This is a genomic window from Pseudomonas sp. LPH60, assembly GCF_030718165.1.
GTDB classification, from domain to species: Bacteria; Pseudomonadota; Gammaproteobacteria; order Pseudomonadales; family Pseudomonadaceae; genus Aquipseudomonas; species Aquipseudomonas danubii.
Genome location: NZ_JAVAJH010000001.1, coordinates 223,670 through 279,132 on the forward strand (window position 1 = coordinate 223,670; position 55,463 = coordinate 279,132).

The 55,463-nt window shown below is 60.8% G+C and carries 57 protein-coding genes, 1 tRNA gene and 2 pseudogenes (1 of these 60 cut by a window edge); 43 read left to right on the forward strand and 17 right to left on the reverse strand.

The genetic code is table 11. The features are described from left to right. Positions 1–51: 51 nt before the first annotated feature. From fabF to Q8O96_RS01170, 14 genes are all read left to right on the forward strand, one after another. A complete protein-coding gene (fabF, locus tag Q8O96_RS01105; RefSeq protein WP_250329329.1) occupies positions 52–1,296 on the forward strand; it encodes a beta-ketoacyl-ACP synthase II in 1,245 nt (414 codons plus the stop codon). Further along, a complete protein-coding gene (gene pabC, locus Q8O96_RS01110; RefSeq protein WP_305948226.1) occupies positions 1,296–2,111 on the forward strand; it encodes an aminodeoxychorismate lyase in 816 nt (271 codons plus the stop codon). Before fabF ends, pabC begins: the two co-directional genes overlap by 1 nt. A 3-nt stretch (positions 2,112–2,114) precedes the next feature. Beyond that, a complete protein-coding gene (gene mltG, locus Q8O96_RS01115; RefSeq protein ID WP_305948227.1) occupies positions 2,115–3,290 on the forward strand; it encodes an endolytic transglycosylase MltG in 1,176 nt (391 codons plus the stop codon). 19 nt (positions 3,291–3,309) lie between these two features. After that, on the forward strand, positions 3,310–3,942 hold the full coding sequence (gene tmk / locus Q8O96_RS01120) for a dTMP kinase (RefSeq protein WP_102863907.1): 633 nt from the start codon (positions 3,310–3,312) through the stop codon (positions 3,940–3,942). Next, positions 3,935–4,921 carry a DNA polymerase III subunit delta' gene (locus Q8O96_RS01125; protein WP_305948228.1) on the forward strand — a complete coding sequence of 329 codons (987 nt, stop codon included), beginning with the start codon at positions 3,935–3,937 and terminating at the stop codon, positions 4,919–4,921. Before tmk ends, Q8O96_RS01125 begins: the two co-directional genes overlap by 8 nt. Positions 4,922–5,005: 84 nt before the next feature. Beyond that, positions 5,006–5,797, forward strand: a complete 792-nt coding sequence (locus Q8O96_RS01130; RefSeq protein ID WP_102863905.1) for a TatD family hydrolase — start codon at positions 5,006–5,008, stop codon at positions 5,795–5,797. Between the two features lie 802 nt (positions 5,798–6,599). After that, complete coding sequence (locus Q8O96_RS01135; RefSeq protein WP_011060125.1) at positions 6,600–7,238, forward strand: TetR/AcrR family transcriptional regulator; 639 nt, start codon at positions 6,600–6,602, stop codon at positions 7,236–7,238. Positions 7,239–7,376: 138 nt separating this feature from the next. Next, entirely contained in the window at positions 7,377–8,345 is a 969-nt protein-coding gene (locus Q8O96_RS01140; RefSeq protein ID WP_305948229.1) for a GTP 3',8-cyclase MoaA, read from the forward strand. A gap of 100 nt (positions 8,346–8,445) precedes the next feature. Further along, a complete protein-coding gene (locus Q8O96_RS01145) occupies positions 8,446–9,048 on the forward strand; it encodes a DUF4823 domain-containing protein (protein ID WP_102863903.1) in 603 nt (200 codons plus the stop codon). Positions 9,049–9,066: 18 nt separating this feature from the next. Continuing rightward, the gene (locus Q8O96_RS01150) at positions 9,067–9,630 is read left to right on the forward strand and encodes a DUF1285 domain-containing protein (RefSeq protein WP_102863902.1); all 564 of its coding nucleotides are present in this window, start codon (positions 9,067–9,069) and stop codon (positions 9,628–9,630) included. A gap of 70 nt (positions 9,631–9,700) precedes the next feature. After that, the gene (locus tag Q8O96_RS01155) at positions 9,701–10,414 is read left to right on the forward strand and encodes a GntR family transcriptional regulator (RefSeq protein WP_102864106.1); all 714 of its coding nucleotides are present in this window, start codon (positions 9,701–9,703) and stop codon (positions 10,412–10,414) included. Next, entirely contained in the window at positions 10,411–11,409 is a 999-nt protein-coding gene (locus Q8O96_RS01160; RefSeq protein WP_102863901.1) for an ADP-ribosylglycohydrolase family protein, read from the forward strand. Before Q8O96_RS01155 ends, Q8O96_RS01160 begins: the two co-directional genes overlap by 4 nt. 123 nt (positions 11,410–11,532) lie before the next feature. After that, positions 11,533–12,999, forward strand: a complete 1,467-nt coding sequence (locus Q8O96_RS01165) for a cytosine permease (RefSeq protein ID WP_102863900.1) — start codon at positions 11,533–11,535, stop codon at positions 12,997–12,999. Next, entirely contained in the window at positions 12,992–13,909 is a 918-nt protein-coding gene (locus tag Q8O96_RS01170) for a PfkB family carbohydrate kinase (protein WP_102863899.1), read from the forward strand. Before Q8O96_RS01165 ends, Q8O96_RS01170 begins: the two co-directional genes overlap by 8 nt. Before the next feature lie 53 nt (positions 13,910–13,962). Here Q8O96_RS01170 and Q8O96_RS01175 read toward each other — a convergent pair whose 3' ends face one another. Beyond that, positions 13,963–14,289 carry a hypothetical protein gene (locus Q8O96_RS01175; protein WP_102863898.1) on the reverse strand — a complete coding sequence of 109 codons (327 nt, stop codon included), beginning with the start codon at positions 14,287–14,289 and terminating at the stop codon, positions 13,963–13,965. A gap of 83 nt (positions 14,290–14,372) precedes the next feature. Beyond that, positions 14,373–15,590 carry a sugar MFS transporter gene (locus tag Q8O96_RS01180; protein WP_240321962.1) on the reverse strand — a complete coding sequence of 406 codons (1,218 nt, stop codon included), beginning with the start codon at positions 15,588–15,590 and terminating at the stop codon, positions 14,373–14,375. Positions 15,591–15,794: 204 nt separating this feature from the next. Between Q8O96_RS01180 and Q8O96_RS01185 the strand changes: the two genes are divergently transcribed. After that, entirely contained in the window at positions 15,795–16,274 is a 480-nt protein-coding gene (locus Q8O96_RS01185; RefSeq protein WP_102863896.1) for a GNAT family N-acetyltransferase, read from the forward strand. A gap of 114 nt (positions 16,275–16,388) precedes the next feature. Here Q8O96_RS01185 and Q8O96_RS01190 read toward each other — a convergent pair whose 3' ends face one another. Beyond that, on the reverse strand, positions 16,389–17,441 hold the full coding sequence (locus tag Q8O96_RS01190) for an NAD(P)-dependent alcohol dehydrogenase (protein WP_102878942.1): 1,053 nt from the start codon (positions 17,439–17,441) through the stop codon (positions 16,389–16,391). 180 nt (positions 17,442–17,621) lie between these two features. On the opposite strand from Q8O96_RS01190, the gene Q8O96_RS01195 reads away from it, so the two are divergent. Next, the gene (locus tag Q8O96_RS01195) at positions 17,622–18,518 is read left to right on the forward strand and encodes an AraC family transcriptional regulator (protein WP_102863894.1); all 897 of its coding nucleotides are present in this window, start codon (positions 17,622–17,624) and stop codon (positions 18,516–18,518) included. 163 nt (positions 18,519–18,681) lie between these two features. Here Q8O96_RS01195 and Q8O96_RS01200 read toward each other — a convergent pair whose 3' ends face one another. Next, positions 18,682–20,346: an electron transfer flavoprotein-ubiquinone oxidoreductase gene (locus tag Q8O96_RS01200; RefSeq protein WP_102863893.1), complete on the reverse strand. Its 1,665-nt coding sequence runs from the start codon at positions 20,344–20,346 to the stop codon at positions 18,682–18,684. A 99-nt stretch (positions 20,347–20,445) separates the two neighbouring features. Between Q8O96_RS01200 and Q8O96_RS01205 the strand changes: the two genes are divergently transcribed. The 15 genes and pseudogenes from Q8O96_RS01205 to Q8O96_RS01275 form a co-directional block, all read left to right on the forward strand. Further along, on the forward strand, positions 20,446–20,637 hold the full coding sequence (locus Q8O96_RS01205) for a hypothetical protein (RefSeq protein ID WP_102863892.1): 192 nt from the start codon (positions 20,446–20,448) through the stop codon (positions 20,635–20,637). Between the two features lie 257 nt (positions 20,638–20,894). After that, positions 20,895–21,644, forward strand: a complete 750-nt coding sequence (locus tag Q8O96_RS01210; protein ID WP_015634720.1) for an electron transfer flavoprotein subunit beta/FixA family protein — start codon at positions 20,895–20,897, stop codon at positions 21,642–21,644. A 2-nt stretch (positions 21,645–21,646) separates the two neighbouring features. Continuing rightward, the gene (locus Q8O96_RS01215) at positions 21,647–22,576 is read left to right on the forward strand and encodes an electron transfer flavoprotein subunit alpha/FixB family protein (RefSeq protein ID WP_025128724.1); all 930 of its coding nucleotides are present in this window, start codon (positions 21,647–21,649) and stop codon (positions 22,574–22,576) included. Positions 22,577–22,655: 79 nt separating this feature from the next. Next, positions 22,656–23,480 carry an ABC transporter substrate-binding protein gene (locus Q8O96_RS01220; RefSeq protein WP_305948230.1) on the forward strand — a complete coding sequence of 275 codons (825 nt, stop codon included), beginning with the start codon at positions 22,656–22,658 and terminating at the stop codon, positions 23,478–23,480. A gap of 9 nt (positions 23,481–23,489) precedes the next feature. Further along, the gene (locus Q8O96_RS01225) at positions 23,490–23,846 is read left to right on the forward strand and encodes a DUF4398 domain-containing protein (protein ID WP_102863889.1); all 357 of its coding nucleotides are present in this window, start codon (positions 23,490–23,492) and stop codon (positions 23,844–23,846) included. Next, the gene (locus Q8O96_RS01230; RefSeq protein WP_102863888.1) at positions 23,843–24,655 is read left to right on the forward strand and encodes an OmpA family protein; all 813 of its coding nucleotides are present in this window, start codon (positions 23,843–23,845) and stop codon (positions 24,653–24,655) included. The genes Q8O96_RS01225 and Q8O96_RS01230 overlap by 4 nt, the downstream gene beginning before the upstream one ends. 205 nt (positions 24,656–24,860) lie before the next feature. Next, on the forward strand, positions 24,861–26,300 hold the full coding sequence (locus Q8O96_RS01235; protein ID WP_102863887.1) for a PLP-dependent aminotransferase family protein: 1,440 nt from the start codon (positions 24,861–24,863) through the stop codon (positions 26,298–26,300). Positions 26,301–26,376: 76 nt separating this feature from the next. After that, positions 26,377–26,880: a translation initiation factor 2 gene (locus tag Q8O96_RS01240; RefSeq protein ID WP_102863886.1), complete on the forward strand. Its 504-nt coding sequence runs from the start codon at positions 26,377–26,379 to the stop codon at positions 26,878–26,880. A 169-nt stretch (positions 26,881–27,049) separates the two neighbouring features. After that, positions 27,050–27,304, forward strand: a complete 255-nt coding sequence (locus Q8O96_RS01245; protein ID WP_102863885.1) for a YkgJ family cysteine cluster protein — start codon at positions 27,050–27,052, stop codon at positions 27,302–27,304. A gap of 38 nt (positions 27,305–27,342) precedes the next feature. Further along, a complete protein-coding gene (locus Q8O96_RS01250; protein WP_102863884.1) occupies positions 27,343–27,951 on the forward strand; it encodes an START domain-containing protein in 609 nt (202 codons plus the stop codon). A 145-nt stretch (positions 27,952–28,096) separates the two neighbouring features. Next, positions 28,097–28,330 (forward strand): hypothetical protein, encoded by a 234-nt coding sequence (locus Q8O96_RS01255; protein WP_305948231.1) that lies wholly within the window; start codon positions 28,097–28,099, stop codon positions 28,328–28,330. A 214-nt stretch (positions 28,331–28,544) separates the two neighbouring features. After that, on the forward strand, positions 28,545–28,886 hold the full coding sequence (locus tag Q8O96_RS01260) for a ribonuclease E inhibitor RraB (protein ID WP_102863882.1): 342 nt from the start codon (positions 28,545–28,547) through the stop codon (positions 28,884–28,886). A 343-nt stretch (positions 28,887–29,229) separates the two neighbouring features. Further along, positions 29,230–29,379: pseudogene (locus tag Q8O96_RS01265) on the forward strand (circularly permuted type 2 ATP-grasp protein); the annotation flags it as partial. Between the two features lie 11 nt (positions 29,380–29,390). Then, a complete protein-coding gene (locus Q8O96_RS01270) occupies positions 29,391–30,341 on the forward strand; it encodes an alpha-E domain-containing protein (RefSeq protein WP_305948232.1) in 951 nt (316 codons plus the stop codon). Further along, positions 30,338–30,620 (forward strand): annotated as a pseudogene (locus Q8O96_RS01275) (hypothetical protein); the annotation flags it as partial. The gene Q8O96_RS01270 and the pseudogene Q8O96_RS01275, both read left to right, overlap by 4 nt. Positions 30,621–30,702: 82 nt before the next feature. On the opposite strand, the gene Q8O96_RS01280 reads toward Q8O96_RS01275, so the two are convergent. Beyond that, positions 30,703–31,509, reverse strand: coding sequence for a cytochrome c (locus Q8O96_RS01280; protein WP_305948233.1), 807 nt, complete (start codon positions 31,507–31,509; stop codon positions 30,703–30,705). An 854-nt stretch (positions 31,510–32,363) separates the two neighbouring features. On the opposite strand from Q8O96_RS01280, the gene Q8O96_RS01285 reads away from it, so the two are divergent. From Q8O96_RS01285 to Q8O96_RS01295, 3 genes are all read left to right on the forward strand, one after another. Beyond that, entirely contained in the window at positions 32,364–33,569 is a 1,206-nt protein-coding gene (locus Q8O96_RS01285; RefSeq protein WP_102863878.1) for an acetyl-CoA C-acetyltransferase, read from the forward strand. Between the two features lie 25 nt (positions 33,570–33,594). Continuing rightward, positions 33,595–35,739, forward strand: a complete 2,145-nt coding sequence (locus Q8O96_RS01290; protein WP_305948234.1) for a 3-hydroxyacyl-CoA dehydrogenase NAD-binding domain-containing protein — start codon at positions 33,595–33,597, stop codon at positions 35,737–35,739. A gap of 105 nt (positions 35,740–35,844) precedes the next feature. After that, a complete protein-coding gene (locus tag Q8O96_RS01295) occupies positions 35,845–36,567 on the forward strand; it encodes an amidotransferase (protein WP_102863876.1) in 723 nt (240 codons plus the stop codon). A gap of 41 nt (positions 36,568–36,608) precedes the next feature. Here Q8O96_RS01295 and Q8O96_RS01300 read toward each other — a convergent pair whose 3' ends face one another. The 3 genes from Q8O96_RS01300 to Q8O96_RS01310 all read right to left on the reverse strand — a co-directional run bounded on the left by Q8O96_RS01300 (position 36,609) and on the right by Q8O96_RS01310 (position 39,363). Continuing rightward, positions 36,609–37,580, reverse strand: a complete 972-nt coding sequence (locus Q8O96_RS01300; protein ID WP_102863875.1) for a magnesium and cobalt transport protein CorA — start codon at positions 37,578–37,580, stop codon at positions 36,609–36,611. Between the two features lie 158 nt (positions 37,581–37,738). Further along, complete coding sequence (locus Q8O96_RS01305; protein ID WP_305948235.1) at positions 37,739–38,461, reverse strand: 1-acyl-sn-glycerol-3-phosphate acyltransferase; 723 nt, start codon at positions 38,459–38,461, stop codon at positions 37,739–37,741. 212 nt (positions 38,462–38,673) lie between these two features. After that, on the reverse strand, positions 38,674–39,363 hold the full coding sequence (locus Q8O96_RS01310; RefSeq protein WP_102878956.1) for a crotonase/enoyl-CoA hydratase family protein: 690 nt from the start codon (positions 39,361–39,363) through the stop codon (positions 38,674–38,676). A gap of 319 nt (positions 39,364–39,682) precedes the next feature. Between Q8O96_RS01310 and Q8O96_RS01315 the strand changes: the two genes are divergently transcribed. Further along, positions 39,683–39,772: transfer RNA gene (locus Q8O96_RS01315), tRNA-Ser, on the forward strand. A gap of 437 nt (positions 39,773–40,209) precedes the next feature. Here Q8O96_RS01315 and Q8O96_RS01320 read toward each other — a convergent pair. Further along, positions 40,210–40,479: a hypothetical protein gene (locus tag Q8O96_RS01320; RefSeq protein ID WP_102863872.1), complete on the reverse strand. Its 270-nt coding sequence runs from the start codon at positions 40,477–40,479 to the stop codon at positions 40,210–40,212. 533 nt (positions 40,480–41,012) lie between these two features. Here Q8O96_RS01320 and Q8O96_RS01325 point away from each other — a divergent pair. From Q8O96_RS01325 to Q8O96_RS01345, 5 genes are all read left to right on the forward strand, one after another. Then, positions 41,013–41,198 carry a hypothetical protein gene (locus tag Q8O96_RS01325; RefSeq protein WP_102863871.1) on the forward strand — a complete coding sequence of 62 codons (186 nt, stop codon included), beginning with the start codon at positions 41,013–41,015 and terminating at the stop codon, positions 41,196–41,198. A gap of 466 nt (positions 41,199–41,664) precedes the next feature. After that, on the forward strand, positions 41,665–42,129 hold the full coding sequence (locus Q8O96_RS01330) for a hypothetical protein (protein ID WP_243433774.1): 465 nt from the start codon (positions 41,665–41,667) through the stop codon (positions 42,127–42,129). A 397-nt stretch (positions 42,130–42,526) separates the two neighbouring features. Further along, positions 42,527–42,892 carry a glycine zipper domain-containing protein gene (locus Q8O96_RS01335; protein WP_102863869.1) on the forward strand — a complete coding sequence of 122 codons (366 nt, stop codon included), beginning with the start codon at positions 42,527–42,529 and terminating at the stop codon, positions 42,890–42,892. Positions 42,893–43,002: 110 nt separating this feature from the next. Next, positions 43,003–43,164 (forward strand): hypothetical protein, encoded by a 162-nt coding sequence (locus tag Q8O96_RS01340; RefSeq protein WP_305948236.1) that lies wholly within the window; start codon positions 43,003–43,005, stop codon positions 43,162–43,164. Positions 43,165–43,323: 159 nt separating this feature from the next. Further along, entirely contained in the window at positions 43,324–44,019 is a 696-nt protein-coding gene (locus Q8O96_RS01345) for an HAD-IA family hydrolase (protein ID WP_305948237.1), read from the forward strand. Between the two features lie 135 nt (positions 44,020–44,154). Here the strand turns inward: Q8O96_RS01345 and Q8O96_RS01350 are convergent, their stop codons facing one another. Then, positions 44,155–44,901 carry a 3-oxoacyl-ACP reductase family protein gene (locus Q8O96_RS01350; protein ID WP_102863867.1) on the reverse strand — a complete coding sequence of 249 codons (747 nt, stop codon included), beginning with the start codon at positions 44,899–44,901 and terminating at the stop codon, positions 44,155–44,157. 126 nt (positions 44,902–45,027) lie between these two features. On the opposite strand from Q8O96_RS01350, the gene Q8O96_RS01355 reads away from it, so the two are divergent. After that, positions 45,028–45,951 (forward strand): LysR family transcriptional regulator, encoded by a 924-nt coding sequence (locus Q8O96_RS01355; RefSeq protein ID WP_102863866.1) that lies wholly within the window; start codon positions 45,028–45,030, stop codon positions 45,949–45,951. Positions 45,952–45,987: 36 nt separating this feature from the next. On the opposite strand, the gene Q8O96_RS01360 is transcribed toward Q8O96_RS01355, so the two are convergent. From Q8O96_RS01360 to Q8O96_RS01370, 3 genes are all read right to left on the reverse strand, one after another. Beyond that, complete coding sequence (locus Q8O96_RS01360) at positions 45,988–46,716, reverse strand: aspartate/glutamate racemase family protein (RefSeq protein ID WP_102863865.1); 729 nt, start codon at positions 46,714–46,716, stop codon at positions 45,988–45,990. 55 nt (positions 46,717–46,771) lie between these two features. Then, positions 46,772–48,319, reverse strand: coding sequence for an NCS1 family nucleobase:cation symporter-1 (locus Q8O96_RS01365; protein WP_102863864.1), 1,548 nt, complete (start codon positions 48,317–48,319; stop codon positions 46,772–46,774). Positions 48,320–48,845: 526 nt separating this feature from the next. Continuing rightward, positions 48,846–49,580 (reverse strand): phosphoadenylyl-sulfate reductase, encoded by a 735-nt coding sequence (locus Q8O96_RS01370; RefSeq protein ID WP_221808869.1) that lies wholly within the window; start codon positions 49,578–49,580, stop codon positions 48,846–48,848. A gap of 175 nt (positions 49,581–49,755) precedes the next feature. On the opposite strand from Q8O96_RS01370, the gene thrH reads away from it, so the two are divergent. After that, complete coding sequence (thrH, locus tag Q8O96_RS01375) at positions 49,756–50,373, forward strand: bifunctional phosphoserine phosphatase/homoserine phosphotransferase ThrH (RefSeq protein ID WP_102863862.1); 618 nt, start codon at positions 49,756–49,758, stop codon at positions 50,371–50,373. A 114-nt stretch (positions 50,374–50,487) separates the two neighbouring features. Here the strand turns inward: thrH and pabB are convergent, their stop codons facing one another. The 4 genes from pabB to Q8O96_RS01395 form a co-directional block, all read right to left on the reverse strand. Beyond that, complete coding sequence (gene pabB / locus Q8O96_RS01380) at positions 50,488–51,831, reverse strand: aminodeoxychorismate synthase component I (protein ID WP_305948238.1); 1,344 nt, start codon at positions 51,829–51,831, stop codon at positions 50,488–50,490. A 163-nt stretch (positions 51,832–51,994) separates the two neighbouring features. After that, positions 51,995–52,981, reverse strand: coding sequence for an alpha-L-glutamate ligase-like protein (locus Q8O96_RS01385; protein ID WP_102863861.1), 987 nt, complete (start codon positions 52,979–52,981; stop codon positions 51,995–51,997). Then, complete coding sequence (locus Q8O96_RS01390) at positions 52,981–54,513, reverse strand: inactive transglutaminase family protein (protein WP_102863860.1); 1,533 nt, start codon at positions 54,511–54,513, stop codon at positions 52,981–52,983. Before Q8O96_RS01390 ends, Q8O96_RS01385 begins: the two co-directional genes overlap by 1 nt. A gap of 5 nt (positions 54,514–54,518) precedes the next feature. After that, positions 54,519–55,055: an ATP-dependent zinc protease gene (locus tag Q8O96_RS01395; protein WP_102863859.1), complete on the reverse strand. Its 537-nt coding sequence runs from the start codon at positions 55,053–55,055 to the stop codon at positions 54,519–54,521. A 267-nt stretch (positions 55,056–55,322) separates the two neighbouring features. Here Q8O96_RS01395 and Q8O96_RS01400 point away from each other — a divergent pair, with 267 nt between their 5' ends. After that, positions 55,323–55,463: the 5' end (the start) of a GntR family transcriptional regulator gene (locus tag Q8O96_RS01400; RefSeq protein ID WP_221808865.1), read on the forward strand. 582 nt of this gene lie beyond the right edge of the window; 141 of the gene's 723 nt are visible here — the first part of the coding sequence; it begins with the start codon at positions 55,323–55,325; its stop codon lies beyond the right edge, outside the window.

Genomic DNA, 55,463 nt, shown 5'->3' on the forward strand with positions numbered 1-55,463 from the left:
TTTTTCTTTAGGCCTGATACAAAGTGTCGTCATTAGAAAAAGGAGAGTGCTGTGTCGCGTAGACGCGTCGTAGTCACCGGTATGGGTATGTTGTCGCCACTGGGTACGGATGTACCGAGTAGCTGGCAGGGCATTCTGGCTGGCCAAAGTGGCATTGGTCTGATCGAACACACCGACCTTTCTGCCTATTCCACCCGTTTTGGCGGCTCGGTAAAGGGCTTCAATGTCGAGGAGTACCTGTCGGCCAAAGAGGCCCGCAAACTCGACCTGTTCATTCAATACGGTCTGGCGGCCGGGTTTCAGGCGGTGCGTAACGCCGGCCTGGAAGTCACCGATGCCAACCGCGAGCGCATCGGTGTGGCCATGGGGTCGGGTATTGGCGGTTTGACCAATATCGAAGAAACCAGCCGCATCCTGCACGATTCCGGCCCACGGCGGATTTCTCCGTTCTTCGTGCCCGGTTCGATCATCAATATGATTTCCGGCTTCCTGTCCATCCATCTGGGTGCCCAGGGGCCGAACTATGCCATTTCTACTGCCTGTACCACTGGTACCCACTGCATCGGCATGGCCGCGCGCAACATTGCCTACGGCGAAGCCGACGTGATGATTGCCGGTGGCGCCGAAATGGCCGCCTGTGGCCTGGGTATGGGGGGCTTCGGTGCGTCCCGTGCGCTGTCGACTCGCAATGACGAGCCGACCCGTGCCAGCCGTCCGTGGGACAAGGGGCGTGATGGCTTCGTGCTGGCCGACGGTGCGGGTGCCCTGGTTCTTGAGGAGCTGGAGCACGCCAAGGCTCGTGGCGCCACCATCTACGCTGAGCTGATCGGCTTCGGCATGAGCGGTGATGCCTATCACATGACGTCGCCACCCGCCGATGGCGCCGGTGCCGCTCGCTGCATCGCCAACGCCTTGCGTGACGCCAAGCTCAATGTCGATCAAGTGCAGTACATCAACGCCCATGGTACTTCGACTCCGGCCGGTGACCTGGCGGAAGCCGAAGCGATCAAGAGCGTGTTCGGCGAGCATGCCTACAAGCTCGCGGTCAGTTCCACCAAGTCCATGACCGGTCACCTGCTGGGTGCTGCCGGGGCGATCGAGGCGATCTTCAGCGTACTGGCAATCAACAGTCAGGCCGCGCCGCCCACCATCAACCTGGATGAACCGGATGAGGGGTGCGACCTCGATTTCGTGCCGCACACTGCGCGCAGCATGGACATCGATGTGGTGCTGTCCAACTCCTTCGGCTTTGGTGGCACCAACGGCTCCCTGGTGTTCCGCCGGTTCTCCGAGTAATGCATAGCTGGGTCGACGGTCGGCCAGCTGACGCGCTGTCGCTCAGGGACCGCGGCCTGGCCTATGGCGATGGTCTGTTCGAGACCATCGCTGTCCGATCCGGGCAACCGCAACTGCTGGAGCGGCACTTGCAGCGTCTGGCCGAAGGCTGCCGACGTCTGGCGCTGAGCGCGGATCAGGCGCTGATTCGCGACGAAGTGCTGGCCTATGCGGCGGCCCTGGGGGAGGGCGTGCTCAAGCTGATCCTGACCCGGGGCGATAGCCTGCGAGGATATGCCGCCGATCCTGCAGGTGCTGCGCGGCGGATTCTCCAGGGCGGGGCCTTGCCGGCTTATCCGGCGGCTCATGCCGATCAGGGGGTTGTGCTGTTCCCTTGCGTCACGCGTTTATCCGAGCAGCCGCTGTTGGCCGGCCTCAAGCATCTCAATCGCCTTGAACAGGTTCTGGCTCGCGCTGAATGGAGCGATCCCGAGCACGCCGAAGGCTTGATGCTCGACGCTGCCGGACGGGTGATCGAAGGTGTATTCAGCAATCTGTTTCTGGTCAGTCAGGGGCGTCTGCTGACGGCTGATCTGAGTCGCTGCGGTGTGGCTGGAGTGATGCGCGCTGAAATTTTGTTTCAGGCCGAGTCACAAGGCATCCCCTTTGAAGTGACGGATATCAGCCTTGATCAACTGCAACAGGCGGACGAGGTCTTCGTCTGCAACAGTGTCTACGGCATTTGGCCAGTGCTTGGCTGCGCCGGGATGAGCTGGTCGGCGGGTGCGCTCACCCGTAAACTGCAGGGCATTACCCGCGCACTACTGGATGCTTGATTCGTGAGACGTAAATTTCTGCTCCTGCTGGAAACCGGACTGGTCCTGGCAGGTCTGCTGCTGGGCGTGAGTGCCTGGAAACTGCACTCGGCCCTGGAACAACCGCTGAACCTGAGTCAGGAGCAACTGCTCGATGTTCCCGCCGGTTCCACGCCCACCGGAACCTTCAATCGTCTGCAGGCTGATGGCGTGATCCAGGACGCGTTCTGGCTGCGCCTTTACTGGCGCTTCAACTTGCCGGGGCAGCCTTTGCACAGCGGCGAGTACCGCATGACACCGGGCATGACTGCCGAAGGCCTGATCGGTCTCTGGCAGCGAGGCGAGGTGGTGCAGTACAGCCTGACCCTGGTGGAGGGCTGGACCTTCCGTCAGGTGCGCAGTGCCCTGGCCAAGAGCGACAAATTGCAACAGACCCTGACCGGTCTCAGCGACAGCCAGGTGATGGAGAAGCTCGGACACGGCGGCGTGTTCCCCGAGGGGCGTTTCTTCCCCGATACCTATCGTTTTGTGCGCGGCATGACCGATGCCGAGCTTCTGGAAAAAGCCTATGACCGCCTGGACGATGTACTGGCCAAGGAGTGGAGCAGGCGGGCTGATGATGCGCCTTACAGTGATCCCTATCAGGCGCTGATCATGGCGTCGCTGGTGGAAAAGGAAACCGGCGTGCCCCATGAGCGTGGACAGATCGCGGGGGTCTTTGTACGGCGCATGCAGATCGGCATGCTGCTGCAGACCGATCCTACCGTGATCTATGGTCTAGGTGAGCGCTACAACGGCAAGCTGACCCGGGCACATCTCAAGGAAGCCACGCCCTATAACACCTATGTGATTGCCGGGTTGCCACCCACGCCGATTGCCATGGTCGGGCGCGAGGCGATTCATGCCGCTCTCAATCCGGTGCCGGGCAAGAGCCTGTATTTTGTTGCCCGAGGTGACGGCAGCCATGTGTTCTCCGATGATCTGGATGCCCATAACAGCGCCGTGCGCGAGTTCCAGCTCAAGCGTCGCGCCGACTATCGTTCCAGCCCGGCGCCAGTAACTGCTCCGGCCGCTCCCGAAGCCGAGAGTTCGGCGCCGGCAGTTGCGCCTCAGGCGGCGCCGGACAGCTCGCCACCAGCGTCACCCGCGCCGGCTGCGGCTCCGGTGGAGCCCGAACCCGCGCCGAAACGCCCGCAATGACTTTGATTAAGGACTGCCTGTGACTGGCTTGTTTATTACCCTGGAAGGCCCGGAAGGTGCCGGCAAAAGCACCAACCGCGAGTACCTCGCCGAGCGTTTGCGCGCTGCAGGCATCGAAGTGTTGTTGACCCGCGAGCCTGGTGGCACGCCCCTGGCTGAACGGATTCGCGAAGTGTTGCTGACTCCGGGGGAGGAGGTCATGAGCGCCGATACCGAGCTGCTGTTGGTGTTCGCGGCCCGCGCCCAGCACTTGGCCTCGGTAATTCGCCCGGCACTGGCCCGGGGCGCGGTAGTGTTGTGCGACCGCTTCACCGACTCGACCTACGCCTATCAGGGGGCCGGTCGTGGCCTGAGCCTTGCGCGCATCGCTGCCCTTGAGGATTTCGTCCAGGGCCAGCTGCGCCCGGACCTGACCCTGGTGTTTGACCTGCCAGTGGACGTTGGCCTGGCCCGGGCCAGTGCCCGTGGCCGGCTGGATCGCTTCGAGCAGGAAGGCCAGGCGTTTTTCCAGAAGGTGCGTGAGGCTTACCTGAAGCGTGCTGAAGCTGCTCCGCAGCGTTATTTCCTGGTGGATGCGGCGCAGCCACTGGCGCAGGTCCAGCAGTCCCTGGATGCCTTGCTGCCACAATTGCTGGAGCGCGCCCGTGGCTGAGGTCTTTCCCTGGCAGGACGGCCTCTGGCAACAGTTGGCGGGGCGCGCGCAGCATGCTCACGCCTACCTGCTGCACGGCCCGGCGGGAATTGGCAAGCGGGCCCTGGCTGAGCGCCTGATGGCGCGCTTGTTGTGCCAGCGCCCCGACGGGCTGGATGCCTGCGGTCAGTGCAAGTCTTGTCTGTTGTTGCAGGCGGGTAGTCATCCAGACAATTACGTGCTGGAACCCGAAGAGGCGGACAAGGCGATCAAGGTCGACCAGGTTCGCGAGCTGGTGAGTTTCGTGGTCCAGACTGCGCAGCTGGGCGGACGCAAGGTGGTGCTGATCGAGCCTGTGGAGTCGATGAACATCAACGCCTCCAACGCCCTGTTGAAAAGCCTTGAGGAGCCTTCAGGCGACACCGTGCTGTTGCTGGTGAGCCATCAGCCCAGCCGGCTGTTGCCCACCATCAAGAGCCGTTGTGTGCAGCAGGCGTGCCCATTGCCCAGCGCGGCAATGAGTCAGCAGTGGCTGTCCCAGGCCTTGCCTGAATGCACCGAGGAGGAGCGGTTGGAGCTGCTGACCCTCGCGGCGGGATCGCCGCTGGCTGCCGTCGGCTTGCAGGCCCAAGGGGTGCGTGAGCAGCGGGCGTTGGTGGTAGAGGGGGTGAAGAAGTTGCTCAAGCAGCAACAGTCGCCAGCCCAGTTGGCCGAGGCCTGGAATGCCATCCCCTTGTTGCTGCTGTTCGATTGGTTCTGTGACTGGTCGAACCTGATCCTGCGCTACCAACTGACCCAGGACGAAGACGGGCTGGGGTTGCAGGACATGCGCAAGGTGCTGCAGTACCTGGCGCAAAAGTCCGGCCAGGACAAGGTGCTGGCGATCCAGGACTGGATCCTGGTCCAGCGGCAAAAGGTTCTGAGCAAGGCCAACCTCAATCGCGTGTTGCTGCTGGAAGCGCTGTTGGTGCAATGGTCGGCGTTGCCTACCCAGCGCTGACAGGCTGCGCCTAGAATCAAGCCTGTATCCGGCCGGACTGTGCAGTCCGGCCCTTTCATTTATCGGATGTAGTTGCAGTCTCTTATGCTCGTAGATTCCCATTGCCACCTTGATCGTCTCGACCTTGCCGCCCACGACGGCTCACTGGATGCCGCGCTCGATGCCGCCCGTCAGCGCGGTGTCGGGCATTTTCTGTGCATTGGCGTCAGTGCCGACAACGCGGCGGACGTCAAAGCGCTGGCCGAGCGTTATGACGACGTCGATTGTTCGGTGGGGGTGCATCCGCTGGATGTGCAGCCGGGGGCGGCTCCGGCGCTGGACTGGTTGCTGGATGAATTGAACCATCCGCGAGTGGTGGCTATCGGCGAAACCGGCCTGGACTATCACTACGAGCCGGAAGCGGCCGAGTTGCAGCAGGAGTCCTTCCGTTTGCACCTGCAGGCCGCGCAGCAGACTGGCAAGCCGGTGGTCGTGCATACCCGCGGTGCCCGGGCCGATACGCTGGAGCTGTTGCGTGAAGCTGCATTGCCCAATGCCGGCGTGTTGCATTGCTTCACCGAGGACTGGGACATGGCCAAGGCGGCTCTGGACCTGGGGTTCTATATTTCTCTGTCGGGCATTGTCACCTTCCGCAATGCCGACGCTTTGCGCGATGTGGCGCGGCAGGTGCCTGCCGATCGCTTGCTGGTGGAAACCGATTCACCTTATCTGGCGCCTATCCCCTATCGCGGCAAGCCCAACCTGCCGCAGTACGTACGTGAAGTGGCGGAGTTCCTGGCAATGTTGCGGGGCGAAGCCTATGACGCCTTTGCCGAACAGACCACAGCCAACTTCAAACGTCTGTTTCCCCTGGCGCGAGTCAAGGGCGAGGCCTGAGTCGCCGGTGTGTGGAAGAGCAAATTTCAGGCAAAAAAAACCCGGGTTCTGGGGGGTGAATCCGGGTTAAGACCATTAGGAGTAAAACTAAGGCACGCGGTCCTTCGGTACCTTGATCGGCGTTTCACTTGGGGGAGATGTCCCGCCGACAATTCAAGTATTGATCACTATTGCATTCAGTCCAGTTGCTCCTGTTCGTTTTTTAAACAAATTTGGAATACGAGCGCTTCGGTTGAGTTCTCATTTGCGGTGTTTTGGGGCTTATTTCGTTGAAAATCCAAAAAAATCAGTCTGTTTGCGCAAAATTTGCACGAATTTGACGGTTTTCACCCTTCGGTAAACACACAAGCTGTTGCAGTTTTGTTTCCCGAGAAGCCTGATCCCCATCAATGGTATCGATACATTCAGACCTTTCACCTGTCCTGGATGGAGCTTTCAAGGCTTATCGGTAACATTTCCTGATGATGATAAAGGCAACACTTCTGCGAAGCAGTGAAGCAATTACGACTCATTGCGGTATTTTCGTCGAGTGTGGGGCTGAGGTCGGTATCGAGACCCGATTACAGAAAAATCGAGACTTTACGGTCTGATACGAGGCTTTACAGCTGTCGATGTTTTCTATTTGAACCGCTTGCCGGCCCCGTATTCACTGGATTTTCCGGACGCTTGCGACTCATCTGTGTCTTTTCGTCTCGAGGGCTTTTACGTCAGAAACAGTGGCAACGACGGATGATCCGTGCATTTTGGCGCAAGTTAGGCATAATACGCGGCTTCGATTTTGACCCCGAACAGACCTTTTCTTATGCAAAAAGAACCTCGTAAGGTCCGTGAGTTTCGTCGCCGTGAGCAAGAAATTCTCGATACCGCGCTCAAGCTGTTCCTCGAACAAGGTGAAGACAGTGTCACCGTCGAGATGATTGCGGATGCCGTGGGTATCGGCAAAGGGACCATCTACAAGCATTTCAAGTCCAAGGCGGAGATCTACCTGCGCCTGATGCTCGACTATGAGCGGGATCTGAACGAGTTGCTGCACTCTGCCGATGTCGACAAGGACAAGGAGGCTCTGTCTCGGGCCTACTTCGAGTTCCGCATGCGCGATCCGCAGCGCTACCGGTTGTTCGACCGCCTGGAAGAGAAGGTGGTCAAGGGCAATCAGGTGCCGGAGATGGTCGAGGAACTGCACAAGATCCGTGCTTCCAACTTCGAGCGCCTGACCCTGCTGATCAAGGGGCGAATCAGCGAAGGCAAGCTGGAAGACGTGCCGCCTTACTTCCACTACTGCGCTTCCTGGGCGCTGGTGCACGGTGCCGTGGCGCTCTATCACTCGCCATTCTGGAGCAATGTGCTCGAGGATCAGGAAGGTTTCTTCCAGTTCCTGATGGACATCGGCGTGCGCATGGGCAACAAGCGCAAGCGTGACCCCGACACTTCCAACAGCTGAGGCATTCGCCCGTTGTATTGCGCCATCGGGTAACTGTATGGCGCGGTGTCCGAGGAATATACTCAGGCATGGGACTTGCTAAAACCTGATTTTTGAGTCAGGTTTTGCCGGTTCTCCCTTCTTACGCCGGAGTCATCCATGATCGTTGATCGTCAAGGCAGGCGCTTTCGCAACTTGCGGATCAGCCTGACGTCTGCCTGCAACTACGCCTGTACCTACTGCGTGCCCAACGGCAAGCGGCTGGTGGCTGCCCAGGATGAGTTGTCGGCCCAGGCGATGGCCCGGGGCGTGGCGTATCTGATCGAAGCAGCCGGCATCGAGCGTTTGCGCATCACCGGCGGTGAGCCCCTGGTCAGCCCCAAGCTGGAAGCTTTCATGACGGCGGTGGGGCGGATGGATCTGGAAGACATCAGTCTGACCACCAACGGTCAGTTGCTGGCGCGCAAGCTGCCATTGTTGCTGGAAGCAGGGATCCGTCGAATCAACGTTTCTCTCGACACTCTGGATGCCAAGGCCTTTCGCAGCATCGCCCGCGGCGGGGATCTGGCCACTGTGCTCGATGGCATGCAGCAAGCCCGTGCGGCGGGGTTGAAGATCAAGGTCAACATGGTGCCGTTGCGCGGACAGAACCTGGACCAGGTCATGCCGTTGCTCGATTACTGTCTGCAGCAGGGCTATGAATTGCGTTTCATCGAGTTGATGCGCATGGGCCACCTGGCCAGTGACGGCAATGCTTTCCTGCAGCAGTTTGTCAGCCTGCAGCAGTTGCTGGACCTGATCGGCCAGCGCTACGACTACCTGCAGGCCGACGCGCCACTGGATGCCACGGCCGTGCGCTACGAGATTCCCGGGCTTGGCCATTTCGGAGTGATAGCCAACGAGAGTGTGCCGTTCTGCCGGACTTGCTCGCGCCTGCGACTGTCTTCCACTGGCTGGTTGCACGGCTGCCTGTCTTCGAGCAATCGTCACTATGTTGGCGATCTGCTGGACAAGCCGCGCCATCAAGCTTTGCCGGCCCTGCAGCGCCTGTTGGTCAAGGCCTTGGGAGACAAGCAGGATGTGGCCTTCTCCGGCGGAGCCACGGTGATGAAGATCATCGGTGGCTGATGCTGATTTTCCGTGAGTTTCCTTCAATCGCGTAGCTGGCGCGGAAGCTGCATCCCGTGGCCATTCGCCGGTTTTCCGTCACCGGATTTTGGAGGGTAGGATGCGTAGCCTGGTTTTGCTGCTGGCCTTTTTGGCACTTGGCGGCTGCATGAATGTCAGTGATATGGGCGAAGGGGTGCGTTATCACCTGAGTGACGCCGGGGTGCTCGACCACAGTGATACCCGCCGTACCAGCTCATTCCGCATTCAGCCGGATTCGTTCATTTTCATCGCCCAGGGGCCTTTCGCTCCTCCAGGCAGCGCGTACCCGCGGCCCAACGTGGTGGCGGAGGAAGCCTTCAACGGCTTTATCGAATATTTCCCCATGGTGCGTCGCGCCCGAGCAGCCGAAGGCCTCAACGAAGCCATGGCCGAAGCCCGGGAGCTAGGAGCGCACTATCTGCTTTACGCCCGTTTTGCCAAGGCGGATGACCGCATCGGCAACTCCGATGAGTGGCTGGATCAGGAAGCCGTGGACCGCCTGGGGGTCGATACCAGTACCATCCAGATCATGCTGATCGAAACCAGTACCCAGTATCTGATCGATTCGGCACGTATTCGCAGTCGTGGCGGTTTACTGACGTTCCACGACAACAAGCCCCAGGATCTGCTCGGCCCACCCTTGCAGCAATACGCGCGCGGTTTGCTGGGCTTGAGTGACTGATTGATTGAGGAGAGCGGTATGAGTGGTCCAGGCAAGGCCAACGACCTGTTGGCGCAGATTCCCAAGGCTGAGAAGGGCCTGCCGCCGGTCCACTTGTGGAACCCCGATTTCTGCGGCGATATCGACATGCGGATCGCTCGTGACGGTACCTGGTATTACCTGGGCACACCCATCGGCCGCAAGCCCATGGTCAAGCTGTTCTCCACGATCATCCGCCGTGATGGCGACCAGTACTTTCTCATCACTCCGGTTGAGAAAGTGGGGATCAAGGTTGATGACGCACCTTTCGTTGCCGTGACCCTGGAGGTCGAAGGGCAGGGCGAAAACCAGGTGTTGCGCTTCACTACCCAGGTCGATGAACAGGTGGTTGCCGGCGCTGAACATCCCCTGCGCGTGGTGATCGATCCTCAGACCCAGGAGCCTGCGCCCTATATCCTGGTTCGACACAATCTTGAGGCGCTGATCCATCGCAACGTCTTCTACCAACTGGTGGAACTGGCTCAGACGCGCACCCTTGAAGGCCAGAACTGGCTGGGAGTGTGGAGTGGCGGAACGTTTTTCCCCATAGGTCTTGAGCCTTAGACGGACGTTTCAAGCCGGTGTAAAAAGATATTTCTTGCTCTTGATCCGATCTTTCATGTATCAACCGGACATGATCAAACATGTCCGATTCGATAAGAAAACAAGAGTGGTCGACGAGCTGATCCGGCGCATTGAAAGCGGTCTCATGGAAGACGGCTTCCAGCTTCCGGGGGAGCATCAGTTGGCCGAAGAGTTCGGTGTCAGTCGCGGCACCTTGCGTGAGGCCCTGGCTGAGCTCAAGCGTCGCAACTACATCGCCACACAGAGCGGCGTCGGCTCCATTGTCACCTTCGATGGCGTGGCCCTGGACCAACATCACGGTTGGGCCCAGGCGCTGGCCGACAGTGGAGCGCTGGTCAATACCGAGGTGTTGCGCCTGGAGGCGATCTGCCGTCCCGAGCTCAAGCACCGCCTGGGCACTGACCAATTCATTGCCCTGGACCGCCGTCGCCGCAGCACCGAGGGGCGGGTGCTGTCTCTTGAGCGCTCCCTGATCCCTGCATCCGGCGAGCTTGAAGGCCTGCCGCGGGTTGGCCTGATCGATGATTCCCTGACCATTACCCTGGCCGCCTACGGCTATATCGGCGAGCGTGGCGATCAGTGGATCGGCGCCGAACCCTTGAATGCCGAAGACGCCGAGCTGCTGGGCCGTGCTCCCGGAGAAGTGTTCCTCAAGGCCCTGCGCACTACCTATGACCGCCAGGGACGCTTCATGGAACAGGTGGAGAGCCTGTTGGACCCGCAGCATTTTCGCCTGCACCTGCAATTTGGAGAGTCAGGGTGAGCCAGCTCCGGCGGGCGCTTGGCGCTTTTTATGGATTGGCCTTGGGCGACGCCTTGGGCATGCCGACCCAGTCCCTGAGTCGTGAACAGATCCAGCAACGCTTCGGCGCTATCGGTACCCTGGAAGATGCCGGCCCGGACCAGCCGATCGCGGCGAACATGCCTGCCGGCTCCATTACCGACGACACTGAACAGGCGATCCTGGTGGGCCGCCTGCTGGTCCAGGGCCAAGGCCGTATCGCTCCGACCGCGCTGGCCAGCAGCCTGATTGAATGGGAGGCTGCGATGCAGGCCAAAGGCTCCCAGGACCTGCTCGGACCTTCCACCAAGCACGCGATTGAACTGATCCTCGCCGGTCACTCGGTGGAAGAGGCTGGCCGCTACGGCACCACCAATGGCGCCGCGATGCGTATCACGCCAGTGGGCATCGCCAGCGATGTTGCCCACCCCGATCGTTTCATCCAGGCGGTGGTCCAGGCCTGCCAGGTCACCCACAACACCAGCCTGGGCATTGCCAGTGCGGCAGCGGTGGCGGCAGTCGTGTCTGCCGGTGTCAATGGCGCTTGCCTGGCGGACGCTTTGCCCCTTGGGAGGCAGGTTGCCTGGCAGGCACAGGCGCAAGGTTACTGGGTCGCCGGTGCCAGTATTGCTGCGCGCCTGGAGTGGGCTGCCACTCTGAGCGTGGATGGCGACAAGCAGGGGTTTGCCCGGATGCTCTATGAGCTGGTGGGGACCTCGGTGGCGTCCCAAGAGTCGGTGGTAACGAGCTTTGCCCTGGCCTGGCAAGTGGCGCTTGGTCATCTGGAAGCCTTCGAGGCCTTGTGCATGGCTGCCAGCCTGGGGGGCGATACCGACACAATCGCCGCGATTCTCGGGGCCATGCTCGGCGCCTGCCTTGGGCTGGAGGCGTGGCCCAGGGATTTGATCGACCGGGTGCAGCAAGTCAATGAACTGGATTTGCAGCCGCTGGTACAAGAGCTGCTGGCTCTGCGCTGAGCCAGCTTGCTCTGAGAACACCCATGGCTATGGAAAGCTAAAAAACACGGCCAGGAATGCCGGGATGTTCAGCGACTTCCGAAATTGCCAATAACCACAACGATGGCAACAGGAGCCTTATTCATGAGTTCATCGACCGCCGGGTCTGGTGTCGGACAACTGGAAACCCGTGGCATCGAGCCGGTCCCGGAAGCGGAGTGCAACGGTCATCCTTTGCAGCTGTTCTGGGTCTGGTTTGCGGCCAATATCAGCATCCTCGGGTTGCCCCTGGGGGCGACCCTGGTGGCGTTTCGCGGCCTGTCGATCTGGCAGGTGGTGCTGGTGGCGGTCCTGGGCTCGGTGGGATCGTTCGCCGTGGTCGGGCTGATATCCGTGGCCGGCCGTCGTGGCCGGGCGCCGAGCCTGACCCTGTCTCGGGCCATTTTCGGTGTGCGCGGCAATATCGGTCCCACCCTGGTGTCCATGCTGTCGCGAGTCGGTTGGGAAACGGTCAATACCACCACCGCAGCCTTTGTTCTCCTGTCCTTGAGTTCGATCCTGTTCCACACCCCGGCCTCGGCCAAGGACGCGCCACTGTTGACCCTGCTGTTCATCGCTATCTTTGTGCTCATGACGCTGAGTGTGTCCGGTCTGGGCCACGCCACGTTGCTGGTGATCCAGAAGTGGGCCACCTACGGATTCGGCGCGCTGAACGTCCTGGTGGGCGGCTTTCTCTGTGCCACCATCGACTGGACCGCAGTGTTCAATGCCTCCCCTGCGCCCATGAGCGCGATGATCATCGGCGTCGGCACCATGGCCGCAGGCACCGGGATCGGCTGGGCCAGCTCTGGGGCGGACATGTCCCGTTATCAGCAACGTTCGGTCACTGCCGGGCGCCTGGTGGCCTCGGCGGCCTTCGGTGCCGGTATTCCGCTGGTGCTGCTGATCACTCTGGGAGGCTTGCTGTCGGTCGGTAACGATCATCTGGCCTCAGCGGTGGACCCGATCATTGCGATCCGCGACATGCTGCCAACCTGGATGGCCGTGCCTTACCTGATCGCTGCCTTCGGCGGTCTGCTGTTGTCCAACAACCTGTCGGTGTATTCCGCCGGTCTCACCGCGCTGACCCTGGGCCTCAAGGTCAAGCGGGTCTACGCAGTACTGGTGGACATCGTGGCGATCTTCATGGGGTCGATCTACTTCATGTTGATCGCTGACAGTTTCTACGGCCCCTTCATCAGCTTCATTTCCCTGCTGGCGGTGCCGATCACGGCCTGGGTGGGAATCTTCGTGGTGGACTTGATCCATCGCCACTACTACAGCGCCGATGATTTATTGAATGTGGGCCCGAGCAGCGCCTACTGGTATCAGGGCGGCATCGAATGGCGGGCCTTTGGTGCCTGGGTGCTGGCCATCGTCCTGGGCTTCTGTTTCACCAGCATTGGCACCACGGTCGAGGACGTCTGGTTCACGGGACCATTGGCCGATTCCTGGCTCGGGCATAACGGCCTGGGCTGGATCATCACCTTCCTGGTGGCCGGCGGCGTCTATGGCGTGCTGGGCGGCGCCCGTGACCGGCGTCGGGCTTTTGTCGAGAATGCCAATGCCTAGATTGCTCCACAGTGGCCAGGTGATCGTCGATCTGGTGATGGCCGTTGATCGACTGCCGGAGTCTGGCGGTGATGTGCTGGCGCAGTCGGCCAGTTTCGAGGCGGGTGGCGGTTTCAATGTCATGGCGGCAGCCGCGCGCAATGGCCTGCCGGTGGTCTATCTCGGTCGTCACGGCCAGGGGCGCTTTGGTGATCTGGCACGGCAGGCGATGCAGGCCGAAGGCATCCAGATGAGCCTGGAACCCAGTCTCGGGGCCGACACGGGTCTATGCGTGGCCTTGACCGAAGCCTCTGCCGAACGCACTTTCATTTCCCATATAGGTGCCGAGGGCGAACTGACGGTCGAAGACTTGGCGCAGGTCCAGGTGAGAGCGGGGGATTACCTTTACGTCAGTGGCTACAGCCTGCTTCAGGCGAGCAAGGCCAAGGCCCTGGTCGACTGGGTGCTGGCGTTGCCAGTCTCGGTGCCTTTGATGTTCGACCCGGGGCCGCTGGTGGGCTCGCTGGATTCTCCCTTGATGGCGGCTTTGTTGCCACGTATCGACATCTGGAGCAGTAACCGGGTCGAGGCCCTGCGCTTGAGTGCCAGCTCGGAAATGGTCGAAGCCGTGCAGCGGCTGGGCTCAATGTTGTCGTCCAAGGCCATGCTGGTACTGCGTGACGGTCCCCGAGGTTGCTGGATCAATCAAGAGGGGCGTGCTGTGCTGGTGCCGGGATTCAAGGTCGAGGCAGTGGACAGTAATGGTGCCGGTGATGCCCATGCCGGTGTCTTTGTCGCCGCGCTTGCTGCGGGTCATGAGCCGCAGGCAGCGGCCCGTCGGGCCAATGCGGCGGCGGCCATCGCGGTGACCCGCCGTGGCCCGGCCACCGCGCCGTGCAGCGCGGAAGTGGACGCAATGTTGCGGGCCTGATGGACCGTCACCAGCCTTGCGCAGCGCCAACTGGATTGAGCCGGCGCCGGGTGTTACTGACTGCTGCCCTCTGAGCCTGAGCCGCCGGTGGTGGTTTTCGATCCGCTACCGGTCTTGCCATTGTCCGGAGTCGTGGCATCCAGGGTGCCGGCGCCGCCCTGGCGGCCGTTGTCGTTGCCCTGGATTCGCGGGTCGGTGCCGGTGGCCGGCGGCAGCGAGCCTTCGTCCATGGCCGGTGGGTTGATGTTGATCTTCGGTGTGCTCTGGGGGGCGGGGGATTGCGGGCCTTCTACCGGATTGGTGGGGCCTGTGGTGCCCGCCAGGGCGGCGCTGGACAACAGTCCGGCCAGGGCCAGGGCTGAGAGTTGGACCTTGATCATGGTGTCGCCTCCATTGTTAGAGTCGTTACCTGATATTGGTCTGCCCTGGCGTGGGGTTGGTGCCGGATGATCGACGAACGGCGCTACGGGTTGTGGGCGATACGCAGTTGGAGCGCTCGGCGCCAGCCCAGGCGGCCGAGGCTGATCAGCCAGTTCAGCAGAGCAATAGCCAGTACGGTGAACAGCAGCGCCTGCATGCCGGCCTCGACGATGATCCGCCCGGCCAGCCAGGGAAAGCCGAATACCCCGACAAAATAGGACAGGCTGAACAACAGCAGTGCTTGCGAGGTGCTGCCGGCAGGTGCTTCGTTGGCGGCCAGGCCGTTGATCACTGAATACGTCAGGCCATAGCCAATCCCCAGTATCACTGCGGCCAACAGGTAGCTGGCGCTGCTGTCGACGACAAACAGAAACAGCAGGATCGACACCACCATCAGCCCCGATAGCAGGCAGGATGCGCGATAGGGGTCACGCTTGACCACGATGCCGGCGATCAGCATCCGGCTGGCGATGGCGGCGCTCATGAACCCGAGGAAGAACAGCGAGTAGTCCACGCCTCGGGATACACCGTAGCTGGTCTGGAAACTCGACAGCCCGCCGAACACACAGCCACCCAGGCCCACCATCAGGATTGGCCACAGGGCCCTGGAAGACAGTACGCGTGCCGCACCGCTCCTGGTGATCCTGGCCGCTGAAGTCCCCAGATGATTGGGCTGGCGACTCAGGCGGGCGCCCAGTCGCCAAAAGATCAGCACCCCCACCAGACTGGCTGCCGCAGCAATGAAAAAAGCACTGGTCACGGGATAGCCCAGCGCGCTGGCCAGGCGTCCCAGCAGCGGCCCGGAACCGATGCCGGTCATCATGCTGCCCGACAGCAGGGCGAAGTAGCGGGCTCGTTGCGCGGGCTCCACCAGCATCGCCACGATGATTGGCCCCAGGGTGTAGAACACTCCCCAGCCCAGGCCCAGGGTCAGGCCGAAGAGCAGCAGGGCGTGGCCGAACCCGGGGGTCAGGGCAAAGCCCAGGCTGGCCAGGGCCAGCAGGCAGCCGAACAGCGCCACCGAACGTGCGGCGCCAAGCCAGTCCGATAGGTGCCCGGAACCGATCACCGCGACGAAGGTGCTGAGCATCGCTGCCGAAATCACGCTGCCGGCGTCGTGCTCATTGCCGCCGCGGCTGCTGATCAGCAAGGACAGGAGAAAGGTCGATCCGTAAGACAGTGACAACAGATAGCTGCCCAGACAGAACAACCCGAACAATGGCCCTGGCCCCCTGGATTTCTGCATAGCCCGCACGGACATGAAAACTCCTCTCTTATGCTTGTAGTCGTGGAGGGCTTTCTAGCATGGCCTTCTGCGCTGTTTGTTCTGATCCTGCAGGCCTCAGGGTTAGCCGACAGCGGAGTAAGCCGCGAGCCGGGGAATCAGCTTTGCGCGTAAATGGCCGTGCATGTATTTCGGCTGTCGTTCTAATATGGCCACCTGATTCTGCCTAGAGAACCGTCGATGACCGTCGTAATCCGTCCTGCACTGCCCAGCGATGCCCCACAGATTCTTGCTTTCATCACTGAGCTCGCCGACTACGAGCGGGCTCGTCACGAAGTGATTGCCGGCGTCGCCGATATTGAGCGCAGCTTGTTCAGCGAGGGGGCTACGGCCCACGGCCTGATCTGCCTGCGTGACGGCGTGCCGATTGGCTTTGCGGTGTTTTTCTTCAGTTATTCCACCTGGCTGGGCAGCAACTGTCTGTACCTGGAGGATCTCTACATCACCCCGGAACAACGCGGTGGCGGGGCGGGCAAGCAACTGTTGCGGCATCTGGCACAGATCGCCTGTGACAACGATTGCGGACGCTTCGAATGGAGTGTGCTGGAGTGGAATGAACCGGCGATCCAGTTCTACAAGTCCCTGGGCGCCCAGCCTCAGGAGGAGTGGGTCAAGTACCGCATGGACGGCGAAGTACTGCGGGCGTTCGCCCGGGGCTGACGACAGCCCCCATGGGCTGGCGCCAGCTGGCCCGTGCCGGAGCCGGCTTGTCGGCGAAGGCGTATTGCGTGGAGCGCCTCCTCGGGACAAGCCGGGCCGTCATGGCATCGAGATTCAGAGCTTCAAGGTCGCCATGTCGATCACGAAGCGATACTTCACATCCCCTTTGATCATGCGCTCATAGGCCTGGTTGATCTGACGAATATCCAGCATCTCGATGTCGCAGGTGATGCCGTGCTCGGCGCAGAAATCCAGCACCTCCTGGGTCTCGGCAATGCCGCCGATCAGCGATCCGGCCAGCACGCGACGGCTCATCACCAGCTTGCCGGCGTGCAGTGCCGGGTCCACCGGCTCGATCAGGCCCACCAGGATGTGCACGCCGTCAAAGCGCAGGGTGTCGAGGTAGGGATTGAGGTCGTGGGGCACTGGGATGGTGTCCAGGAGGAAGTCGAAATGCCCGGCTACCGACTGCATCTGCGCCGCATCGGTGGATACGATCACATGGTCCGCGCCTTGGCGGCGGGCTTCTTCGGCCTTGCTCGCCGAGCGGGTGAACAGGGTCACTTCGGCCCCCAGGGCCTTGGCGAACTTGATGCCCATGTGGCCCAGGCCGCCCATGCCGAGAATCCCCACTTTGTCGCCAGCCTTGACGCCATAGTGCTTGAGGGGCGAGTAGGTGGTGATGCCGGCACAGAGAATCGGTGCTGCGCTGGCCAGGTCGAGTTTCTCCGGGATGCGCACGACAAAGTGCTCGCTGACCACGATGCTGTCGGAGTAGCCGCCCATGGTGTTGCTGCCATCGACCCGATCCGGGGTGGCGTAGGTCATGGTCGGACCTTCCAGGCAGTACTGTTCCAGATTCGCAGCACAGGCTTCGCAATGACGGCAGGAGTCCACCATGCAGCCGACGCCCACCAGGTCGCCGACCTTGTGCTTGCTGACGTTGGCGCCGACGGCGGTGACCTTGCCGACGATCTCGTGGCCCGGCATCAGCGGGTACACGGCGATGCCCCATTCGTTGCGGGCCTGGTGGATGTCGGAGTGGCAGACGCCGCAGTAGAGGATCTCGATGGCGACGTCGTCCGCGCGTGGGCTGCGGCGCTGGAAGCTCATGGGGGCGAGGGGAGTGGTGGCCGATTGGGCGGCATAACCGATGGCGGTGTACATGAAGAACCTCGCAAAAGCGCTGACAAGTGAGGCGGTGCATTCTCGGCGTCGAGCCTGAGGGCGGCCATGGCGATTCCTCGGCATGTCATGCCTATTCCTCCGGTATTGGCGGTTTTTGCGCGGCATTGGCCAGCAGACCTGCGATGATGTTCTCATCCCTTTTTTCGTGAAGTTTTCTGCATGCTGCTGACCCGTCACCTTGACGCCAATGCCACCCTGGTTTCGCTGATCCAGCCCCTTGCCAGCCGAGATGGTTTCGTTGCCACCGCCTTGCCTGGGGTCCAGGTGCTGCGGGCCAGCTGTGATGTGGCGCGAGGTCCACAGATCTATGAACCGAGCCTGATGATCATTGTCCAGGGCAGCAAACTGGCCTACCTGGGCACGCGGACCCTGGAATACGGCGCCGGGCACTACCTGATCCAGGCCTTGTCGGTGCCCTTCGAGTGCGAAACCTTCGCCTTGCCCGATGCACCGCTGCTGGGGATTTCCATTGCCATCGACCGGGCAGTCCTGAGCGAGCTGGTGCTGGCCATGGGGATCGCCGAAGGCCGGGCGGCTTCGGCGCAAACCCTGGAATCGATGACCTCGGCGGTGCTTGACGACGTCATGCGTGGTTGCGTGGAGCGCCTGCTGCATTGCCTGCTCGATCCTCTGGAGTGCAAGGTCATGGGGGCGTCCAGGGTGCGCGAGCTGCTCTTTGCTGCCCTGCGCGGGCCTCAGGCCGATGCGTTGCGGGCACTGGTGGAGCAGCAGGGGCAGTTCGCGCGGGTCGCGGCTTCGCTCAATCATCTGCACGAGCATTACACCGAGCCGTTGAACGTCGAGACCCTGGCCCGCTGCGCCAACATGAGCACGTCGACCTTCCACGAGCATTTCAAGCGCAGCACCCTGCTGTCGCCAGTGCAGTACCTCAAGCGCCTGCGGTTGCTCAAGGCCCAGCAGTTGCTGGTGGGAGAAGGGCTGGGTGTGGCCCAGGTAGCGCATCGGGTGGGTTACCAGAGCACCTCGCAGTTCAGTCGCGAGTACAAACGCTACTTTGAGCGTAATCCCGGGGATGAGCGGGCCGTAGCTCTGTAGATGCTGTTCGTAGGCGCTGGCTTGCCAGCGACGACGCCTTTGGGTCGGTACAAGGCTTGAGGGGCTCTTCACCGACAAGTCGGCTCCTGCCGGAGGCTGTGCCGGCAAATCCCGGGCATGAAAAAGGCCCCCATAAAGGGGGCCTCTTGTGTACCGCGGCGACTTACATGTTCGGGTAAGTCGGGCCGCCGGCACCTTCCGGAGTGACCCAGGTGATGTTCTGGGCCGGGTCCTTGATATCGCAGGTCTTGCAGTGCACGCAGTTCTGGGCGTTGATCTGGAAGCGCTTCTCGCCGTCTTCCTGGGTGATCACTTCATACACGCCGGCTGGGCAGTAACGCTGAGCAGGCTCGTCGTACAGCGGCAGGTTGCGGCCCAGAGGGATGCTCGGGTCGGTCAGCTTGAGGTGGCAAGGCTGTTCTTCTTCATGGTTGGTACCGGAGATGAACACCGAGCTCAGTTTGTCGAAGCTGAGTTTGCCGTCGGGTTTGGGGTAGTCGATCTTCGCGCAGTCCTTGGCCAGCTTCAGGCAGGCGTAGTCCGGCTTGGTGTCGTGCAGGGTGAAGGGCAGCTTGCCACCGAAGATGTTCTGATCCATCCAGTTGAAGCCGGCGCCGATGATCGGACCGAACTTGTGCATGGCCGGACCGAAGTTGCGGCTGGCGAACAGCTCTTCATACAGCCAGCTGGATTTGAAGGAGTCGACGTAGCTCTTCAGCTCATCGGCACCTTCGGAGCCGGCGAACAGCGAGTCGGCCACGGCATCGGCGGCGAGCATGCCGGACTTCATGGCGGTGTGGCTGCCCTTGATCTTGGCCACGTTCATGGTGCCCAGGTCGCAGCCGATCAAGGCCCCGCCCTTGAAGACCATCTTCGGCAGCGAATTGATACCGCCCTTGGCCAGTGCACGGGCGCCGTAGCTGATGCGTTTGCCGCCTTCCAGGTACTGCTTGAGCACCGGGTGATGCTTGAGGCGCTGAAATTCGTCGAACGGCGACAGGTAGGTGTTGGCATAGGACAGGTCGACGATCAGGCCCACCACGACCTGGTTGTTTTCCAGGTGGTAGAGGAAGGAACCGCCGGTGTTCTCGTTGCTCATGATGTCCAGCGGCCAGCCGGCGGTGTGGACCACCAGGCCCGGTTGGTGCTTGGCCGGATCGATTTCCCAGATTTCCTTGAGGCCGATGCCGTAGTGCTGGGCGTCGGCGTCGCTGTCCAGGTTGAAGCGCTTGATCAGTTGCTTGCCGATATGGCCGCGGCAGCCTTCGGCGAACAGGGTGTACTTGCCGCGCAGTTCCATGCCTGGGGTGTAGAGGCCATCTTTCGGCTGTCCTTCACGGTCGACACCCAGGTCACCGGTGATGATCCCGCGGACCACGCCGTTTTCGTCGATCAGGGCTTCCTGGGCGGCGAAGCCCGGGTAGATTTCCACGCCCAGGTTCTCGGCCTGCTGGGCCAGCCAGCGGCACAGGTTGCCCAGGGAAATGATGTAGTTGCCTTCGTTGTGCATGGTCTTGGGCACAAAGAAGTCTGGAACCTTGGTGGAAGTGTCGCCGCTACGCAGGACATAAATGTCGTCGCGGGTGACCGGGGTGTTGAGCGGGGCGCCCAGTTCCTTCCAGTCCGGGAACAGTTCATTCAGGGCCCGAGGCTCGAACACGGCACCGGAAAGGATGTGAGCACCGACTTCGGAGCCTTTTTCAACCACGCAGACGCTGATTTCCTTACCGGCTTCAGCGGCCTTCTGCTTAAGGCGGCAAGCGGCGGACAAGCCTGCGGGGCCGGCACCGACGATGACCACGTCGAATTCCATGTATTCGCGTTCCACTAGGCTATCTCCTACTCAAGGCTCAACGGTTTTTTCTAATTGGAGGTTTGGCGTTGCATCCGCGCTTTCTCCCATTACAAATGGGGGGAGAAGGGGAGGATGGCCGACCTTTCTCTCTGGGCGGCGCATTATATCTACACCACTCTCAGCGTCCAATACAAACGTTTGTTTGAATTTGCCGCAGCCCAGATAAATCAAAGAAGCGCGGCTTATAAACGGCTATTTTGCCGTATTGACCGGAAAAGGCGTTCCGGTCAAGATACGGTCGGTTTTGCGCTCGCCGTAGGCTGACTGTTGGTTTCAAGAGCACCTCTAAAGACAGGGCAAAGGCAATAAAGGTGACGCACCGCGCAACTTGAAAGTGCGCAGTCTACACGCCGCGATAATGAATGACTCGTCGGTCACCACTGACGAACGGTCATCACCCCGTGAGCAAGGTCAACCTGATGTACGCCAGCGTTTTTGGAGGTGCCCTTGTGCCGATGAGCATCAACCGCCAGGTTCTCGCCTAGGCGACTTTCTTTTCACCGGAGAGTAACGAGGAATCCATGAAGGTTCTTGTAGCTGTCAAACGAGTGGTCGACTATAACGTCAAGGTTCGCGTCAAAGCGGACAACTCCGGCGTCGACCTCGCCAACGTCAAGATGTCGATGAACCCTTTCTGCGAAATCGCAGTGGAAGAAGCCGTACGCCTGAAAGAGAAAGGTGTAGCGACTGAAATCGTCGTCGTCTCCATCGGTCCTGCTACTGCTCAAGAGCAACTGCGTACCGCCCTGGCACTGGGTGCCGATCGCGCAATCCTCGTCGAGTCCGCTGAAGAGTTGAACTCCCTGGCTGTGGCCAAGCTGCTCAAGGCTGTGGTCGACAAGGAGCAGCCACAGCTGGTGATCCTCGGCAAACAGGCCATCGATAGCGACAACAACCAGACCGGCCAGATGCTGGCGGCCCTGAGCGGTTACGCTCAAGGCACCTTCGCCTCCAAGGTCGAAGTGTCCGGCGACAAGGTCAACGTCACTCGCGAAATCGACGGCGGCCTGCAGACCGTTGCGCTGAACCTGCCAGCCATCGTCACCACCGACCTGCGTTTGAACGAGCCGCGCTATGCGTCTCTGCCAAACATCATGAAAGCCAAGAAGAAGCCGCTTGAAACGCTGACTCCTGATGCTTTGGGTGTTTCCACCGCCTCCACTAACAAGACCCTGAAAGTCGAAGCGCCGGCTGCACGCAGCGCAGGTATCAAGGTCAAGTCGGTGGCTGAACTGGTCGAGAAACTGAAAAACGAAGCGAAGGTAATCTGATCATGACTATCTTGGTAATCGCCGAACACGATAACAAGGCGCTGGCTCCGGCCACCCTGAACACCGTTGCCGCCGCCGCCAAAATCGGTGGTGACGTTCATGTACTTGTAGCCGGCCAGGGCGTTGGCGCGGTGGCTGAAGCCGCTGCAAAAATCGCTGGCGTGGCCAAAGTGCTGGTGGCGGACAATGCCGCCTACGCTCACCAACTGCCGGAAAACGTTGCGCCGCTGGTGGCCGAGCTGGGTGCTGGCTACAGCCACATCCTGGCTGCCGCTACCTCCAACGGTAAGAACATCCTGCCGCGGGTTGCCGCTCAGCTGGACGTTGACCAGATATCCGAGATCATCTCGGTCGAAAGCGCTGACACCTTCAAGCGTCCGATCTATGCCGGTAACGCCATCGCTACCGTGCAGTCCTCGGCTGCCGTGAAAGTCATCACCGTGCGGGCTACCGGCTTCGACGCCGTTGCTGCTGAAGGTGGTTCGGCTGCGGTTGAAGCCGTTGGCGCTGCTCACGATGCCGGCAAGTCGAGCTTCGTTGGCGAAGAACTGGCCAAGTCCGATCGTCCTGAACTCACCGCTGCCAAGATCGTCGTTTCCGGCGGCCGTGGCATGCAGAACGGTGACAACTTCAAGCACCTGTACGCCCTGGCCGACAAGCTTGGCGCAGCGGTCGGCGCCTCCCGCGCAGCCGTGGACGCAGGCTTCGTGCCCAACGACATGCAGGTCGGCCAGACCGGCAAGATCGTCGCGCCACAGCTGTACATCGCCGTCGGTATCTCCGGCGCGATCCAGCACCTGGCAGGCATGAAGGATTCCAAGGTGATCGTTGCGATCAACAAGGACGAAGAAGCTCCGATCTTCCAGGTGGCCGACTACGGTCTGGTGGCGGACTTGTTCGAAGCCGTACCTGAGTTGGAGAAGCTGGTCTAATCCGGCGGCTTCACTTATAAAGAGCCCGGCCCTTTGGCCGGGCTTTTTTTGTCTGTTTTTTGTTGGGGAGAATTTCGCCATGGATCTGCGCCGCATGAGGGGCTGGTCAGCGCTGTTGGGTCTGGCGTTGTTGCCATCGCTGTCGATGGCTGCGGGCAAGTGCGAACGCCTGGTGGTCACCGGCAGCCCGGATGCACCACCCTACCTGTGGCGCGATCCGCAGAATCCCAAGCACCTGATAGGGGCCAGTGCCGATCTATTGCAGCATGTGGCGGGAGAGTTGGGGCTCAAGATCGAGTTGCTGTACGCCGGCAAACGTTCCGAGGCCTTGGATGAAGTGCGCAGTGGGCGCATGGATCTGCTAGCCGACGCGCCCCTGACCTTGAACGAACTGGAGTCCCTGGACTACATCCATCCGGCCCTGGTGCAGAACGACTACCTGGTGTGGACCCGCAAGGACTCCACACTGAGCTACACCCAGCCGTTGGATCTTGTCGGCCATCCCGGCGCGGTATCGGAAAAGGCCAGGCTGACCCAGCCCTTTCAGGCTATGGCCAAGGAGCATCTGCAACTCAAGCCTTTACCGAATCTGACCCAGGTTTTCCAGACCTTGCTCCTGGGGGAAGTGGACTATGTTCTGGCGCCGCGTTACGCGGGCATGGCCATGGCCCAGTCCTTGGGGATGGCGGCGGATCTGGTGCCCTTTCCCCAGCCTGTCGACAAACCGGGGCTGTTCCTGGCCTTGTCCCACAACTCCGCCTGCAATGATCCATGGTTGCGCGGACAGTTGGCAAAAAAGATGACAGAATTGCCCGCGTCCGGTCTGACGGAGGCCTTGCTGCAGCGCAATCTGGAGCGCTGGAAGGCCCAGTTGCAGCAACCCGTCAGCAGCCCAAAACCGTAGGAATCACGTGTGACTATTCGACCTCTTTTCGCTGCCCTGGCCCTGTTGGCCTTGGCGGGTTGTGCAACCGATCCGGCGCCCAACGAGCAGATGCGCCTTACTGCCCAGGCCCTGGAACAAGCCAAGGCCGTGGGGGCTTCGGCCGAGGACATGCCTGAGTTGAAACTGGCCGAAGACAAGTTCGCCCGTGCCCAGGGCAATATGCAGGATGAGTCGTACAAGAAGGCGCGGATGCGCGCCGAGCAGGCCGAGCTGGATGCGCGTCTGGCAGAAGCCAAGGTCCTGACTCAGAAAAGCCAGGAGCAGGTGAATGTGCTCAATACCCGCATTACGCGCCTGCGCAAGCAGTTGGGAGACGCCCAATGAGCCTCTCTATCCGTATCTTCGGCGGCGCTGTGCTGTTGGCCTGCGCCGGTCTCTATGGCTGCGCCGGCCAGCACAGTGAGGAGGCCTTGCAGCAAGCCGGCAACGACTTCCAGAAGGTCAAGGAAGACTCCAATGTGCTGCGTATCGCGCCCAAGGACGTGATACGTGCGGGTGAGTCCCTGGCTCGCGCTGATCGTCTGTCGACCTACTGGGGCAGCGGTGGCGACGTGGAGCACTATGCCTACCTGAGCCGTCGTTACAGCGAAATCGCCCGTGAGCACACCGAACAGGCGCTGAATCAGGAGCGTGCGGCCAAGCTCGAGCTGGAGCGTCAACGTCTGCAACTGGCCCTGCGTGAGGCCAAGTTGCTGAGTGTGCAGCAGCAGGGCAAATGGCTCGAGGAGCAGATCATCAGCCTGGCCACCACCCAGACCGATCGTGGTCTGGTGATGACTCTGGGAGACGTGCTGTTCGACACCGGTGAAGCCGAGTTGAAGAGTTCGGCGAACCGCACGGTGCTCAAGGTGGTGCAGTTCCTCCAGCTGAACCCTAAGCGCGTGGTGCGCATCGAGGGCTACACCGATAACACCGGGGAGCGTCAGAGCAACCTGCAGCTGTCTCGCGATCGTGCCCAGGCGGTGGCCGATGTGCTGGTGGACCTGGGAATCGACGAAAAGCGTGTCCATGTCCAGGGCTATGGTGACGAGTACCCAGTGGAAGCCAATGCCTCCGAGCGGGGCCGGGCGCAGAACCGTCGGGTGGAAATCGTCTTCTCCGACGACAAGGGCCAACTCGGCGCTGCTCGCTGAAACACTGATCCTTTTGCCCCTGAAAAGCCCGACGCCTCGCAAGCGTTGGGTTTTTTTATGTCTGAGGGTGTCGCAAAAACTCGACAGTTCTACTTTTCACTGCCCTGTGTCCTCGACTATTGTAGAAACTGTCCCAGTACACTTCTAAACTGTGCCGGTATTGTTTCACACAAGAATAAAACGCCGTGAAATCGAGTGCTGCGCCATGACCAATCTCTTGCTCTATCAACGTATCGCTCAGCAACTGGCTGAGGATATTCGCCGTGGTGTCTACCAGCCGGGGGAGCGCGTACCGTCGGTGCGCAAGATGAGCTCGCAGCTCAATGTCAGCCACGCCACGGTGCTCCAGGCCTACGCCAATCTGGAAGATCAGGGACTGATCCGCGCGCGTCCCCAATCGGGTTACTACGTGCACCAGACCCCGGCTCTGACCGCGCCGACCCCGGATATTGCCCGGGTCGAACGTCCAGGACTGGTCACGCGCAGCAGCATTATTCAGCAGGTGCTGGTGGAGTCCCGTCGCGAGGGAGTGTTTCCCCTGGGGGCGGCAGTGCCCAGCGTTGACTATTTGCCGGTGCGGGCGCTGCACCAGCAATTGGCCAAGGTCACGCGTTTTCACAGTCCGCGGGCGTTCAGCTATATGTTCAGCCCGGGATTCGAGCCCTTGCGGCGTCAGGTGGCGATTCGCATGCGCGATGCCGGGGTCGTGGTCGACCCTTCGGAAGTGGTGATTACCCACGGATGCGTCGATGCCTTGCAGATGTCCCTACGGGTCCTGACCCGGCCGGGTGATCTGATCGCCGCGGAATCGCCGACCTATTACGGGCTGCTGCAATTGGCGGACCTACTGGGGCTCAAGGTCATCGAGATTCCCAGCGACCCCTCTACGGGCATGAGCCTTGAGGCCCTGCAGCTGGCGGCCAACCAATGGTCGATCAAGGCCCTGGTACTGACTACGCGCCTGAGCAACCCCCTGGGTGGAACCATGCCGGAGGAGCGGCAGAAGCAACTGCTGCGCCTGGCTTCGGACTTCGATATCCAGGTGGTCGAGGACGATATCTACGGCGAGTTGATGTTCGAAGTGGGGCGCACCAAGGCCCTCAAGGCCTATGACCGCCTGGACCGGGTGATCTACTGCTCAAGCTTCTCCAAGACCCTATCGCCGGGAGTGCGTATCGGCTGGATGATTGCTGGCAAGTATCAGCAGGAGATCCAGCGCCTGCAGACCTTCAGTACCCATTCCGCGTGCAGCGTGACGCAGATGGGGGTTGCGGCGTATCTGGAGAACGGTGGTTATGACCGTCATTTGCGCTACATCCGCCAGGAATACCGCAAGAACCTCAGCGCCTTTCAACTGGCGGTGCAGCAGCATTTTCCGGAAGGTACGCAGATTACCCGGCCCAACGGCGGGTTCATTCTCTGGGTCAGCCTGCCGGGACGGGTCAACACCCAGGAACTGCACGTGCGGGCTTTGCAGCAGGGCATCAGCATCGCTCCGGGGTTGATCTTCAGTAACACCGAACAGTTCAACCACTGCGTGCGCCTGAATTGCGGGACACCTTGGAACCGCGAGGCCGAGCGAGCCTTGATGACCCTGGGCATGCTCGCCAGTCAGTTATGCCAAGAAGCGTCCGGCGGATTCTAGACAGTGCGGTCCCATGCTTGTCATGGGGCTTGCAACAAGCGAGCATAGGGCACCTTTTGTCGATCTACCTGCCTTTATGAAAGCCTTTTTTCCTGCCATCTGGTTGAGTGCTTGCCTCTTGGGAGTCGTTGCGGCGCCTGTCCAGGCGGCCTCGACCCCGGATAAACCGGCTGCCAGCGTTACTCATTCAAGCAAGGCCTCCAGCACCAAGCAGGCGCCAGCGAGCAAGACCAAGCCGTCCGCCAATGCCAGCAAAGCCCAGCCCAAGAAAAAGACCAAGCCTGCGCCCAAGAAGGCCAAGTCCAAGTGGGCCTATCAAGATATCAACACACCTCTGGCCAGCCCCAAGCTCGACTTGAGCCTGCCACCGGAAATGGTCAAGCACTTGCAGCCTGTGGGAGCGCTGCCGCTGCCCAAGCGCGAGCCTCTGCTGCCGCAGATGTTTGGCGAGAAGCCCAAGGACAGCAGTCCGTTCCAACTCAACGGTCGATTGCTCAGCAACGAAATGCAGCTGCAGTTACGCAACGAGGAGCGTCGGGATATCGAGGGCGCTGCCCTGGATTTCGAGTTCAAGCAGTAAATTCATCAACCACTCTGTGACCGAGTTGACCGGCACTTTGTCGGAGACTGATCAGTCACGCACGGTTGTGCGTCAAATCCGTTCTTTGAGTAATTTTAAACGGCTGTTTTAGCGGTTACTCTTGTCCGGCCTCATTCAACACTATGCTTGTCGCGAGGAGCTTTTCGTCATGAACTGCCGTGAAGGTTGTGGCGCTTGCTGCATTGCCCCTTCTATCAGTACGCCGATTCCCGGAATGCCCAATGGCAAGCCGGCGGGAGAACGTTGCCTGCACCTTTCTGTCGAACACCTGTGCGGTCTTTTCGGCAGGCCGGAGCGGCCAGCGGTTTGTGGGGCATTTCAGGCGGATCCTGAGGTGTGTGGCGAAAGTCGAGAAGACGCCATCCGTTTGCTCGGTTGGTGGGAACAAGTGACGGCTGCTTAGTTTTAATGAACGGAACTTCAACAATAAGGAATAAGACAATGGGTTCGCTGCATCGAATTGCTGTGCTCTGTGGTTTAACCGTGCTGCTGTCGGCAACGGCCCACGCCGAAGATTGGCAAACGGCCAAGGATGAAGACGGCATCAAGATTTCCTTGAGTGAAGTGGCCGGTTCCAAATACAAGGCCTATCGCGGCGTCACCACCATGAAGACCTCCATCGCCAAGCTTCGCGCGCTGCAGGAAGACGTGGCCGGTGCCTGCTCCTGGATTCATGAGTGCAAGAGCCAGAAGCTGCTCAAGCATGAGGGCGATCAAAGCTGGACCTACACTCAGTTCAATACCCCCTGGCCAGTGACTGCCCGTGACTCGGTGCTGCACATTACCTCCAGCGAGGCCGCCGATGGCAGCCTGACCCGTAAGCTGGAAGGCGTGCCCACCTACATTCCCGAAGAGAAAGGCTTCGTGCGTGTGTCCCAGGTTGAGGGTTACTGGAAGTTTGTGCCCAAAGGGGCCGATCAGGTGGAAGTGACCTACCAGGTGCATACCGAGCCGGGTGGCAGCGTGCCGTCCTGGCTGGCCAACAAGTTCGTGGTGGACGCGCCCTTCAACACTTTGAAGGCGCTCAAGGCCCGTGCCGAAAAGCCGTAATCGGCTGATTGTCCACGGGATTCATCAAGGCCGCCTCCGGGCGGTCTTTTTATTGGTTTGTTCCCGCCAGCACTGTGGAACGTTTGCCTCGCACTCAAGGTCGAGATGCTGTAGGTCCACTCATGGGGCTATCAAGGAGGCGTTGATGCAAAAGTGGCAAGTCACTTTCGTGGATGATCATGGCGTCCAGTCCGTCGAGCAGTTCGATTGCGAGCAGCAACCGACGTTGGAACGCGCCGCACAATTGGTCCGGGCCAGGTTGCTGCCAGTGAGCGCCGAACTGGATCTCAATGATCTGGATGGGCGCACCGATGCCCCCACCCTCAAGAGCTTGAAAGAGCACAACAGCATTCAGATTCTCAGCATTACGCCGATGTAATGAGAGCAGAGAGGGCTCCGACAGCAATTTCTGGCGTCGTCCAGGTGTTGGCGCTAATCTGCAAACGAGATCAGCGAATTCTTCGCTAAGCTCTGATCTTGTCAGCTCCATGCTTGTTTCCTGACGACCCGCCCCGGGTCGTGATGTCGGTCACTTTTGGCCGGCGGGTCGGGAAGCACGGAAAGTCTATCCATCGGTTTGAGGAGGACGTTTCATGAGCACAGCCTTTCAAGAAGACCTCAGCAGCAGTGTGTTGCGCCGCATGAAAGAAGGCGGTTTTGACTTTTCACGATTCCATCCCATCGAGTTCTACGCCATTTTCCCGGATGAGGAGCGGGCACGCAGGGCGGCAGGGCAGTTTCGCGGTGAATCCTTGAATGCCCAGGTCAGCGTGCGTGACGACGGCGCCTGGTATCTGGAGTTGAGCAAGGTGATGTACGCCACCCATGGCGGCATCGGGGATTTTGAACAGGACTTCGAGGCAGTGGTCGAACCCCTGGGCGGTATCATTGAAGGCTGGGGGGTGAAACAGGAGATCCGTGGGCGTCTGTTATAGCTAAGGTTGTGTGCATCGAGACTGACAATTGGCTGACCTGCGGGTCGGCCAATTGTGTTTTCAGGGGCCGCAAAGGCAAAAAAAAGCCACCCGATAGGGTGGCTAAAAGGGAAGACCGGTCAGGAGAGGGAACCGGTCGGGAGAGCCCGGACCCGGTTGTCATCGGCGTCATCAAGGTTGCAGCAGCAACTTCATCAGGCTTGGTGAAGTGTTTGCTCGATGGGGCGATTATCCCCGTGTGTCCCCCGGCGGTGAAATCAACTCTGACTATGCTGGTGATAGCCAAAACCTGCGCCTGGCCATTACGTACAAAGGAAGGGCAGCGGCTTCGCGCAGCGAGGGTAGACACGCCAGGTTGCGGCCTGTCCTCGCCGATCGCGAAACCCGTGTGGTGTCCGGTGGTCTTACTCGTGTGGCCCTGCGTGAAGGCTCCCTGGTGGTGAACTCCTCCCAGGTTGGCGGCACCAAGGACACCTGGGTAGTGGAGGATTAAGGACGCCTGCCATGTTGAGTCGAACCGCTTCAGACCTGTACTGGATGTCCCGTTATCTGGAGCGCGCGGAAAACCTCGCGCGGATGCTCGACGTCAGCTATTCGCTGTCGCTGATGCCCCAGGATGGGCACGGTGACGGCCTGCACGAACTGGCCATGCCGCTGTTGATCACCGGCACCCTTGAAGACTACCAGGCTCGCCATGAGACGCTGCTTGCCGAGCGGCTGTTGCAGTTCTTTGCCCTGGATGCTGCCAATCCGGCCAGTATCTACAGTTGCCTGGGTTCGGCCCGGGCCTGTGCCCACGCGGTACGCGGGCGGATCACCGCCGATATGTGGGAAAACGTCAACGCCACCTGGCTGGATATTCAACAGATTGCCCGCCAAGGTCTCAGTACCTACGGCATGAACCGCTTTTGCGAATGGATCAAGGAGCGCTGCCACCTGTTTCGCGGAGCCTCCTACGGCACCATCATGCGCAACGATGCCTTCCGGTTTATCCGCCTGGGCACCTTTATCGAACGGGCCGACAACACCCTGCGCCTGCTGGATGCACGCTACGAGATGACTGGCGACCAGGTTGATGCGGTCGGTGACGGTACCGCCCGTGCGTATTACCAATGGAGCGCCTTGCTTCGCGCCCTGTCGTCCTTCGAGGCCTATACCGAGATCTACCGCGAAGCTCCCGGAGCCCGGCATGTCGCCCAGTTGCTGCTGTTGCATGCCGACGTGCCGCGCTCATTGCGCGCCTGCACCGAAGAGATCGACCAGATCCTCGCCAGCCTGCCAGGGGACAACGGGCTTCCGGCCCAGCGTCTTGCGGCGCAGATGAATGCGCGTCTGCGCTGCATCGGCATTGATGAAATTCTCGACGAGGGCCTGCATGCCTGGCTGACCGACTTCATTCCCCGGGTGCGCCAGTTGGGCGATGCCATTCACCGTGCCTACCTGGAGGCGGCGTGAGACTCTCCACCAGCCACGCAACCGCCTATCGCTACCAGCACCAGCATCCGGTACGAACCAGCACCCACTACTTGAGCCTGACGCCCCACGACAGTGAGCGCCAGCAGGTGCTCGCCTGAGCGAGGCTGATGAAGCGTTGCGTGAATTTGCCAGTCAGCAATGCGCAAGGCGCTGTGATCGTGCCGCTCTGGTCGAGCTGATGCAGGGCTTAACCAGCTCATGGCCTACACATTGAGGGCAATGGATGTGGCTACCTGCGCGGCCGAGGCTTTCGCCGGGGCGGTGCCGGCGAACACATGCATACCAGGATGGTGCAAGCAGCAGTCACTTCTGCAAGCGCCGGCTCGCTGGCGAAAGGGACTCAAGGAATCTGCTTGCGCCCCGCCATATGCCGGAGGTACTCCAGCAACAATTCCAGCTCCCCATCCGGCAGGACGCTGTTGCTGAACCCAGGCATTTTCGCCTGGGGCCAGCGCCTCAGGCTTTGCGGATCGCGGATATAGCGCTTGAGAAAATCACTGCCGAAATACTCGGTGGGGTTATAGGGAATGTTCAGGTCCGGTCCGAACTGAGAGTCGCCAGCGCCATTGAGTCGGTGGCAGGCCAGGCAGTTTTTCTGGAACAGGGCGAACCCTTGGTTGACTGGATCATCGACCGCCAGCTTCGGGTCCGGGCCCAGGGCCGGGAAACGCTCCGCCACCGGCGCCAGGCGCTGAATGCGTGCAACCTGGAATGGCCATTGCTCGGGGCTGATGTGCCCGGCCGCAGGATTGCTCCATACCAGGTAGAAAGGTCCGGCGCTGGGCTTGTCCGCTGCCAGTGACGGCCAGGGTTTGTCAGGGTCCTCAATGGCCAGCCAGGCCTGGGCGCCCTTGCGATTGAGCAGGGGCGCGGCGTTCAACTCTGCGGCAAAGCCGTCCAGAGCCACGGCTTGCAGATGGTCCTCGGCCTTGAGGCCCTTGAGCAGGGCCGCCATGGGCACGGCTCGGTACTGCATCTCGCGCTTGTAGGACACATCGTCCTTGATGCGGATGTCCCGGGCTTCGGGGTGCTTGAGCAGTTCTTCGGTTTGCCAGGTGCGGCTGTCTGAGCCCAGGTCGATCAGCAGTTGCGCAGCGTGTAGCGGACTGCTCGACAACAGAGCAGCGCAAAGGATGAGAGCTTTCAATTGATGTCCATCGGATCGTCGTCAGTGGGTTCGTCGCCGGGGAGTACATCCTCTGGTTGCGACACATGGTCGAACAGGGCAGCCCGGAGTTTTTCATGGTTACCGCCGTTGACGATACCGAAATGGTCGCGTTTGACCAGGGTATCTTCGGCTTCCAGGGCATGCTGGCCAGTGTCGCTTTAGCTCACCACCGTGGCGTTGGGGGCCAGCACCACGTTGCGCAACTGCTGGGCCAGGCCCTCGGCACCGATGCTGTTAACGTCCTCCAGTTCCTCGGGAAGACTGGCACGCAAAACTGTCCCCCGGTAGGAACCGGGGGGCGATTTTCTATCTCGTTGGTCGAGCAGCCACAGATCAGCCGATCACTTTGGTGAGGTTCGGCAAGATCAGCAGCAGTGTGGTTGCAAAGAGAATGAGCCCCGCCTGGCGTACTTTCGAATGTTTGAACATGGCTGAATGCCTTTTGTTGTTATTCCTGAGCATCTATGCACGCCGGTCGCTGTTTTTTTACGATGAGCCGGCTATGTGTCCTTTTTCTGATCTGTCCCGGCGCAGAATCCGTCTGGGACTTCCTACAGTTTCTACCTTAGGGGCCTTGAATCCTCTGGCTTAGATCCAATTCGTATGAAGTTATAGCTGCACTTTCTGAAAAAGCTATAAATCCGCCCGCATACCGCGTGGCCGCCCTTTGGCTAGACAGCTCGCGACCCTTCATCGGTGGATCGCTTAGCTGCCTACCGTTCGTCTGAGCGTCACCGTCAAGGCGGCTGAGCGCATCGGTCATTGAATCCGTCGCTGCCGCGCCTAATGTGGGAGCTCGACATTTCCCCCCTGGATAGCGGTTCGAGGACGTCATGACCCAAGCTTTGATATTCGATGCGTTACGCACGCCCCGTGGCAAAGGCAAGGCTGATGGCGCCTTGCACAGTGTGAAACCGGTGAATCTGGTAGCCGGCCTGTTGCGGGCCCTGCAACAACGTTGCGAGCTGGACACCAGCCAGGTGGACGACGTGGTCCTGGGCTGCGTGACCCCCATCGGCGATCAAGGGGCCGATATCGCCAAGACCGCCGTCCAGGCAGCGGACTGGGATGTGAGCGTGGCGGGGGTGCAGATCAATCGCTTCTGCGCCTCGGGGCTGGAGGCGGTCAACCTGGGCGCGATGAAGGTGCTCTCGGGCTTCGAGGAACTGGTGGTGGTCGGTGGCGTCGAGTCCATGTCGCGGGTCCCCATGGGCAGTGATGGCGGCGCCTGGGTACTGGACCCAGAGACCAACATGCACAGTCATTTCACGCCCCAGGGGATAGGTGCCGACCTGATTGCGACCCTGGAAGGTTTCTCTCGCGAGGACGTCGACCGCTTTGCCCTGCAATCCCAGCAGAAGGCTGCCCGTGCGCGCTCCAGCGGTGCCTTCGGCAAGTCCCTGGTGCCGGTTCAGGACCAGAACGGCATCGTGCTGCTGGACCATGACGAGTTCATTCGTGCCGATTCGACCCTGGAAGGCCTGGGCAACCTCAAGCCGAGTTTCGAGATGATGGGGCAGATGGGCTTCGACGCCACTGCGCTGCGGGTCTACAGCCATGTGGAACGCATCAACCATGTGCACACCCCGGGCAACAGCTCAGGAATCGTCGACGGTGCGGCGCTGATGCTCATCGGCTCGCAAGCCAAGGGCCGGGAGCTGGGACTCAAGCCCCGGGCGCGGATCGTTGCCACTGCGGTGACCAGCACCGATCCCACCATCATGCTTACCGGCCCGGCACCGGCCACTCGCAAGGCCCTGGCCAAGGCCGGGCTGCGAGTCGAGGACATCGACCTGTTCGAGGTCAACGAAGCCTTTGCCTCGGTGGTGCTCAAGTTCATCAAGGACATGGCCATCGATCCGGCCAAGGTCAACGTCAACGGCGGCTCCATCGCCATGGGCCATCCACTGGGCGCCACCGGTTGCGCAATTCTCGGCACCTTGCTCGACGAGCTGGAAGTCCGGCGCCAGCGCTATGGCCTGGCCACCCTGTGTGTCGGCGGCGGTATGGGTATCGCCACCATCATCGAACGCCTCTGAGCCCCGACTTCAAGGAATTTCCTTCATGACCGATGCCATCCGTTACGAAAAGGGCCAGGACCAGATCGTTGTCCTGACCATCGATATGCCGGGCCAGAGCGCCAATACCATGAACGCGGTGTACCGCGATGCCATGGCCGCTGCCGTGGCCCGGCTGCAGGCCGAACAGGATTCCATTGCCGGGGTGATCATTACCTCGGCGAAAAAGACCTTCTTTGCCGGTGGTGACCTCAATGAGCTGATCAAGGTCGGCAAGCCGCAGGCCAAGGCCTTTTACGACATGGTGCTGACCCTCAAGGGCCAGTTGCGTGCCCTGGAGACCCTGGGCAAGCCCGTGGTCGCCGCGATCAACGGCGCCGCCCTGGGCGGTGGCTGGGAGATCTGTCTGGCCTGCCATCGCCGAATTGCACTGGACGACAAGTCGCTACAGATCGGTCTGCCGGAAGTGACCCTGGGCCTGCTGCCCGGTGGCGGTGGCGTGGTGCGCATGGTGCGCATGCTGGGCCTGGAGAAGGCCTTGCCTTATTTGCTGGAGGGCAAGAAAGTGCGTGCGCAGCAGGCGCTGCAGGCTGGCCTGATCGACGAACTGGCGACAGACCGCGACGACCTGCTGGCCAGGGCTCGGGCCTGGATTCAGGCCAACCCGGCCGCCAGGCAACCTTGGGATGTGCGCGGTCATCAGATTCCCGGAGGCACGCCGGCGAACCCGAAAGTGGCGCAAATGCTGGCCATCGCCCCGTCGATCCTGCGGAACAAGACCCAGGGCTGCTTCCCGGCACCGGAGAAGATCCTCTGCGCCGCCGTTGAAGGCGCCCAGGTGGACTTCGACACCGCGCAACTGATCGAGACCCGCTACTTCACCGAGCTGACCACCGGCCAGGTGGCGAAGAACATGATCGGCACCTTCTGGTTCCAGCTCAACCAGATCAATGCCGGCGGTTCACGTCCTCAAGGCATAGCGCCGCAGACCACGAAAAAACTCGGGGTACTCGGTGCCGGGATGATGGGCGCGGGGATTGCCTACGTCAGTGCCGTCGCAGGCATCGAGGTGGTGCTAAAGGATATAAGCCGCGAAGCGGCGGAGAAGGGCAAGGCCCACGCGGCAGCGTTACTGGAGAAAAAAGTCGCGCGCGGACACATGAGCAACGAGCAGCGCGAGGCAATCTTGGCGCGGATTCTCACCACGGCTGAAGAGACCGACCTGGCCGGCTGCGACCTGATCATCGAAGCCGTATTCGAGGATCGAGAACTCAAGGCCAAGGTGTCCAGGGCTGCCCAGCAGGTGGTCGGCGCGGACGCCGTGATTGCCTCCAACACCTCCACCTTGCCCATTACCGGGCTGGCCACCGCAGTACCCAATCCGGACAAGTTCATCGGTCTGCATTTCTTCAGCCCGGTGGAGAAAATGCCTCTGGTGGAAATCATCAAAGGGGCGAAGACCAGCGATGAAACCCTGGCTCGAGGTTTCGACTTCGTCCTGCAGATCAAGAAGACCCCGATTGTGGTCAATGACAGCCGCGGTTTCTTCACCTCCCGGGTGTTCGGTACGTTTACCAACGAAGGCATCGCCATGCTGGGCGAAGGCATCGCGGCACCGATGATCGAAGCCGAGGCGCGCAAGGCCGGGATGCCCGTCGGACCGCTGGCAATCTCCGATGAGGTTTCCCTGAGCCTGATGAGTCATATTCGCCAGCAGACCACCAAGGACTTGCAGGCCGAAGGCCGGCCTGCCATCGAGCATCCGGCATTTGCCGTGATCGATTTGTTGCTCAACGAATACAAGCGAGCGGGCAAGGCTGCCGGAGGCGGCTTCTACGACTACCCGGCCGGCGGCCAGAAGCACCTGTGGCCACAATTGCACACGCGCTTCTACAAGGCCGACGGGCAGATCTCGCCCCAGGATGTGCGCGACCGCCTGCTGTTCATCCAGGCCATCGAAACCGTGCGCTGTGTGGAGGAGGGCGTGTTGCAGTCCACCGCTGACGCCAATATCGGCTCGATCTTTGGTATCGGTTTTGCGGCCTGGAGCGGTGGCGCCCTGCAGTTCATCAATCAGTACGGGGTGCAGGATTTCGTCGCTCGTGCGCAGTACCTGGCGGAGCAGTACGGCGAGCGTTTCACTCCGCCGACGCTGCTTCTGGAAAAGGCCCGCCAGGGCCAGTTGTTCTGACGCAGACATGCAGTAAATGACCCGCCCCGGGGCTTGCCTTGCCGTGGTATTTCAAGGCAGGCTCTGGGGTGTTCATTATTGCCATCGCCTTGTCAGGAATTTTTTATGTCGCTACGCATCTGCATTCTTGAAACCGATATCCTGCGTCCCGAACTGGTCGATCAATATCAGGGTTACGGGCAGATGTTCCAGCGTCTGTTTTCCCAGCAGCCCATCGCCGCCCAGTTCAGCGTCTACAACGTGGTCCAGGGCGAGTATCCCGGCGATGAGCTGGAGTTCGATGCCTATCTGGTGACGGGCAGCAAGGCCGATTCCTTCGGTACCGATCCCTGGATCGAAACCCTCAGGACCTATCTTTTGGGTCGCTACGAGCGCGGCGACAAGCTGTTGGGCATCTGCTTTGGTCATCAGTTGCTGGCGTTGCTCCTGGGGGGCAAGAGCGAGCGGGCGGTTCAGGGCTGGGGCGTGGGAACCCACAGCTACAAGTTGGCGGCCAAGGCCCCGTGGATGAGCCCGGTGGTGGAGGAACTGACCCTGTTGATCAGTCACCAGGACCAGGTCACCGCGTTGCCGGAAAATGCCACGGTGATCGCCTCCAGCGATTTCTGCCCCTTCGCGGCCTACCACATCAACGACCAGGTGCTGTGCTTCCAGGGGCATCCCGAGTTCATCCACGATTACTCCCGGGCCCTGCTGGATCTGCGCCAGGAGTTTCTCGGCGAGCAGATCTACCAGAAAGGCGTGGCCAGCCTTGAGCACGATCATCACGGCACCACCGTTGCGGAGTGGATGATGCGCTTCGTCGCTCACAAGCCTGAAGCCGCCTGAGTGCGCCCGTGGCCCTGCCGCAAGGGCAGGGCCATCGTCCCTCAGAGCCAGCCTGAGCGCTTGAAGCTGGCCCAGAGACCGACACAGCCGACACTGATGAAGCCTAATACCCCAAAGTAGCCGTAGTGCCAGCTCAGTTCCGGCATGTTCTGGAAGTTCATCCCGTAGATCCCGGCTACCGCTGTTGGAAACGCCAGGATCGCCGCCCAGGCGGCGAACTTGCGTTGCACGATGCTTTGCCGGGAAGCCTCCAGCAGCACGCCGATCTCGATGGTCTGGCTGGCGATGTCGCGCAGGGTCGACAGGTCTTCCATCTGCCGAGTGACATGAATCTGCACATCACGGAAGTACGGGCGCATGTTCTTGTCGATGAACGGAAAGCTGAGCTTCTGCAACTCCTCGCTGATCTCCACCATGGGCGCCACATAACGGCGCAGGCGCAGCACGTCGCGGCGCAGGCCGTGAAGGTTCTGGATATCGCGCTCGTTCAGTGAGTTGCTCAGCACATTGCGTTCCAGCTCGTCGATTTCCCCGTGGATGGCCTCGCTGACCGGCTGGTAGTTCTCGGTGACGAAGTCCAGCAAGGCATAGAGGACGAAGTCTTCGCCGTGCTCGAGCAACAGTGGGCGCGCCTCGCAGCGCTGGCGGACATAGCCGTAGGAAGCCGATTGGCCGTTGCGGGCGGTGATGATGTAACCGTTGCCGGCAAAGATGTGGGTTTCGATGAACTCCAGCTTGCCGTCGGTCCGCACGGGGGAGTAGGTGACGATGAACAGTGCGTCGCCGAAGGTTTCCAGCTTGGGCCGACTGTGTTTCTCCAGGGCGTCCTCAATGGCCAGTTCGTGCAGGTTGAACTGGCGCTGCAGATTGGCCAGCTCGTGGGCATTGGGTTCTTCCAGGCCGATCCAGACGAAGTGGCCGGGTTTTGCGGCCCAGGCAGCCCCTTCGTCGAGGCTGATATCAGCGACTTTCTTCCCGCCGCTATAAACGGCGGCAGCAACAACTCTACCCATGGTTGCGGTTCACTTCTTCTTATCAATGGTGGCGATGACAGATCAGCAGCAGCTTAGCCTGCAATGCAGCATCAGAGTCACTGGCGCAGCTTGAGTTCGGCGACAAATAAAAGCCCGCACGAGGCGGGCTTGGTGGCGTCACAGATGGGCCGGCGGTTTCAGGCCGCTTGCAGTTGGCGATCCATGTCGGCAATGCACTCGCGCATCTGCTCGCGGCACTGGGCAATCAGCAAGGGCATGTCGTCCATGGTCAGCCCGGCCGTGGGGATAGCCGGCAGCGAACGGATAAGGATCTTGCCACTGTTCCAGCGGTTCAGGTGCATGTGCTTGATGTAGCTGCTGACGCACACCGGCACGATCGGCACGCCGGCGGCGATGGCCATCTGGAAGGCGCCTTTCTTGAAGGGCAGCAGGTCTTCGCCGAAGTTGCGTGTGCCCTCCGGGAAGACCCAGATCGAGGTGTTCTTGTGCTGCAGGGTCTGGGTGGTGGTGAGCATCGAGCGTCGGGCCTTGTGCGGGTTGCCGCGATCGATCAGAACATTGCCCGCCAACCAGAACAGTTGGCCGAACAAAGGCACCCATTTCAGGCTCTTCTTGCCGATGCACACGGTGCGCCGTGGTACCACGTTGCCGAACACGAACAGGTCGTAGTTGGACTGGTGGTTGGCGATGATCACGCAGCTCTCGGGTTTGTCCATCAGTGGCCCGACTTCGGCTTTGACCCTCAGGCGCAGAATGCACATCGCCGGCCAGGCGTAGAGGCGGGCGCACAGGCGGCTGTTGTCGGGGTTGAACGGGCGGCACAGTCCCAGCAGCAGGCCCAGGCTGCCGGCCAGGATAAAGTGCAGGCCCATCAACGACATGCGAAACAGATACAGCATCTAAACGGCCCACCGGGGACAAAAGGTGGCGCAGTGTACGGATGTGCACTGTTTTCGGCAATTACCGTTCTCAGCCGGGAGATGGGCGATGTTTAAGGGCATGTTTCCGACTGCGATGGCTGGCAGCAGTCTAGAGCGGTGGGCGCTGGGTGTTCAGGCCAATGCAAAAAGCCCGACACGCAGGTCGGGCTGGATCGGGGAAGGCAGGTGTTTTAGCCCAGGTGTTCCTGATCCTGGATGATGGCGTTGTCCAAAGTCTCCAGCAGCGCCTTGCGCACTTTCAGCTTGGTGTTCTTGTGGGCCAGCATGTTGATTTTCTTCAGTTGACGCGCGGCAGCCAGGGCGGCGCCTTGCAGTTCCTCGGCGCTCACCACCTTGTCGAGGAAGCCGGCATCCACAGCACTCTGGGGATCGAACATCTCGCCATTGATCACCGAGCGATGAAAGGCCGAGCGCCGCAGACGGTCACGGGCCAGCTCGATCCCCGCGTGGTGCATGGTCATGCCGATCTGTACTTCATTGAGGCCGATGCTGAACGGCCCGTCGACGCCGATACGGTAGTCCGCCGACAGCAGCAGGAACGCGCCCTTGGCCACAGCGTGGCCGGGGCAGGCGACGATCACCGGGAAGGGGTGGGACAGCAGGCGGCGAGCCAGGGTCGAACCCAGGGTCACCAGCGCCACGGCTTCTTTGGGGCCGGCAGTCATCACTTTGAGATCGTAGCCACCGGAAAGAATCCCTGGCTGACCGGTAATGATCACCACTGCGCGATCGGCCGTTGCTTGATCCAGCGCGGCATTGAAAGCGGCAATCACGTCCGGGGAGATGGCATTGACCTTGCCATTGCTCAAGGTCAGGGTCGCGATACCGTCTTCGAGATGGTAGGAAATCAACTCACTCATGACGCAATTCCTTGTATTGAAGTGCAGCAGAAGTTACCCACCACGATAGATCTGGTAAAGCGCCGTGACTGACTGGTGAGTCAGGCTTGGGACCTGACATCGGCCTGTATGGCGCTGCGGGTAACGGGTGGTTTCTTCTATATAGCTGTAGGCAAGGCTGGAGAATGGCCGGTTTGCCTTGTCGTCGATGGAGGGCGAAGCCCCTTCAAGCAGGGATCGGCCTTAAGCGCATGAAAATTCTGAAAAAAAAGTTTGCCATCTGAAAAGCTATCGACTACATTAGCGCGCCTCGACAGACTGAATCGGTTTGAAGAGATACGGTGAAGTGTCCGAGTGGCTTAAGGAGCACGCCTGGAAAGTGTGTATACAGGAAACTGTATCGAGAGTTCGAATCTCTCCTTCACCGCCACATTCTACAAACACAAACCCCTGATTTTCCTAGAGAAAGTCGGGGGTTTGTGGTTTTTGGCGTCTGAATAATCTCCCTCTGGGACCCGCATGGGGCCGTTGGGTGTTTTTCAGTGGCGTCGGGTGGATAACAACTGGTTAAGCGTTGCCCCCTTGTGCAGTGAATGAGCTGTATATATCTCGGCGAAATGGCCGAGGTCGAATTCACTGAGCGTTGTCCGCGGCAGCATACACATGGAAAGGTATTTTGTAGCTCAAGTCCCATTTCGAAGACGCAACAAGGGTTGCCTCTAAACCAGAAGCAATTGTCTGCTGGCGAGGGCTATTGCCGGGTAAAAAGTATGAGGGCGTCTGTATCTTCGAAGTCGTGTGTGGCTGGGCTGACAGGCTCTGGTGCGTGCTGACTGCGTAAGTCGCGCACCAGGCCTGTCAGAATAGTTACCACTGGCCGCTTATGAGACAGCCGACGATTTCCCAGCCGCTGTATTCCCACCAGGAATATCGATCATCAGAGCAACTACTGGCCAGGCTGGCCATCTGGATTTCGCCAGTTGTCTGATGGGGTCCGAAAGGAGTGTCAACTGAGGCTGTCATCTGATTGACGGTCTGGGGAGCCTTGATCGGGGCCTGATGCACGGAGGCGTTCGCGACAGTTGCGGTGAAAGCGAGCGTCGCGGAAACGGCCAGAACAGTTATGGAATTTTTCATGTTCGAATCCTTTCAGTTGGCTGATATGCGGCTTATGCATAGCCTGACCTGCCTTTATCAGTAATCCGAACAGATCGGGCACGCGCGTAATGTGACGCCATGAAAGCCTACCACCGCGCGACCTCCTGTTCAGTCGCTCAACAGCACTATTGACAAGCTGGTAATGGTCTGGATTTTTCTCATGGAAAGAGCTGCCCAAGGGTTCGAATTTGACGAGCCTGGTGTAGATGCTCTCCCTGAAAATGTCTCCATTTCTAGACTTGTACGCCACCACTTCATAAGGCAATTGGATGCCAAGCCCCCGCTGATTTCTGAATGGACGTGCTGCCATATCAAGCGGTCGTCGGGTTCATGAGCCCGGAAATGTGCTCTGGATCATTTTTTCCTCTGATGCCTTGCCACTCGTCGGCACTTGTCTGGTTTGGAGGGCAGGTCGACAAATGACTGGCTAGTCTGAATTTCCGTGACGGTCAGTATTTTCCAGGCAATCAGGAGCTTGCCGGTACTGATCGGTTGTTGGAGGGAGCTGGGATATGAGGAGTCTTGCCTATATCGAAGACAACGGGGATGAGTTCCCAATCAACAACTTGGTGCGTTGCGGTCAGGCCGCATTTGAAGTCGAAGAACAATCCCGAGTCAGTAGCAGAAAGAAAACTGCGCCGCTGCCGGTAGCCAGTAATACCATGTTCTTTCCCAAGGCAACGCCAAAGAGAAAGTGATTTTAAGTTTTGAGTGCCCCGTTAGATACGGGGCTTTTTATTGCCCGCAAAATGTTAAATCTGGATGTCTATCAGGATTGATAGTTGTAATCCGAAAAGATGGGTGATTTGAGAGAGGTCCAGATATTGCCAATAGTCCTGTTGGCGATAAAGTTTCCCGTTTGCACCGCGCGATACTCTGTGATGGGTTTTCTGTCGCGCTGCTAGAGCTGAGGGCTGGTCGCCAAGCAGCCCGGTCCATTTGCGGTGGTTGGTTGAGGTCATAACTTTCTTGTCATTGTTTGTGTATTAATCTTTTTTTAGATTTTGGGTAGTCGTATTAATTGTTTGTCGCCAGTGAGATGGCTTAAGTAAAGAGAGATCCTTTGTGTTTTTGGGAAATCTCTTATCTCAATTGGCTATAACTGGCGATATGTTCCTTATCCCGATTCAAACGGGGCTGCGCATCCAGCGATGATGCCTTTATATGAAAAGCGATAAGGAAATAAACGTGAAAGCTATTTTCAAACTCCTCGCACTGTCCACTCTCGTAGCCGCAGCCACTGGTTGCACCAGCTACAACATCAGCCAGCCATCGTCGCCCATCGATAGCCAGGTCAAGGCTGACCTGAAAGCAGATGTAGCAGTGGGCGAGGCAATCTCGGGCCAGTCGTCGGTGAATATCCTCTTTGGTTTCCTGCAGTTTGGTGGCGATAGCCAGTTTGCTGATGGCGTGACCTACGGTGGCGATACTGGCGGCGGCCTGGGTGGTCTGGGCCTGGATCCAGTGAGTGCGGTCAAGTCGGCTGCTGCCTTCAAGGCAGTCAAGTCTTCCGGTGCCGACCTGATCGTGGCTCCACGCTATGAAGTCAGCGAAGAAAACTACTTCGTCTTCAAGAAAGTCTCGGTCACTGTCAAAGGCAACAAGGGCAGCATTCGCAGCATTCGCTGAGATCACTGTTGCCAGTGAGCGATCAGGCCGTTATCGAAGCAGTGGCGGGGTAGCCAACCAAGGGGCTGGCCTGTATTGATCGGCTTCGAGCATCTTCAGAAGGTGAACTGAAGATGTTGGCAGGATGGGAAATTGTGTGATCCGCGTCTGTTGCTCCCAGTCGCGGGTACTTTTCACAGAATCTTCACATCTGCCTGCGTACGCTCAAACCATCCGTTAAAAGCAGTACCCCTAGCCCGTTCCCCAGCGGGCTTTTTTTTGCGCGACGATAAAACTCTTTTAGAATCCGCGGTCCAACCCACCGGAGAGCAACCGGGTGTTGCCGTTACGCTCCGCAGCGGGTGGCGCGCGCTGGGCTTTTGTGTCAGTTCGACAGTCTTTTTTTGAGGTTCAAGTCATGCGTTCAACTTTACCTGCCCTGGTTGTAGGACTTCTGCTGGCTCAAGGTGCGATGGCTGGCGATGGCACTGCCGCCATTGGTGGTGGTCTTGGCGGTGCACTGGGCAATGTGGTCGGGCAACAGCTCGGCGGCAGCACCGGGGCGGCTATTGGTGCGGGTGTGGCCGGGGCGGCCGGTAGTGCGGCGGGGGCGCGCAAGGGCAGTCGGACCAAGGCTGCGATTGGCGGTGGCCTGGGCTCGGCTGGTGGCTCGCTGATCGGCAATCGCCTGGGCGGCAGCACTGGGTCCACCGTGGGTGCCGGCATTGGTGGTGCAGCGGGTGGGGCCCTGGGGAGCAGCATGGGGCACAAGAAGCGTCATTGATTTAGGCTCTCGTTCAAAAATAGCCCGGCCCCGCGCCGGGTTTTTTGTGCGCGTTGCCCAGGGCTTCGCCATACTTGATGCAGCCCGTCCCGCTGTTTAAGGAGAGGATCATGCCCCGTGAAATGCCCGCTAATGTCGAGCCCGGCCCAGCGACACCGTTGGTGATCAACGACCCGGGGAATGAAGATCCCGGCTCCTTGATGGATGATGCGCTGGTGCCACTGCAGGAAGGGCCTGAAGAAGGAGAGAGCGAGCTCGATCCTGGCGACTGAAACTATCCCGCCTCTCGCACTCTGTGCCTTGCCCCTCGGTTGCTCCTGACCCAGCCCCGCCGCTATGCTGCTGAATCCTTTAATTGACGCGTTGCCGAACATAACGGGCCGTACCTGAGCCGCTCCCTGGAATGTACTTTTGCTAACGGATCAGATGCGATGAATGCACAGTTGAATGATTTGGGACCGATCAAGGCGGTCATTTTCGATATGGACGGTCTGCTCCTGGATACCGAAGGTATCTACACTGAGATCACGCAGTTGATCGCCGAGCGTTATGGCCGCACCTACGATTGGACCATCAAGCAAAACATCATCGGACGCGGTGCCGCCGATCTGGCGCGTTACGTGGTCGAGGCCCTGGACCTGCCCATCAGCGCCGAAGAGTTCCTGGTCATGCGCGAGCCCTTGATGCGTGAGCGCTTTCCTCGAGCCGAGGCCATGCCGGGGGCTCAGCAACTGGTACGCCATTTGAAGCAGCACCAGGTGCCAATCGCAGTGGGCACCAGCTCGTCGCAGAAGTCCTTCGGCGAGAAAATCACCCGCCATGGCGATTGGTTTGCGCTGTTCGACACCATTGTCACCGCCGATGACCCGGAAGTGACGGCGGCCAAGCCGGCGCCGGATATCTTCCTCACCGCGGCCCGGCGCCTGGGGGTAGCCCCAGGGGAGTGCCTGGTGTTCGAGGACTCGCCCTTCGGCGTGACGGCTGCCAAGGCCGCAGGGATGCGGGTGCTTGCGGTGCCCGATCCGGCCATGGCGGATAGCAAGTTCGCCCACGCTGACGGGATTCTGCGCTCGCTCACGGGGTTTCAGCCCGCCGTCTGTGGTTTGCCGCATCTGGTGTGGGCCTGAGGTCGCAAGGAAACGGGTAGGGAGAAAGGAAGGCGTTGCCAGTCGGTTCGCCCTCTGCGGCAGCCGTTGGCGGATGCCGCGCAAGCAACCGGGCCACCCGCTACAGGTGGCCCGGTTTTTTTTTGCGTTGACGGATCAGGCGCTGAAACCGCCGTCGATGCTCAAGCTGGCGCCAGTGATGTAGGCCGCTTCGGGCCCGGCGAGATAGGCCACGAAGCCAGCGATTTCTTCGGCGCGGCCATAGCGACGCACGGCCATGAGATCCAGCAGGCTTTCGGCAAAGGCGCCGTCGGCCGGGTTCATGTCGGTGTCCACCGGGCCGGGCTGGACGTTGTTGATGGTGATGCCCCGTGGTCCCAGGTCCCGCGCCAGGCCTTTGGTCAGGCCCACCAGCGCGGCCTTGCTCATGGCGTAGGGACCGCCACCGGCGAAGGGCATGCGCTCGGCATTGGTGCTGCCGATATTGATGATGCGTCCGCCTTCGCCCATGTGCCGCGCAGCCTCCTGGGTGGCGATGAATACGCTGCGGATATTGATGGCCAGGGTCTGGTCAAAGTCTTCCAGCTTGAACTCGTCCAGCGGGGCCATTGCCAGGACCCCGGCATTGTTGACCAGGATGTCGAGGCCGCCGAAGGCCTGGGCGGTACGTTGCACGGCCTCCCGAATGGCGTCGGCGTCGGCGCTGTCGGCCTGAATGGCCAGGGCCTTGCCGCCCTTGGCGATGATGCTGTCCTGAAGGGTCTGGGCCTTGCTCGCGGAGCTGACATAGGTGAAGGCGACGCTGGCGCCTTCGGCGGCCAGGCGCTCGACGATGGCGGCGCCAATACCGCGGGAACCGCCTTGGATCAAGGCCACTTTGCCGCTGAGGTTGTGCTTGCTCATGTGTTTCTCCAGAGATTCAAGGTCGGGTTGCCTTGTGCTTGGCGTCGAGTATCGACTGCTGATTGGCCGCTGTGTAGCGGGTAATTCCTATACTCTGTGTAAACCAAAAGTATGGAATGGTCGGTGATGGAAGCTTTCGGCAGTATCGAATGTTTTGTCCGCAGCGCTGAAGTCGGCAGCTTTGCCGAGGCGGCGCGACGCCTGGGATTGACCCCGGCCGCGGTGGGGAAGAGCGTAGCCAAGCTGGAGGCGCGGGTGGGTGTGCGTCTATTCCAGCGCAGTACCCGGCGTTTGACCCTGACCGAGGCCGGACGCTTGTTCCTGGCAGAAGTCAGCGACAGCCTGCAGACCATCCAGAATGCCGTGAGCAGCCTGTCCACCGTCCAGGGGCGCCCGGCAGGCACGCTCAAGGTCAGCATGGGAACGGTATTTGGCTGTTTTTACATCGTGCCGATGCTCGCAAGCTTCCTGCAGCGTTACCCGGATATCCAGCCGGACTGGCATTTCGACAATCGCCAGGTGGACCTGATTGGCCAGGGCTTCGATGCCGCCATCGGTGGCGGTTTCGAGTTGCCACAAGGGGTGGTCGCCCGGCGCCTGGCACCGGCCCATCGGGTGCTGGTGGCCAGCCCGGCCTATCTCGCGGGGCGAGCGCCGATCCGTGATCCGGAGGACCTGCAGCATTGCCGGGGGATCCTGATCCGTTCTCCGCAGACCGGCCGCATCCGTCCCTGGCAACTCAGCGGGCGCGGCGGTGGCGTGCGCCCTTTGGAGCTCAAGGCCAGCATGACCATGAGCGATTCCGAAGCCGCCTGCGTGGCGGCCGCCCAGGACCTGGGGTTGGCCCTGGTGAGCATGCCGTTTGCCGTCAACTACCTGCGTTCCGGCGCGCTGCAACGGGTCTTGCCGGATTGGTACGTCGATGATGGCTACACCTCGATCTACTACGCCGAGCACAAGATGCTCCCGGGCAAGACCCGGGCTTTTGTCGACTTCGTCATCGAGCAGTTCGCCGAACAGGGCCTGGCGCAAACCTTCAGCGCCCTGTAGGCGCCGTCTGGCTGGCAACCCCGGGCGCTGGCTAACTCAGCGCCCCAAACGCAGCGGCCAGCCAACCACCTTTTTCGGTCGCGGCGTCGCATAGGTCCGCACCTTCGAGGTGGACAGCCCCAGGCGTACCAGGGACTCGGCGATGGTCACCGCCGCCGTGACCCCATCCACCACCGGCACTCCGGTGCGCTGGCGAATCTGTTCATCCAGCCCGGCCATGCCGCCACAGCCCAGGCAGATGACCTCGGCCTTGTCCTGGGTTACCGCCAGTTCGGCCTGGTGCACGATGGACTCCACCGCCCGCAGCGGGTCTTCCTCCAATTCCAGCACCGCGAGGCCGCTGGCTCGTACCGAAGCGCAGCGCTCATAGAGGCCGGACAGCTTGAGCCGGTCCTCGATCAGCGGCACGGTGCGATCCAGGGTGGTTACCACCGAGTAGGCATGGCCGAGGAACATCGCGGTGCTGGCGGCGGCGTCGGTGATGTCCACCACCGGCACATTCAGCAACTCCTGCAGGCCCTCGCGGCCGTGCTCGCCGTAACCGGCCTGGATCACTGCGTCATAGGGCTGGTCGTAGGCCAGCACCCGATCCATCACGGCGATGGCCGCCAGGTAGCTTTCGAAGTTGCCTTCCACCGATTCGGCGCCGAAGTAGGGGGTCAAACCGACGATTTCCGTTCCCGGTGCCGCCACGCTTTGCGCCTGGCGGGCGATGGCCTGGGTGATGGAGTCGGTGGTGTTGACGTTGACCACGAGAATGCGCATGGGGGTTCCTTGCTGGTTGGGCAGTTCAAGGCCCGGCGCACCGGGCCGTTCAGGTTCAATGACTGATGTTGTCCACGGCGATGGATTCGCCGCTGACATCGGCGTACCCGGGTTGGCGCTTGGCGATGATCAGGTACAGCAGGCCGGCGATACCGGCACCGATCAGCCAGGAAAACGGCGAGACGCTGGCAAAGCCCGGCACCAGGGCCAGCACAATGGCAATCAGCGCCGCGGGCACGAAGGCCGCCACCGCCCGCAGATTGACCCCGCGGCTGTAGAAGTACGCGCCTTGCGGGTCTTCGCTGTACAACTGCGGCACGTGGATCTGGGCTTTGCGCAGGATCCAGTAGTCCACCATGATCACCCCGTACAACGGGCCGAGCAGGGCGCCCAGGCCGGAGAGGAAGTACACGATCACCAGCGGGCTGTTGTACAGGTTCCACGGCAGGATCAGCACCGCCAGCGCCGCACTGATCAGCCCGGCGCGGCGGAAGGTCAGGTACTTGGGGGCCAGGTTGCTGAGGACGAAGGCCGGGGCGACGAAGTTGGCCATGATGTTCACCGCCACGGTGACGATCAGGAAGGCCAGGCAGCCCAGCACCAGAAACAGCGTATTGGGGATCGAGGCGATGATCTGGGTCGGGCTTTCGATGACCTGGCCGTTGATCTGGAACTGCGCGCCGCACAGCAGCACGGTGATGGTGGCAAACACCAGGATGTTCACCGGCAGGCCCCAGAAGTTGCCGACCTTGATGGTCTTGCGGCACGGCGAGGAGCGCGCGAAGTCGCAGAAATTGAGGATCAGCGTGCCGTAGATCGCCAGCCACAATGCGCCGCCGGCGAAGATCTGCCGCCACATTTCTCCGCCGGTCAAAGGTTCGCGGATCGACCAGGCAATCTGCCCGTCGGCCTGGGTGTACATCCACCCGGCGAGGCAGGCCACGGTCAGCAGAATGATCGGCCCGGCGAAGGCTTCGTAGCGGCGGATCATCTCCATGCCGTAGGCGAGGATCACCAGTTGCACCAGCCAGATCACCACGAAACAGGCCCAGCCCAGGGTCGAGAGGCCGAGGATCGAGTTGTGGTCGTAGTCGGCGAACCCCGGATGAATGGCCGTGAGCAACACGCGAAATACCACCGAGGCCAGGTAGGTCTGGATGCCGAACCAGGCGATGGCGATCACCGCGCGGATCAGTGCCGGTATCTGCGCGCCATGGATGCCGAAGCTGATGCGGCTGATCACCGGGAACGGCACCCCGGTCTTCTGTCCCATGTAGCCGGACAGGTTCATGAAGAAGTACACCAGCGCCGCGCCTATTCCCAGCGACAGGAGGATCTGCCAGCCACCCAGGCCCAGGGCGTAGAGGCCGATGGCAAAGGAGTAGTTGGCGATGTTGTGCACATCGTTGGTCCACAGGGCAAAGATGCTGTAGCCACCCCAGCGCCGGCCTTCGACCTTGGTTGGCGCCAGGTCGCGGTTGTGCAGGCGCGGGCTGAGGATGACGCTGTCCGGGTCGGTTGTGGCGATGGGCTGTTGCAGGTGGTGCGAGTGCGGCGAGGAGGGCAGATCCAGTGCGATGTTGTTGGAAGGGCTGGTGTGCATTCCGGCGGCTCCTGATTCCGGCCCCGGATGACTGTGCTTGAGCGCAAGGCTCGACAATCTTCGTCGCAGGGGTGGAATCACTGGGTTCTGGGCATCTGCAGCTTGAGTCGTGGATCAGGCGTGCGGACGGTTAGTGTATGTATGTTTTGCTATTTTTGTATACAAAACATAGGTCGACTAAAGCCACTTCTGTGCCAGTTTTGAAACTATGAAATCGGCTGCTGATTTCGTTTTGTTATGGTCTGCTCCTAACTGTATGAAAAAGATGGATTAAAAATTGACCGTTTGAACAGGTATTTATTTTTCGGCGGATGCGATTGGCTGTCGTATGAATGTTGACGGCAGAAAGGACTGTCACTTTTTGGGGCGGAGGGTGCTGAAAGTGCACACATAAATGGCACCCTTGGTGACATTTATGTGTACAGGTTTTGCGGGTGCGTCGGTTGGCGTTCCGTTTGCCGGCGAACGCGTCCTCAGGGCGAGGGGCTTTCGCCGGCAAGCCGGTTCCAGGGGAGAAGGGGGAGGGTCAGGCTTTGCTGATGAGGTTGCCGGCGTGCAGGCCGCATTCCTTCTGGGTGGCTTCTTCCCACCACCAGCGGCCTTCGCGCTCGTGCTGGTTGGGTAGTACCGGGCGGGTGCAGGGCTCGCAGCCGATGCTGATGAAGCCGCGCTCATGCAGGCTGTTGTACGGCAGTTCGAGCATGCGGATGTAGCCCCAGATCTCTTCGCTGCTCATCTGCGCCAGCGGGTTGAACTTGTACAGGGCGCGCTCTGGCGTGGAGAAGGCGCTGTCGATCTCCAGCACCGCCACCTGGCTGCGGGTGCCCGGGCTCTGGTCGCGGCGCTGGCCGGTGGCCCAGGCGCTGACGGTGGACAGTTTGCGTCGCAGCGGTTCGATCTTGCGGATGCCGCAGCATTCGCCGTGGCCGTCTTTGTAGAAGCTGAACAGGCCCTTTTCCTTGACGAAGGGTTCGAGCTTGCTGTGGTCCGGCGAGATCAGTTCGATGTCGATCTTGTAGTGTTCGCGCACCTGATCGATGAAGCGGTAGGTTTCCGGGTGCAGGCGACCGGTGTCCAGGCTGAACACCTTGACGTTCTTGTTCAGCTTCCAGGCCATGTCCACCAGCACCACATCCTCGGCGCCGCTGAAGGAGATCCACAGGTCGTCACCGAACTGGGCAAAGGCCAGCTTGAGAATGTCCTGGGCGGATTTGTTGGCATAGGTCGCGGCGAGTTCAGCGACGTCGAACGATGGGGTCATCAGGGCGGTTTCCTACAGGTCGGTGGCGCTGTGCGCTCTATAGGGGGGCGATCTTAACAAAATCCACCCGGCCCTGGCGCGCTCCTCTGCGTTGCGCCTGCGCAGGCGAATCGCTAGAGTTCGGCAGTCCTTTTGCTCGCTCAACTTCAATAATCAGAACCAATGGGAGTGTCTTGTGGAAATTGCCTGTCTCGATCTGGAAGGTGTCTTGGTCCCGGAAATCTGGATCGCCTTTGCCGAAAAAACCGGGATTGAATCCCTCAAGGCAACCACCCGGGATATTCCCGACTACGACGTATTGATGAAGCAGCGCCTGCGGATTCTCGACGAGCACGGCCTGAAGCTGTCCGACATCCAGGAAGTGATCGCCACCCTCAAGCCCCTGGACGGCGCGGTGGAGTTCGTCAACTGGCTGCGCGAACGTTTCCAGGTGGTGATCCTCTCCGACACCTTCTATGAGTTTTCCCAGCCCTTGATGCGCCAGCTGGGTTTCCCGACCTTGCTGTGTCACCGCCTGATCACCGATGACGCTGGTCGGGTGACCGGTTATCAGCTGCGCCAGAAGGACCCCAAGCGTCAATCGGTGCTGGCCTTCAAGAGCCTGTACTACCGGGTGATCGCGGCGGGGGATTCCTACAACGACACGACCATGCTCGGCGAGGCCGATGCCGGCATCCTGTTCCATGCCCCGGACAACGTGATCCGCGAGTTCCCGCAGTTCCCCGCGGTGCACAGTTTTGCCGAGCTGAAGCAGGAGTTCATCAAGGCTTCCAACCGCACCTTGAGCCTGTAAACCGCACCTGTAGCCGCTGCCGCAGGCTGCGACAAGCCCCGCAGGGGCTTCGAGGCCTCAACAGCGGCGCCTGCTTCGCAGTCGATCGCAGCCTGCGGCAGCGGCTACAGGGGTTCAGAGCCCCTGCAGCGTTTCCAGCAGCACCCGCACCTTGGTGATGGATTCCTGGTACTCCGCCTGCCAGTCCGAATCCGCGACGATTCCGCCACCGCCCCAGCAACAGATCTGCCCGCCCTTGGCCAACAGGCTGCGGATGGCGATCGAACTGTCCATTTCCCCGCGCACATCCAGGTACAGCAGCGAGCCGCAGTACAGCGCCCGTCGCGTGGGCTCCAGTTCGTCGATGATCTGCATCGAACGGATCTTCGGCGCGCCGGTGATCGAGCCGCCGGGGAAGCTGCCGGCGATCAGGTCCAGGGCGTCCTTGTCGTGCGCCAGCTCGCCGGTCACGCTGCTCACCAGATGGTGCACGTTGGGGTAGCTTTCCAGGCTGAACAGCTCCGGCACGCGCACCGAGCCGGTGCGGCAAGTGCGCCCCAGGTCGTTGCGCAGCAGGTCGACGATCATCAGGTTTTCCGCGCGGTCCTTGGGGCTGGCCAGCAGCTCGGCGGCGTTGGCGGCGTCTTCTGCGGCGTCCCGGCCCCGGGGACGAGTGCCCTTGATCGGCCGGGTTTCCACCCGGCCCTGGCTGACATGAACGAAGCGCTCCGGCGACAGGCTAAGCACCGCGCCACCGTCCGGCAGGCGCTGAAAACCGGAGAAGGGCGTCGGACAGGCCGCGCGCAACGCGCAGTAGGCGACCCAGGGATCGCCCTGGTACTGGCCGCGAAAGCGCTGGGCGAAGTTCACCTGATAGCAGTCGCCGGCCTGGATGTAGTGCTGGATGCGCTGGAAGGCCTGGCGGTAATCCTCGGCGCTCAGATCAGGCTGCATGGCGCTGGTCAGCTTGAATGCCGACTGCGACGCGGGCAGTGGCTGGTTGAACAGCTGGATCAGGCGCTGGCGTTCGGCGGCGTCCAGGCTGGGGTGGAACAGCAGTTGGCTGGTACCCGTCTGGTGGTCATTGATCAGCGCCCAGCCATACAGGCCAAAGCGCGCGTCCGGCAGGTGCAGGTCATCCCGGGCCTGGCTCGGCAGGCGCTCCAGATGCCGACCGAAGTCGTAGCTGAGGTAGCCGATCAGGCCGCCGGCGAAGGGCAGCTCATAGGGCGCCGGGACCTCGGCCGGGCCCAGCTGCTGCAGGTTGTGCCGCAGACGCTGGAGGAAGTCGCCGCCACGTTCGTCGTCGGCCACTGTCAGCTCGGCCAGTGGCCAGGCACTGAGCAGGTCATAGCGACCGCGCTCGGCACTGGGCCGGCCGCTGTCCAGCAGCACGGCACCGGGGGCGTGTTCGATTGCCGCGAAATACTCGGCGGGGTTGGCGCGATAAGGAAGCGGGTGTACGGAACAGGTCAACATGCGGGGCAAATCAGCCATCGGAGCGCGGTTGGCGATTGTATGCCTGTGCAGGAATTGCTCCTAGAGGGTATGTCGGTGATTGCCTGATTCAGGGCGCATTCACCGACCTGTAGCCGCTGCCGCAGGCTGCGAAAATTGCCTTCGTACCTCGCGGCAGCCGTTATCAGCCTTCCACCGGCGGAATGTGGCCGAACAGCTCCTGGGCGAAGCGTACTCGCTCTTCGACGGTTTCCTTGATGCCCCGGGCCTTGAGTTGCTCAAGGTGGGCTTCAATCGCGTGGGTACGCTGGGTCAGGCCGCAGTCGTTGGCGATCTGGATATTCAGCCCTGGCCGGGCGTTGAGCTCGAGAATCAGCGGGCCCTTGTCCTGGTCCAGCACCATGTCCACGCCGATGTAACCCAGGCCACAGAGCTCGTAGCAGCCGGCTGCCAGCTTCATGAAACCGTCCCAGTAGGGCAGTTGCACGCCGTCCACGGCGTTGGTGGTGTCCGGGTGCTTGGTGATGATGTTGTTCAGCCAGGTGCCGCGCAGAGTCAGGCCGGTGGCCAGGTCGACACCGACGCCAATGGCGCCCTGGTGCAGGTTGGCCTTGCCCCCGGACTGGCGGGTTGGCAGGCGCAGCATGGCCATCACCGGGTAGCCCATGAGCACGATGATGCGGATGTCCGGCACGCCTTCGTAGCTGATGCTCTTGAAGATCTGGTCGGGGGTCACCCGGTATTCGATCAGTGCCCGGTCGCGGTGGCCGCCCAGGGAATACAGGCCGGTGAGGATGCTGGAGATCTGATGCTCAATCTCCTCATGGCTGATGATCTTCCCGGACACCGTGCGATAGCGGCCTTCGAAGCGGTCGGCGATCACCAGGATGCCGTCACCACCGGCGCCTTGCGCCGGCTTGATCACGAAGTCGTTGCGCCCACCGATGATCTCGTCGAGCTTGTCGATTTCCTTCTCGGTGGAGATCACCCCGTACAGTTCCGGCACATGGATGCCGGCCTTGATCGCCCGCTCCTTGGTGATGATCTTGTCATCGACGATGGGGTACAGGCTGCGCTTGTTGTACTTGAGCACGTAGTCGGCATTACGCCGGTTGATGCCCATGATTCCCCGCGCTTCCAGGGCTTTCCAGGTCTTCCACAGGCCGAACATCAGGAGTCAGCCTTGACGAAGGCTTTGAAACGCACGAGCTCCGTCAGGCGGTAGCCGCGGTAGCGCCCCATCGCCAGCATGAAGCCCACCAGGATCAGCAGCATTGCCGGGAAGGTGAAGACGAAGTACGTCAGCTCCGGCACGCTCATGATCAGGTGCGCCAGGGAGGCGGCGAACAGGGTGCCAATGGCGACTTTCATCGCGTGGCCGCCGCCACGTTCTTCCCAGGTGATGGACAGGCGTTCGATGGTCATGGTCAGGATCACCATCGGGAACAGCGCCACCGACAGCCCGCGCTCCAGGCCCAGCTTATGGCTGAACAGGCTGATGGCGGCGATCAGCACCACGACGAAGGTCAGCACCACCGACAGCCGCGGCAGCATCTGCAACTTCAAGTGTTCCAGATACGAGCGCAAGGACAGGCCCAGGGCGGTAATCACCGTGAACAGTACGATACCGAAGCCCAACTGGGTCTCGCGGAATGCCAGGGCGATCAGCACCGGGGTGAAGGTGCCCAGGGTCTGCAGGCCGATCAGGTTGCGCAACACCAGGATCACCAGCACGCCGATGGGGATCATCACCATGATCATGAAGGTCTGCTGGGTCTGCAGCGGCAGGCCGTACAGCGAGTATTCGAGGAAGTTGGCGTCGGTGTTCTCGTCGGTCAGCTTGGCCAGGCGAATGGCGTTCATTTCGCTGTTGTTGAGGCTGAAGGTGACGTTGGCCTTCTTGCCGCCATCGACGGTGATCAGGTTGTCATCGCCGGTCCACCACAGCAGGCGGTCGCTGGGCATGCCCTGTTCGCCGGTTTCCGGGTTGAAGTACAGCCAGTCGGTGCCGTTGAAGCTGCGCAGCCAGAGTTCCGGGGTCTGCGGCTGATCGGCCACCAGGCGGATGGTGTGGACCTTCTCCATCGGCACGTGGGCGATGGACAGCAGCAGCTCGACGATCCTGGCCTTGTTGGCGCTGGAGGGGTCGCCGGCCAGCAGCAGCTTGGCGTTGTCGTCATTGGCGTTGTTGACGCGCTTGATGGCTTCGCTGATGAAGGTCTCGACGTCCGCCGAGTGCTGGCGGATTGGCGCCAGCAGGGCTTCGGCGGCGATCTTTTCCGCGCCTTCCACGGCCATGCTGTCGCGGAAGGTCGGGCCCTTGACCTTGGACTTCTCGGCGCTGTAGCGCTTGGTCAGCACCAGGCGGTAGTACAGGGTCTGGTTGCCCTTGGCCCGGCGTGCCGACCAGGTGACCTTGCGGTTGCCGTCGACGCGGTTGACCGCCACCCCGTAGTTGTTGGAAATGAAGCTCTCGTTGAGGCTCACGTAGTCGCGGCTCAGGGGCGGCACGAACATCTGGATCTTGATCGGGTCCTTGCCGTTGGCGACGAACTCGACCTTGGCGTCGATGTTCCACAGATCGTCGGTGGCGTCTTCGGTCACCGGAATGCCGAGCACGAAGATCTGATAGGCCGTGATCGAAATGCCCAGCACCACCAGGATGGCGATCAGGACTTTCAGATGAAGGGTAAGAGAGCGCATTGGAATTACTCTGCGGTATGAGCGTCGGTGGCGCAGGCGGGTTTGCCAGCAGCGTATTTAAGACTGGGGTCGACCAGCGCATCGAAGCGTTTCAGCGCTTCGGAGCCAATCAGCAGCGGGTATTGGAAAGTGCTGCGGTCGGTCAGGTTCACTTCGATGCTGCGCAAGGCACTGCCCATGCAGACATCCAGAGCGATCACCGGGCGCGCGGTGTAGTTCTTGTCCTCATCGGGATCATAGTCGCCGGCGCGGCGCTTGATCTTGCTGACCCGGGCCAGGGGCCGTTCGATGGGGTGGGAATGGGCGGTGTCGATGGCCAGGTAGAAACGCACCCAGGACTCGCCATTGCGCTTGAAGCGCTTGATGTCGCGGGCACTTAAGGACGCAGTCTTGGCGCCGGTGTCGAGCTTGGCAGCAACTTCCAGGTCGATACCTGATAGATGCGCGTACTCGTTCAAACCGTAGACCGTCTTGCCGGCGGCGGCACTGAGACCGGGCAGGGCAGGCAGACAGAGGAGTAGGGGAAGGGCCTTGAGTCTCATAGATCCTGATGGGCTTGGGTTCTTCAGTTCAAGGCGACCGGCATTGCTGCGCAAGCTCCCTCGTATGCGTGTCATAAAAAGATGACAGGCCAATGCGGGCAGCATTCTAGCATGCTGGTTTTATGGCGCCAGCGTCGGGGGCGGGCCTTTTGTCTCGTTTGGGTGCAAAGGGTTATTAGACGATTGTCGACAATCTCAATTTTTCCTTTGACTGTTTTGGGGGTATTGGCTAGTTTTTGCCTCATTGATTTTAAAGGTGTCGACAATATGTTGGGTCAACTGGAACATCCGCTGCCGACACAGGACGATTCTGAGACCCTGTCCGAAAACGTCTTCCGGCGCATCCAGGCCGCCATCGTCAAGGGCGAGATCGCCCCGGGCAGCAAGATCTCCGAGCCTGAGCTGGCC

Coding starts and splice junctions, on each gene's coding strand:
- Q8O96_RS01130 (WP_102863905.1), top strand. CDS start 5,006: ATGCTCGTAGATTCCCATTGCCACCTTGATCGTCTCGACCTTGCCGCC.
- Q8O96_RS01355 (WP_102863866.1), top strand. CDS start 45,028: ATGGAAGCTTTCGGCAGTATCGAATGTTTTGTCCGCAGCGCTGAAGTC.
- Q8O96_RS01365 (WP_102863864.1), bottom strand. CDS start 48,319: ATGCACACCAGCCCTTCCAACAACATCGCACTGGATCTGCCCTCCTCG.
- Q8O96_RS01245 (WP_102863885.1), top strand. CDS start 27,050: ATGAACTGCCGTGAAGGTTGTGGCGCTTGCTGCATTGCCCCTTCTATC.
- Q8O96_RS01185 (WP_102863896.1), top strand. CDS start 15,795: ATGACCGTCGTAATCCGTCCTGCACTGCCCAGCGATGCCCCACAGATT.
- Q8O96_RS01395 (WP_102863859.1), bottom strand. CDS start 55,055: ATGAGACTCAAGGCCCTTCCCCTACTCCTCTGTCTGCCTGCCCTGCCC.
- Q8O96_RS01255 (WP_305948231.1), top strand. CDS start 28,097: ATGCAAAAGTGGCAAGTCACTTTCGTGGATGATCATGGCGTCCAGTCC.
- Q8O96_RS01220 (WP_305948230.1), top strand. CDS start 22,656: ATGGATCTGCGCCGCATGAGGGGCTGGTCAGCGCTGTTGGGTCTGGCG.
- pabB (WP_305948238.1), bottom strand. CDS start 51,831: ATGTTGACCTGTTCCGTACACCCGCTTCCTTATCGCGCCAACCCCGCC.
- Q8O96_RS01320 (WP_102863872.1), bottom strand. CDS start 40,479: ATGAAAAATTCCATAACTGTTCTGGCCGTTTCCGCGACGCTCGCTTTC.
- Q8O96_RS01140 (WP_305948229.1), top strand. CDS start 7,377: ATGATCGTTGATCGTCAAGGCAGGCGCTTTCGCAACTTGCGGATCAGC.
- Q8O96_RS01205 (WP_102863892.1), top strand. CDS start 20,446: ATGGCCGACCTTTCTCTCTGGGCGGCGCATTATATCTACACCACTCTC.
- Q8O96_RS01240 (WP_102863886.1), top strand. CDS start 26,377: ATGAAAGCCTTTTTTCCTGCCATCTGGTTGAGTGCTTGCCTCTTGGGA.
- Q8O96_RS01180 (WP_240321962.1), bottom strand. CDS start 15,590: ATGTCCGTGCGGGCTATGCAGAAATCCAGGGGGCCAGGGCCATTGTTC.
- Q8O96_RS01335 (WP_102863869.1), top strand. CDS start 42,527: ATGCGTTCAACTTTACCTGCCCTGGTTGTAGGACTTCTGCTGGCTCAA.
- pabC (WP_305948226.1), top strand. CDS start 1,296: ATGCATAGCTGGGTCGACGGTCGGCCAGCTGACGCGCTGTCGCTCAGG.
- Q8O96_RS01370 (WP_221808869.1), bottom strand. CDS start 49,580: ATGACCCCATCGTTCGACGTCGCTGAACTCGCCGCGACCTATGCCAAC.
- Q8O96_RS01170 (WP_102863899.1), top strand. CDS start 12,992: ATGCCTAGATTGCTCCACAGTGGCCAGGTGATCGTCGATCTGGTGATG.
- Q8O96_RS01295 (WP_102863876.1), top strand. CDS start 35,845: ATGTCGCTACGCATCTGCATTCTTGAAACCGATATCCTGCGTCCCGAA.
- Q8O96_RS01330 (WP_243433774.1), top strand. CDS start 41,665: ATGAAAAGCGATAAGGAAATAAACGTGAAAGCTATTTTCAAACTCCTC.
- Q8O96_RS01190 (WP_102878942.1), bottom strand. CDS start 17,441: ATGTACACCGCCATCGGTTATGCCGCCCAATCGGCCACCACTCCCCTC.
- Q8O96_RS01195 (WP_102863894.1), top strand. CDS start 17,622: ATGCTGCTGACCCGTCACCTTGACGCCAATGCCACCCTGGTTTCGCTG.
- Q8O96_RS01390 (WP_102863860.1), bottom strand. CDS start 54,513: ATGCGCTCTCTTACCCTTCATCTGAAAGTCCTGATCGCCATCCTGGTG.
- Q8O96_RS01360 (WP_102863865.1), bottom strand. CDS start 46,716: ATGCGCATTCTCGTGGTCAACGTCAACACCACCGACTCCATCACCCAG.
- Q8O96_RS01260 (WP_102863882.1), top strand. CDS start 28,545: ATGAGCACAGCCTTTCAAGAAGACCTCAGCAGCAGTGTGTTGCGCCGC.
- Q8O96_RS01215 (WP_025128724.1), top strand. CDS start 21,647: ATGACTATCTTGGTAATCGCCGAACACGATAACAAGGCGCTGGCTCCG.
- Q8O96_RS01300 (WP_102863875.1), bottom strand. CDS start 37,580: ATGGGTAGAGTTGTTGCTGCCGCCGTTTATAGCGGCGGGAAGAAAGTC.
- Q8O96_RS01210 (WP_015634720.1), top strand. CDS start 20,895: ATGAAGGTTCTTGTAGCTGTCAAACGAGTGGTCGACTATAACGTCAAG.
- Q8O96_RS01230 (WP_102863888.1), top strand. CDS start 23,843: ATGAGCCTCTCTATCCGTATCTTCGGCGGCGCTGTGCTGTTGGCCTGC.
- Q8O96_RS01270 (WP_305948232.1), top strand. CDS start 29,391: ATGTTGAGTCGAACCGCTTCAGACCTGTACTGGATGTCCCGTTATCTG.
- Q8O96_RS01340 (WP_305948236.1), top strand. CDS start 43,003: ATGCCCCGTGAAATGCCCGCTAATGTCGAGCCCGGCCCAGCGACACCG.
- Q8O96_RS01305 (WP_305948235.1), bottom strand. CDS start 38,461: ATGCTGTATCTGTTTCGCATGTCGTTGATGGGCCTGCACTTTATCCTG.
- Q8O96_RS01325 (WP_102863871.1), top strand. CDS start 41,013: ATGAGGAGTCTTGCCTATATCGAAGACAACGGGGATGAGTTCCCAATC.
- Q8O96_RS01350 (WP_102863867.1), bottom strand. CDS start 44,901: ATGAGCAAGCACAACCTCAGCGGCAAAGTGGCCTTGATCCAAGGCGGT.
- Q8O96_RS01165 (WP_102863900.1), top strand. CDS start 11,533: ATGAGTTCATCGACCGCCGGGTCTGGTGTCGGACAACTGGAAACCCGT.
- Q8O96_RS01385 (WP_102863861.1), bottom strand. CDS start 52,981: ATGTTCGGCCTGTGGAAGACCTGGAAAGCCCTGGAAGCGCGGGGAATC.
- Q8O96_RS01135 (WP_011060125.1), top strand. CDS start 6,600: ATGCAAAAAGAACCTCGTAAGGTCCGTGAGTTTCGTCGCCGTGAGCAA.
- Q8O96_RS01175 (WP_102863898.1), bottom strand. CDS start 14,289: ATGATCAAGGTCCAACTCTCAGCCCTGGCCCTGGCCGGACTGTTGTCC.
- Q8O96_RS01345 (WP_305948237.1), top strand. CDS start 43,324: ATGAATGCACAGTTGAATGATTTGGGACCGATCAAGGCGGTCATTTTC.
- Q8O96_RS01290 (WP_305948234.1), top strand. CDS start 33,595: ATGACCGATGCCATCCGTTACGAAAAGGGCCAGGACCAGATCGTTGTC.
- Q8O96_RS01285 (WP_102863878.1), top strand. CDS start 32,364: ATGACCCAAGCTTTGATATTCGATGCGTTACGCACGCCCCGTGGCAAA.
- Q8O96_RS01235 (WP_102863887.1), top strand. CDS start 24,861: ATGACCAATCTCTTGCTCTATCAACGTATCGCTCAGCAACTGGCTGAG.
- Q8O96_RS01145 (WP_102863903.1), top strand. CDS start 8,446: ATGCGTAGCCTGGTTTTGCTGCTGGCCTTTTTGGCACTTGGCGGCTGC.
- Q8O96_RS01310 (WP_102878956.1), bottom strand. CDS start 39,363: ATGAGTGAGTTGATTTCCTACCATCTCGAAGACGGTATCGCGACCCTG.
- Q8O96_RS01155 (WP_102864106.1), top strand. CDS start 9,701: ATGATCAAACATGTCCGATTCGATAAGAAAACAAGAGTGGTCGACGAG.
- Q8O96_RS01150 (WP_102863902.1), top strand. CDS start 9,067: ATGAGTGGTCCAGGCAAGGCCAACGACCTGTTGGCGCAGATTCCCAAG.
- Q8O96_RS01250 (WP_102863884.1), top strand. CDS start 27,343: ATGGGTTCGCTGCATCGAATTGCTGTGCTCTGTGGTTTAACCGTGCTG.